Source organism: Gemmata algarum (assembly GCF_034097035.1).
Taxonomy (GTDB): Bacteria; Planctomycetota; Planctomycetia; order Gemmatales; family Gemmataceae; genus Gemmata; species Gemmata algarum.
Map to the genome: position 1 here is coordinate 1 of NZ_JAXBLV010000193.1, position 56,676 is coordinate 56,676.

At 68.0% G+C, this 56,676-nt stretch carries 51 protein-coding genes and 1 riboswitch (1 of these 52 only partly in view); of the genes, 23 read left to right on the forward strand and 28 right to left on the reverse strand.

Annotated elements, in window-relative coordinates; all coding sequences use genetic code 11:
• Nucleotides 1–321: 321 nt before the first annotated feature.
• Both R5W23_RS19960 and R5W23_RS19965 read left to right on the forward strand, forming a co-directional pair.
• The gene (locus tag R5W23_RS19960; RefSeq protein WP_320687802.1) at nt 322–750 is read left to right on the forward strand and encodes a nuclear transport factor 2 family protein; all 429 of its coding nucleotides are present in this window, start codon (nt 322–324) and stop codon (nt 748–750) included.
• A 248-nt stretch (nt 751–998) separates the two neighbouring features.
• Nucleotides 999–1,349 (forward strand): GRAM domain-containing protein, encoded by a 351-nt coding sequence (locus R5W23_RS19965; protein WP_261189069.1) that lies wholly within the window; start codon nt 999–1,001, stop codon nt 1,347–1,349.
• A 140-nt stretch (nt 1,350–1,489) separates the two neighbouring features.
• Here the strand turns inward: R5W23_RS19965 and R5W23_RS19970 are convergent, their stop codons facing one another.
• The 5 genes from R5W23_RS19970 to R5W23_RS19990 all read right to left on the reverse strand — a co-directional run bounded on the left by R5W23_RS19970 (nt 1,490) and on the right by R5W23_RS19990 (nt 5,650).
• Nucleotides 1,490–1,954, reverse strand: coding sequence for a transthyretin-like family protein (locus R5W23_RS19970; protein ID WP_320687803.1), 465 nt, complete (start codon nt 1,952–1,954; stop codon nt 1,490–1,492).
• Nucleotides 1,955–2,048: 94 nt separating this feature from the next.
• Entirely contained in the window at nt 2,049–2,930 is an 882-nt protein-coding gene (locus R5W23_RS19975; protein WP_320687804.1) for a DUF1559 domain-containing protein, read from the reverse strand.
• A 188-nt stretch (nt 2,931–3,118) separates the two neighbouring features.
• On the reverse strand, nt 3,119–3,748 hold the full coding sequence (locus tag R5W23_RS19980) for an SGNH/GDSL hydrolase family protein (RefSeq protein WP_320687805.1): 630 nt from the start codon (nt 3,746–3,748) through the stop codon (nt 3,119–3,121).
• Nucleotides 3,749–3,828: 80 nt separating this feature from the next.
• Nucleotides 3,829–4,620, reverse strand: a complete 792-nt coding sequence (locus R5W23_RS32520) for a type II secretion system protein (RefSeq protein ID WP_407936150.1) — start codon at nt 4,618–4,620, stop codon at nt 3,829–3,831.
• A 291-nt stretch (nt 4,621–4,911) separates the two neighbouring features.
• Nucleotides 4,912–5,116, reverse strand: a riboswitch (cobalamin riboswitch).
• 66 nt (nt 5,117–5,182) lie between these two features.
• A complete protein-coding gene (locus tag R5W23_RS19990; RefSeq protein ID WP_320687806.1) occupies nt 5,183–5,650 on the reverse strand; it encodes a RidA family protein in 468 nt (155 codons plus the stop codon).
• A 124-nt stretch (nt 5,651–5,774) separates the two neighbouring features.
• Between R5W23_RS19990 and R5W23_RS19995 the strand changes: the two genes are divergently transcribed.
• On the forward strand, nt 5,775–7,919 hold the full coding sequence (locus R5W23_RS19995; protein WP_320687807.1) for a DUF1549 and DUF1553 domain-containing protein: 2,145 nt from the start codon (nt 5,775–5,777) through the stop codon (nt 7,917–7,919).
• Between the two features lie 148 nt (nt 7,920–8,067).
• Entirely contained in the window at nt 8,068–8,688 is a 621-nt protein-coding gene (locus tag R5W23_RS20000) for a HEAT repeat domain-containing protein (protein ID WP_320687808.1), read from the forward strand.
• 29 nt (nt 8,689–8,717) lie between these two features.
• Here the strand turns inward: R5W23_RS20000 and R5W23_RS20005 are convergent, their stop codons facing one another.
• Together R5W23_RS20005 and R5W23_RS20010 are read right to left on the reverse strand one after the other, a co-directional pair.
• On the reverse strand, nt 8,718–9,122 hold the full coding sequence (locus tag R5W23_RS20005; protein ID WP_320687809.1) for a hypothetical protein: 405 nt from the start codon (nt 9,120–9,122) through the stop codon (nt 8,718–8,720).
• Nucleotides 9,123–9,139: 17 nt separating this feature from the next.
• A complete protein-coding gene (locus R5W23_RS20010; protein WP_320687810.1) occupies nt 9,140–9,643 on the reverse strand; it encodes an HIT family protein in 504 nt (167 codons plus the stop codon).
• A gap of 178 nt (nt 9,644–9,821) precedes the next feature.
• On the opposite strand from R5W23_RS20010, the gene rpmF reads away from it, so the two are divergent.
• The 7 genes from rpmF to moeB all read left to right on the forward strand — a co-directional run bounded on the left by rpmF (nt 9,822) and on the right by moeB (nt 15,793).
• Nucleotides 9,822–10,019, forward strand: coding sequence for a 50S ribosomal protein L32 (gene rpmF / locus R5W23_RS20015; protein ID WP_029601116.1), 198 nt, complete (start codon nt 9,822–9,824; stop codon nt 10,017–10,019).
• Between the two features lie 3 nt (nt 10,020–10,022).
• Nucleotides 10,023–11,030, forward strand: coding sequence for a phosphate acyltransferase PlsX (gene plsX / locus R5W23_RS20020; RefSeq protein ID WP_320687811.1), 1,008 nt, complete (start codon nt 10,023–10,025; stop codon nt 11,028–11,030).
• Between the two features lie 48 nt (nt 11,031–11,078).
• Nucleotides 11,079–11,525, forward strand: a complete 447-nt coding sequence (locus R5W23_RS20025; RefSeq protein WP_320687812.1) for a hypothetical protein — start codon at nt 11,079–11,081, stop codon at nt 11,523–11,525.
• A gap of 215 nt (nt 11,526–11,740) precedes the next feature.
• Nucleotides 11,741–12,649 (forward strand): ACP S-malonyltransferase, encoded by a 909-nt coding sequence (gene fabD, locus R5W23_RS20030; RefSeq protein ID WP_407936152.1) that lies wholly within the window; start codon nt 11,741–11,743, stop codon nt 12,647–12,649.
• A gap of 252 nt (nt 12,650–12,901) precedes the next feature.
• Nucleotides 12,902–13,147, forward strand: coding sequence for an acyl carrier protein (gene acpP, locus R5W23_RS20035; RefSeq protein WP_029601117.1), 246 nt, complete (start codon nt 12,902–12,904; stop codon nt 13,145–13,147).
• Complete coding sequence (gene fabF / locus R5W23_RS20040; RefSeq protein WP_320687814.1) at nt 13,144–14,436, forward strand: beta-ketoacyl-ACP synthase II; 1,293 nt, start codon at nt 13,144–13,146, stop codon at nt 14,434–14,436. The genes acpP and fabF overlap by 4 nt, the downstream gene beginning before the upstream one ends.
• A 169-nt stretch (nt 14,437–14,605) precedes the next feature.
• Entirely contained in the window at nt 14,606–15,793 is a 1,188-nt protein-coding gene (gene moeB, locus R5W23_RS20045) for a molybdopterin-synthase adenylyltransferase MoeB (RefSeq protein WP_320687815.1), read from the forward strand.
• 91 nt (nt 15,794–15,884) lie between these two features.
• On the opposite strand, the gene R5W23_RS20050 is transcribed toward moeB, so the two are convergent.
• A complete protein-coding gene (locus R5W23_RS20050; protein ID WP_320687816.1) occupies nt 15,885–17,105 on the reverse strand; it encodes a hypothetical protein in 1,221 nt (406 codons plus the stop codon).
• Nucleotides 17,106–18,221: 1,116 nt separating this feature from the next.
• Here R5W23_RS20050 and R5W23_RS20055 point away from each other — a divergent pair.
• Nucleotides 18,222–18,614 carry a hypothetical protein gene (locus R5W23_RS20055; protein WP_261189053.1) on the forward strand — a complete coding sequence of 131 codons (393 nt, stop codon included), beginning with the start codon at nt 18,222–18,224 and terminating at the stop codon, nt 18,612–18,614.
• A 15-nt stretch (nt 18,615–18,629) separates the two neighbouring features.
• Here R5W23_RS20055 and R5W23_RS20060 read toward each other — a convergent pair whose 3' ends face one another.
• The 3 genes from R5W23_RS20060 to mog form a co-directional block, all read right to left on the reverse strand.
• Nucleotides 18,630–19,730 carry a DSD1 family PLP-dependent enzyme gene (locus R5W23_RS20060; protein WP_320687817.1) on the reverse strand — a complete coding sequence of 367 codons (1,101 nt, stop codon included), beginning with the start codon at nt 19,728–19,730 and terminating at the stop codon, nt 18,630–18,632.
• A 101-nt stretch (nt 19,731–19,831) separates the two neighbouring features.
• Entirely contained in the window at nt 19,832–20,728 is an 897-nt protein-coding gene (locus R5W23_RS20065; protein ID WP_320687818.1) for a prenyltransferase/squalene oxidase repeat-containing protein, read from the reverse strand.
• A gap of 368 nt (nt 20,729–21,096) precedes the next feature.
• Entirely contained in the window at nt 21,097–21,621 is a 525-nt protein-coding gene (gene mog, locus R5W23_RS20070) for a molybdopterin adenylyltransferase (RefSeq protein ID WP_320687819.1), read from the reverse strand.
• 132 nt (nt 21,622–21,753) lie between these two features.
• Here mog and R5W23_RS20075 point away from each other — a divergent pair, with 132 nt between their 5' ends.
• The 3 genes from R5W23_RS20075 (at nt 21,754) to R5W23_RS20085 (ending at nt 26,113) form a co-directional block, all read left to right on the forward strand.
• Nucleotides 21,754–22,962, forward strand: a complete 1,209-nt coding sequence (locus R5W23_RS20075; protein WP_320687820.1) for an iron-containing alcohol dehydrogenase — start codon at nt 21,754–21,756, stop codon at nt 22,960–22,962.
• 592 nt (nt 22,963–23,554) lie between these two features.
• Nucleotides 23,555–24,778: a glycosyltransferase family 87 protein gene (locus R5W23_RS20080; protein WP_320687821.1), complete on the forward strand. Its 1,224-nt coding sequence runs from the start codon at nt 23,555–23,557 to the stop codon at nt 24,776–24,778.
• An 18-nt stretch (nt 24,779–24,796) separates the two neighbouring features.
• Nucleotides 24,797–26,113: an NAD(P)/FAD-dependent oxidoreductase gene (locus R5W23_RS20085; RefSeq protein ID WP_320687822.1), complete on the forward strand. Its 1,317-nt coding sequence runs from the start codon at nt 24,797–24,799 to the stop codon at nt 26,111–26,113.
• 380 nt (nt 26,114–26,493) lie between these two features.
• Here the strand turns inward: R5W23_RS20085 and R5W23_RS20090 are convergent, their stop codons facing one another.
• The 3 genes from R5W23_RS20090 to R5W23_RS20100 all read right to left on the reverse strand — a co-directional run bounded on the left by R5W23_RS20090 (nt 26,494) and on the right by R5W23_RS20100 (nt 31,297).
• Entirely contained in the window at nt 26,494–28,524 is a 2,031-nt protein-coding gene (locus R5W23_RS20090; protein ID WP_320687823.1) for a hypothetical protein, read from the reverse strand.
• Between the two features lie 12 nt (nt 28,525–28,536).
• On the reverse strand, nt 28,537–29,964 hold the full coding sequence (locus R5W23_RS20095) for a hypothetical protein (RefSeq protein WP_320687824.1): 1,428 nt from the start codon (nt 29,962–29,964) through the stop codon (nt 28,537–28,539).
• A gap of 568 nt (nt 29,965–30,532) precedes the next feature.
• Nucleotides 30,533–31,297 (reverse strand): 3-keto-disaccharide hydrolase, encoded by a 765-nt coding sequence (locus tag R5W23_RS20100; RefSeq protein WP_320687825.1) that lies wholly within the window; start codon nt 31,295–31,297, stop codon nt 30,533–30,535.
• Nucleotides 31,298–31,469: 172 nt separating this feature from the next.
• Here R5W23_RS20100 and R5W23_RS20105 point away from each other — a divergent pair, with 172 nt between their 5' ends.
• From R5W23_RS20105 to R5W23_RS20115, 3 genes are all read left to right on the forward strand, one after another.
• Nucleotides 31,470–32,600, forward strand: coding sequence for a Gfo/Idh/MocA family protein (locus R5W23_RS20105; RefSeq protein WP_320687826.1), 1,131 nt, complete (start codon nt 31,470–31,472; stop codon nt 32,598–32,600).
• 78 nt (nt 32,601–32,678) lie between these two features.
• Nucleotides 32,679–33,401, forward strand: a complete 723-nt coding sequence (locus R5W23_RS20110) for an SOS response-associated peptidase (RefSeq protein ID WP_320687827.1) — start codon at nt 32,679–32,681, stop codon at nt 33,399–33,401.
• 28 nt (nt 33,402–33,429) lie between these two features.
• Nucleotides 33,430–33,738: a putative quinol monooxygenase gene (locus R5W23_RS20115; protein WP_320687828.1), complete on the forward strand. Its 309-nt coding sequence runs from the start codon at nt 33,430–33,432 to the stop codon at nt 33,736–33,738.
• 74 nt (nt 33,739–33,812) lie between these two features.
• Here the strand turns inward: R5W23_RS20115 and R5W23_RS20120 are convergent, their stop codons facing one another.
• A complete protein-coding gene (locus tag R5W23_RS20120; protein WP_320687829.1) occupies nt 33,813–35,108 on the reverse strand; it encodes a N,N-dimethylformamidase beta subunit family domain-containing protein in 1,296 nt (431 codons plus the stop codon).
• A gap of 393 nt (nt 35,109–35,501) precedes the next feature.
• On the opposite strand from R5W23_RS20120, the gene R5W23_RS20125 reads away from it, so the two are divergent.
• Complete coding sequence (locus R5W23_RS20125; protein WP_320687830.1) at nt 35,502–36,749, forward strand: VCBS repeat-containing protein; 1,248 nt, start codon at nt 35,502–35,504, stop codon at nt 36,747–36,749.
• A gap of 102 nt (nt 36,750–36,851) precedes the next feature.
• On the opposite strand, the gene R5W23_RS20130 is transcribed toward R5W23_RS20125, so the two are convergent.
• Nucleotides 36,852–37,409, reverse strand: coding sequence for a hypothetical protein (locus R5W23_RS20130; RefSeq protein ID WP_320687831.1), 558 nt, complete (start codon nt 37,407–37,409; stop codon nt 36,852–36,854).
• Nucleotides 37,410–37,602: 193 nt separating this feature from the next.
• Here R5W23_RS20130 and R5W23_RS20135 point away from each other — a divergent pair, with 193 nt between their 5' ends.
• Both R5W23_RS20135 and R5W23_RS20140 read left to right on the forward strand, forming a co-directional pair.
• Complete coding sequence (locus R5W23_RS20135; RefSeq protein ID WP_261189910.1) at nt 37,603–37,968, forward strand: gamma-glutamylcyclotransferase family protein; 366 nt, start codon at nt 37,603–37,605, stop codon at nt 37,966–37,968.
• A 65-nt stretch (nt 37,969–38,033) separates the two neighbouring features.
• Nucleotides 38,034–40,415, forward strand: coding sequence for a DUF255 domain-containing protein (locus tag R5W23_RS20140; protein WP_320687832.1), 2,382 nt, complete (start codon nt 38,034–38,036; stop codon nt 40,413–40,415).
• Between the two features lie 215 nt (nt 40,416–40,630).
• On the opposite strand, the gene R5W23_RS20145 is transcribed toward R5W23_RS20140, so the two are convergent.
• From R5W23_RS20145 to R5W23_RS20155, 3 genes are all read right to left on the reverse strand, one after another.
• Nucleotides 40,631–41,965 (reverse strand): Gfo/Idh/MocA family protein, encoded by a 1,335-nt coding sequence (locus R5W23_RS20145; protein WP_320687833.1) that lies wholly within the window; start codon nt 41,963–41,965, stop codon nt 40,631–40,633.
• A 715-nt stretch (nt 41,966–42,680) separates the two neighbouring features.
• The gene (locus R5W23_RS20150; protein ID WP_320687834.1) at nt 42,681–43,652 is read right to left on the reverse strand and encodes a HEAT repeat domain-containing protein; all 972 of its coding nucleotides are present in this window, start codon (nt 43,650–43,652) and stop codon (nt 42,681–42,683) included.
• 314 nt (nt 43,653–43,966) lie between these two features.
• Entirely contained in the window at nt 43,967–44,194 is a 228-nt protein-coding gene (locus R5W23_RS20155; RefSeq protein WP_320687835.1) for a hypothetical protein, read from the reverse strand.
• Between the two features lie 298 nt (nt 44,195–44,492).
• Between R5W23_RS20155 and R5W23_RS20160 the strand changes: the two genes are divergently transcribed.
• On the forward strand, nt 44,493–44,669 hold the full coding sequence (locus R5W23_RS20160) for a hypothetical protein (RefSeq protein WP_320687836.1): 177 nt from the start codon (nt 44,493–44,495) through the stop codon (nt 44,667–44,669).
• A 1,128-nt stretch (nt 44,670–45,797) separates the two neighbouring features.
• The gene (locus R5W23_RS20165; protein WP_320687837.1) at nt 45,798–46,478 is read left to right on the forward strand and encodes a hypothetical protein; all 681 of its coding nucleotides are present in this window, start codon (nt 45,798–45,800) and stop codon (nt 46,476–46,478) included.
• A gap of 725 nt (nt 46,479–47,203) precedes the next feature.
• On the opposite strand, the gene R5W23_RS20170 is transcribed toward R5W23_RS20165, so the two are convergent.
• From R5W23_RS20170 to R5W23_RS20210, 9 genes are all read right to left on the reverse strand, one after another.
• Nucleotides 47,204–47,407 (reverse strand): hypothetical protein, encoded by a 204-nt coding sequence (locus R5W23_RS20170; protein WP_320687838.1) that lies wholly within the window; start codon nt 47,405–47,407, stop codon nt 47,204–47,206.
• Between the two features lie 7 nt (nt 47,408–47,414).
• A complete protein-coding gene (locus tag R5W23_RS20175) occupies nt 47,415–48,392 on the reverse strand; it encodes an ABC transporter permease (protein ID WP_320687839.1) in 978 nt (325 codons plus the stop codon).
• Complete coding sequence (locus R5W23_RS20180) at nt 48,392–49,903, reverse strand: sugar ABC transporter ATP-binding protein (RefSeq protein WP_320687840.1); 1,512 nt, start codon at nt 49,901–49,903, stop codon at nt 48,392–48,394. Before R5W23_RS20180 ends, R5W23_RS20175 begins: the two co-directional genes overlap by 1 nt.
• Nucleotides 49,904–50,029: 126 nt before the next feature.
• The gene (locus tag R5W23_RS20185) at nt 50,030–51,097 is read right to left on the reverse strand and encodes a substrate-binding domain-containing protein (RefSeq protein ID WP_320687841.1); all 1,068 of its coding nucleotides are present in this window, start codon (nt 51,095–51,097) and stop codon (nt 50,030–50,032) included.
• Nucleotides 51,098–51,198: 101 nt separating this feature from the next.
• Nucleotides 51,199–51,666, reverse strand: coding sequence for an NUDIX hydrolase (locus R5W23_RS20190; protein ID WP_320687842.1), 468 nt, complete (start codon nt 51,664–51,666; stop codon nt 51,199–51,201).
• 339 nt (nt 51,667–52,005) lie between these two features.
• Complete coding sequence (locus R5W23_RS20195; RefSeq protein WP_320687843.1) at nt 52,006–52,377, reverse strand: STAS domain-containing protein; 372 nt, start codon at nt 52,375–52,377, stop codon at nt 52,006–52,008.
• Nucleotides 52,378–52,602: 225 nt separating this feature from the next.
• Nucleotides 52,603–54,888, reverse strand: coding sequence for a methyl-accepting chemotaxis protein (locus tag R5W23_RS20200; RefSeq protein ID WP_320687844.1), 2,286 nt, complete (start codon nt 54,886–54,888; stop codon nt 52,603–52,605).
• Between the two features lie 323 nt (nt 54,889–55,211).
• Nucleotides 55,212–55,967 carry a hypothetical protein gene (locus R5W23_RS20205; protein ID WP_320687845.1) on the reverse strand — a complete coding sequence of 252 codons (756 nt, stop codon included), beginning with the start codon at nt 55,965–55,967 and terminating at the stop codon, nt 55,212–55,214.
• Nucleotides 55,968–56,412: 445 nt separating this feature from the next.
• On the reverse strand, nt 56,413–56,676 hold the 3' end of the coding sequence (locus R5W23_RS20210) for a hypothetical protein (RefSeq protein ID WP_320687846.1). The gene runs 432 nt beyond the window's last position; the window shows 264 of its 696 coding nt (coding positions 433–696); its start codon lies off the right edge, out of view; the stop codon is at nt 56,413–56,415.

Here is a 56,676-nt window from a genome sequence, read left to right on the forward strand (position 1 = left end):
GGCTCGCTCGTCCGCGTAGGCGAACGTGTACCCAAGTTTCGTCGAGTCACTCGACGAGCGGCCGTCCGCGTTTTCGCTTGTACCTCATAAACGCACGGTATAAGCTGCGGGCATGAGTTCACATATTGTCGGCGCCCGCACCAGACCGCTGAACACGCGGCCGCAGTTCGGTATCGGGACAAGCTCGAAGCACATGCGAAGGGCAACGGTTGCCGTCGCTCGCGCTTCCGGCACATCAACGCAGTGCGGTGCAACTGCGGCTGCGTAATCGGTCGGCCCCCAACAACAGGTATTCGCCTACAGGCAACCAGGAGACGTACCGTGAGCGCGAGTGATGAGGTCGTCGCGAAGTTGCGGAACGCGTACCAGCAGTGGCACGACTCGCGCGGCCGCAGTGTCGACACGTGGGTCGCGCTCCTGGCCGACGACATCCAGATGCGCTCCGTGGCGGACGGCGCCCCGGGCATGACGTTCTCGGCCGCCCGGGCCGGGAAGGACGCCGCCCGCGGGTATTTCTCCGCCCTCAGCGCGGAATGGGAGATGGTCCACTACACCGTACACGACATCATCGCCTTCGGGGACCGGGTGGCAGTGTTCGGGGTGTGCGCGTTCCGCAACCTCAAGACGGGTAAAACCGCGGAAACGCACGTCGCGAACCGGTGGCGGTTCCGCGACGGCCTCGCGGTCGATTACTTCGAACTGTACGACACCGCGAAGGCGTTCGCCGCCGCGACGCCCGATCCGGCGTGATGGCGAATCCGGCCGCTTCCCGTTCGTCAGTTGTGCGCGCGTTACCCACCTGCGTCAGCAGGCGGGGGCAATCTCCGCGAGCCACCACCTCGCACCGATCGCACCAGGAAATGACGATCGCATCTGATTTGTGGCACAGACATTCCGGTCTGTGCGGCCTTTTTGCGCGCACAGATCGGAATCCCTGTACCACAAAAAGCAACAGCCAGGCCGGTAACGAAGCCGGCGCCACCCGCCACAGGGCCGCAATGAAAACCCGACTGCGAGACGAAGAGGACGTTCTGTGGGACTCGGCCGCAAACCTTCAGCGCGGGATCGAGGCCGCCGGCGGGTGGCTGTATCTGACCACCCACCGGCTCATCTTCGAGGCCCACGCGTTCAACGTGCAATCCGGAACCACAGCCATTCCGCTGCGTGACATCGCCGGCGCCCGGAAGTGCTGGACGAAGTTTCTCGGCCTGATCCCGATATTTCCCAACTCGCTGGCGGTCGACACCGTGAAGGGCAAGACGTATCGGTTCGTGCTGTTCGGGCGCGACGAGTGGCTCCGCGCCATCCGCAAAGCACGGCGGAAACGTGAAGACGAGGACGACCGCTGACAGCGTTCCTTGGTTCTTGAGTGTGGCCCGCTCGCTCCGCGAGCGGTTGCAACACCATCAGGACGCATTGGATATGGTCAATTTGATGCGCGAAGCACCGCTCGCGGAGCGAGCGGGCCACACTCAAGAACCAGAGCCGATCAGTCCCCGACCGCCTTGGCACCTTTACCCTTGCCGCTCGCCGCGGTCCCTTTCAGGTCGAAGTTGACTGCGGCGTTGCTCCCGCCCTTGAGGTCGGCGGTCAGGGTCGTCTTGGTGTTGAACTGCTCCGGGATCACCTGCTTGGTCTCGCTCGTTTTGGCGCCGGTGTCGGCGGTGTCCGTCAACGTCCGACCGGTCTTCTTGTTCCAGTAGACCTCGACCTTGTAGTTGCCCGGTTGCGCGCCGCGGTCGGACGGTACGGCGTACTTCCCGTTCTTGATCTCGGCACCCATCTTGGTGCCCTTTCCGTCCGCCGGCACGAAGTTGATGCCGCCCTCCTCGACCGGTTCGCCGTTGAACGTCACCGTCCCCTCGACGGACGCACCGCCGCCGCCGCACCCGGCGAGCGCGGCGAGGAACAGGAATAAACCGGCGGCCCGGATCGTGTACCTGAATTTGCGCATGGTCGTCCTCGGTGTGCCGGCGCCGCGCCGGGCGCCGGGGAGTTGTGGGAGGGCCGCGGTCCCCCGCGGCTCCGAGTGCGTGCCCGCGGGGGCGTCAGAAGTTGCCGCTGATCGGGTACCCGTCGGTCGGGTGGATCAGGTTCTGGAACGTGTAGTTGCCGGTGGCCGCCGGGTACGCGCACTGGTCCGCCGACTGGTCCGCGTCGATGCTCTGGCGGATGAACCGCACGGACCCGTCGCCCAGCAGGAAGTTGACCCCGCCGGAGTGCTGGCTGGTGAACCCGAGCCGGGCGCAGTCGGAGCCGGGGCTGCTCACGTTCGAGTGCTTGATGTTCAGCCCGCGCCCCGGGCGCCCCTCGAAACTCGCCGACGACACACTGGACCGGGCGGGCCAGATGGCCCCGCTGGTGATGACCGAGTCCCGCTCGCCCACCAGGATGGTGTTGCTGGACCCGTCGCTGATGGTCTGGATCGTCAGGTTGGTGGGGTTGTTGTTGGCGTCCGGCCCGGTCACCTCGCGGTTCACCGCGTAGTTGGAGCGGGCGTAGGACTGGTACCCCGGGTGGGTGTCGTCACTGGCCGGATCGGAGGAGCAGCGGAAGACCGCCAGCTTGCTCTGGGTGAGCGAGTTGACCGCCGGCGCGCCGGGGGTGACGAGGTCCGGGGCCAGCGACTTGTACATGTTGTCCTGCTCGAGCATCGGCAGGATCAGCACGCCCCAGGCCCACCCCGGGCTCGGCTTGGTCGCGGTCGTCGTGACCCACCCGGTGGGGAGCTTGTTGAACGTGTCGTTGTAGTTGTGGAACGCCAGCCCCATTTGTTTGAGGTTGTTCTGGCACTTCATGCGGGACGCGGCCTCGCGCACCTTCTGCACGGCCGGTAACAGCAGCCCGATCAGGATGGCGATGATGGCGATGACGACCAACAGCTCGATCAGCGTGAACGCACGCCGCGAGCGCGAAACGGGAGAGAACATACGAAACCTTCAAAACAAGACGTGATAGTGTGCGCCGGTTGGTCCGGCTGTTTGGTGTGAAGCACACCAGATCGAATCTAGAACAATAAACCGAAAGAGTGGCTCTCCCGAGACAGGCCCGCCCGTGTGCTCTGCGCGATTCACGCCCGTGTGTAACCCGCGCAGAACGTACCGCTTGCTCCGGTCGGTCACACCCACACCACCGTTCGCGCCACGCCGAAGTCGTGTCCCGCAATCATTCGACAAATGGCGTCCGCAATCTTCGCCCCGCCCACCACCGACGGCTCGATGGGCGACACCGGCGCGTAGTCGCCGGCGTGGTCGCAGACCACCCGCAAATCGACGAGCGGCAGCCCCGCCCCGACGGCGGCCCGCGCGATGGTGTCGTTGAACCCCGCCAGCGCGGCCCGCTCCGCGGCGCCGATCACAGGAATCGCGTCGTAGATGGTGCAAACGGCCGTCGGCTTCTTGAGCGCGAGGACGCTCTGCAACATCCGCTGATAGGCGGTGCGGAACTCGGCCAGCGCCTCCGCGAGGGTGGCGAGCGCGTCGCCCACGGTCACGGCCGGCTCGCGCAGGAGCCCCGCGGCCAGGAGCGCGTCGTTCCCGCCGATGCTCAGCACCAGATGGCTGGCGTCGGCGGGCACACGCGGCAGTTGCAACGCGATGCTCTCAACGGTGGCCCCGTCCACGGCGACCAGCGTGCCCTTCCAACCTGCGGGCAGCACGCGGCGCACCTGCTCGATCACCGGCGACCGGTCTGGAACATAGAGGGCGTTGTCGAAGATCGAATCGCCCAGCAGAACGACGTGGCTCATCGCGGCAGCCCCATTGGGAATAAAAAGAGCCGCGCACGCGGCGCGGCTCCTTCCAACGACAGGGGCGCCTGCCGGCGGGTTCAGTCCGTGGTGTAGCGCCCGTCCGCCGCGTGTGGCAGGAAGCCGAGTTGAATGGACTTGAAGGTGGTCTTCGCCGTGTCCCAGGTGGTTTGGGAGAAGGGCGCTACCGACGGCTCCGGCGTCATCGGGCCGCGCAGCTCCACGTGCCCGTCCACGAACGACACCATCGACTGGCCGTTCCACCAGAACGGCGAGAACGCCGCGCCGTAGGCGCTCGTCGCCTGGTTCGTGATGAGCGGCGAGCCGAACATGCACGACCCCTGTTCCGTCAGGCTCCCGCTCGAGTTGAGCAGCAGCACCTCCGCGAACATGTACGTCTGCGAGGTGGCGGGGATGGTGGAAATGGTCCGCCCCTTCACCGGCACTTTGACGGTGTACGACTGCGGGCTGGCCGGGTTCGAGATCAGGTTCCGGTTGTAGGCGTACCCCCCCGTTGAACCGAGGAACACGGGGGCGATGCTCGACCGCAGCGCGTCGAACTTCGGGGACACGTTGATGGTGTTGTTGCCCTCGTAGTACGGGCTGAGAATCCCCTGGGTCGGGTCCACCGAGACGACCGCGTAGCTGGGCGGGGCCGAGGTCGCGTACCCGAACAGGTACTTGGCCTGAAGGTAGTCGGCGGTCTGAAGCTCGTAGGCGTGGGGGAGCGTACCGTGGGCGGACTCGAAGTTCATCGCGGCGAGGGTGAGCTGCCGCATGTTGTTCTGGCCCTTGGTTCGCGCCGCCGCTTCGCGCACCTTCTGGACGGCCGGTAGCAGCAGCCCGATGAGAATGGCGATGATCGCGATCACGACCAACAGCTCAATGAGCGTGAACGCGGCCGGTTGGTGCCGGCGAGCGGGGGGCGTGAGCCCCCCGAGGGGGGTGAGAGGAGTGGGATGTAAAGAAAGACGAGGGAGACTTAAAGAAAGACGAGTGGAACGTAAAGAAAACGGACGCGAACGGCGCACAGGTCAGCTCCTTCTCGCCGGGTCGGGCGAGAGCGGTTCGGGCGGACCGGGAGCGCAAAAACGGGCCAGCCGGCTGCGCGCGCAGCACGAAGAAGCAGTCGCCCGTCCGCCGGCCCGGTCCGGGGCCTCGAACAGTGGAATCGCTGACGGGCAGGTCTTCTGGCTAACGGCTCTTAGCGAGCCTCGCGCGGCCTTCCCGCGGTCACCCGCAGTGGCTCAAGTTGCGCGAAGCTCTGGCCGAACACAGCAGCGGCCCTGCGCCGGAATCGCACCGGCTTCCCTCTTCGTCCGCGCCGCCCGATGGGGGCGGCACGGAACCCGTCCAGCGTTCTCCAAGATATCGCCCCCCGTTCCACCGTCAACGCGTGGGGGCCGAATGCGCCCGGCGCCCGGCGGTCGTGGGTCACTTTCGGAGTTGGAAAATCGCCTCCACTTCGACGCTCGTGCCGAGCGGCAACTGACCCATCCCGAGGGCGGTGCGGGCGTGCCGCCCGGCCTCCGGCCCGAACACCTCCTTCAGCAAGTTGGTGGCGCCGTTGATGACCAGGTGACAGTCGGTGAAGTCGGGGTCGGCGTTCACGTAGCCGGTGACGCGCACCACCCGCTCGATGCGGTCCAGCGAGCCGAGTTTGAGCACGACGGCGCGGAGAATGTTGGCCGCGCACAGTGCCGCGGCCCGGGTCGCCTCCTCCACCGACACCTGCGACGGCACCTTGCCCTTGCTGGTCAGCACCCCGGCGTCGTAGGGCACCTGGCCCGACGCGTAGACCGTATCGCCGAGTACCGAGAGCAGGTCGATGACCGCGCCCTCCTTCGGGCCGCGGTCAAGTGGGAACCCGGCGGCTTCGAGCTTCTGTTCGCGTTCGCCCATTGAGGACCTCAGGATCGGGTGTGATCGTGCCGGGCTGTTGTACGTCGCCAGTTTCCGATTTCTTCTCGCGCGGCACTGAAGTAAGATCGTGGGCAGGTACTCGTGCCCACCCGAGGGATCGGAAATGCGGTCGCTGCCCCGTTTTTCCGCCGCTGCTCTTCTGCTAATCGTCGCCGCGCCCGTCCCCGCCGCCGAGCCCGGCGCGGAGTGGGCGTACAAGCCGTTCAAGCGGCCGGCGGTGCCGGACGCCCCCGCACAGAAGACGGCGGCCCGGAACGATATCGATCGGTTCCTGCTCGCGAAACTCGCCGAACACAAGCTGACGTTCGCGCCGGAAGCGGACCGCCGCGTGCTGATCCGCCGCGCGTACTTCGACCTCATCGGCCTGCCGCCGGCCCCGGAAGAGGTCGAAGCGTTCGCGCGCGACCACTCCCCCGACGCCTACGAAAAGCTAGTCGATCGGCTGATGGCCTCGCCGCAGTACGGCGAGCGCCAAGCGCTGTTCTGGCTCGACGTGGTTCGGTTCGCGGAAACCGACGGCTTCAACGCCGACGCGCCGCGCCCGAACGCGTGGCGGTACCGCGACTACGTCATCAAGAGCTTCAACGCCGACAAACCCTTCGACCGCTTCGTGAAGGAGCAGCTCGCCGGGGACGAGTTGTACCCCGACGACCCGGACGCCCTCGTCGCCACGGGGTTCCTGCGGCACTACCCGGAGGAGTACAACGCGGTCAACCTGGAGCAGCGCCGCTACGAGGTCCTGACCGACATCACCGACACGACCTCGGGCACGTTCCTCGCGCTCACGTCGGGCTGCGCCCGCTGCCACGACCACAAGTACGACCCCATCACGCAGAAGGACTACTTCCGGCTCCAGGCGTTCTTCGCCGGCATGTGGCCGACCGAGGCGGTGCTGCTGACACCCGGCGCGCGGGCCGAGTACCAGAAGAAGCTCGCCGCGTGGGAGGCGAAAACGGCCGAGATCCGGGCCGCGATCGAGGCGATCGAGGGTCCATACCAACAGAAGGCGAGCGCGAAGCAGCGGACCCGGTTCCCCGACGAGTACGCGAGCCTGCTCGACATCCCGTTCGAGAGCCGCACCCCCATTCAGAAGCAGCTCGGGCAACTGATCGACAAGCAGGTCAACGTCCGCGGGGACGTGTCCAAGAGCCTCAAGCCCGCCGAGAAAGAGCGGGTGGCCGCGCTCAAGGCGCAGCTCGCACAGTGGGCGAACGAGAAGCCCCCGGAACCGCCGCGGGCAATGGCGATGACGGACCTCCCGACGCCTCCCCCGACGAACCTCTACAAGCGCGGGAACTGGCAGAAGCCCGGCGCGAAGCTGGACCCGGGGTTCATCGCCACCATCGACGACCGCGACGCCGACCCCCAGCCGACGAACGGCTCCGTCGGGCGCCGCGCCGCGCTCGCCGGCTGGGTCGCGTCGCGCGAGAACCCGCTCACCGCGCGGGTGATCGTGAACCGCCTATGGCAGCAGCGGTTCGGGTACGGGATCGTGCGCACGTCGAGCGACTTCGGCGTGACCGGCGACCGCCCGACGCACCCCGAGTTGCTGAACTGGCTCGCGGACGAACTGGTTGCGAAGAACTGGTCACTGAAGCACGTTCACAAACTGATGGTGCTGTCGGCGGCGTTCCGCCAGGGGGCCAGGGGAGAAGAAGCGGGCGCGACGGCCGACCCCGACAACAAGCTCCTGTGGCAGTACCCGCGGCGCCGGCTCGACGGGGAGGCGCTGCGGGACGCGATGCTGGCGGTGTCGGGCCAGTTGAATCTGAAGGCCGGCGGCCCCGGGGTGTTCCCGGAGTTGCCCGCCGAGTTGCAGAAGTCCTCCGCCGGGCGGTGGACGCCGACCGCAGATGCGTCGGAGCGCAACCGCCGGAGCGTGTACGTCTTTGTGAAGCGGAACCTGCGCTACCCGCTGTTCACGCTGTTCGACGCGCCCGACCGTAACGAAACCTGTGCGCGCCGGTTCGTGACCACGACCGCCCCGCAATCGCTGGCGATGCTGAACGACGCGCTGGTGATCGGGTTCGGGAAGCAACTGGCCGCCCGCGTGACGAAAGAGGCGGGCGCGGACCGCGAGAAGTTCGTGGGCCGGGCGTTTCTGGTCGCGGTGAACCGCCCCCCGACGAGCGAAGAGCAAGCGGCGATGGCGGGCTACCTCGCCCGGCACAAGGGGAGCGACGAAGAAGCCCGCGCCGACCTGTGCCACGCGCTGCTGAACCTGAACGAGTTCGTTTACGTGGATTGAGCGGCCCCAAGTTTGGCACGAGCGCAACAACAACCGGCGGCGCCCACGATCGATCCCATGCCAGACACTTACTGCCATCGACACGCCCTGCCAAACCGGCCGGTTGTGTTTCGACACAACCGTTGATCGTTCGCCGTGAGGGCTCTTGATGTTGGACGGCCTTGACGCCGTGGGCTGGTCGTCGCTGACGCACGCCTACGGAGAAGCGACCGACGTACCGGAGTTGCTCCGCGCGCTCGCGTCGCCCGACCCGCAGGAGCGCGAAGAGGCGTCCGACGAACTGCTCGGTAACATTTGGCACCAGGGCACCGTGTACCCGGCGTCAGCCGCTGCCGTCCCGTTCCTGTACGAGCTGTTGACCGCGCCCGAGGTCCAAGACAAATCCGCGATCGCTCTCCTCTTGGCCTGCGTTGCGACCGGTGCCGGCTATCTGGAGGTCCACGCCGCCGGCCCGGTCGATGAGCCGGTCTGGCGCGACATTCTGAGCAAGCAGGGCAAGACCCTGGAACGTGAGTTGGAGCGGGAAGCGGCCGAGGTCGGCAACGTTCGCCGAGCCGCATCGGTCGGGCTGCGGCACCTGCTGCCGTACCTCAACGACCCCGACGAAGAAGTTCGACAAGTCGTCGCGACCGCGCTCGGCCGCTACCCCGAGCACGCCGGCTGGGCGCAACCCGCGATCGAGGCGGCGCTGGCTTCGGAGCGGGACGAGGACGTGCGGGCGGCCTTGATCCAAAGCCAGTCGCACCGGCCGGGCGCGGCACACGATTGATGCGCGCTGCGAAACCTGAACGAGTTCGTTTACGCGGATTGAGCGCCGCTTTCCGTGTCGTACCCGGGAGCGTGAATGCTTGCGGCCTGGAAGTGGTAGCCTTGGTGATCGTCCGGGTTGTCGTCGTTCACGTAGCCCCGCCAGAGTGCGAAGTTGAGCGCCGGGAACAGGTATTGGTGCCGGCCCGGCGGGTAGTCGGCCGGGTTCAACCCTTCGAGCCGCACGATTTCGGCAACGACCTCCGTGGCCGGGTCCTCGAACACGTCAACGTCGCGGTACGTTGCGCACACCCGCCTGCTCACCTGGATGAACGCCACCACCGGCGGAGCGCCCCGGCAATCGGTTTGCATTCCCGACTCGCGAAGCCACTCGGCTTCCTCCTGCGACATCCCCAGGCGCACCCTTCCGATGCGGACGTGCGGTACGATTTCCATGCTACCCCCGGCGCAACTCACACCTTCGCCAGCTCTTCCGCGAGGAGATCGTACAGTGCGTCCAGCGATTGCGAAATGACGCGCGTGTCGCCCGTCACGGCCATGAAGTTCTGGTCGCCGTTCCACCGCGGGACGACGTGCCAGTGCAGGTGCCCCGGCACGCCCGCCCCGGCGGGGCGCCCCAGGTTCAACCCGACGTTAAACCCGTCGGCGTTCATCCGCTTCTCGATGATGCCCATGAACCGGCGCATCACGAGCTGTAAGTCGAGCAACTCTTCGGGGGTGAGTTCGTCGAACCGGCCCTTGTGCGCCAGCGGGCAGACGAGCAGGTGCCCGTTGTTGTACGGGAACCGGTTCAGCACCACGACGGACCGTTCCGTGCGGTGAACGACCAGGTTCGCCCGGTCGTCGGCACCGGTCCCGGTCGCGGCGCGGCAGAGGAAGCACGCGGGGCCGCCGTCGGGAGCCTGTTTGGGTCCGGTGATGTACGACAGCCGCCACGGCGCCCACAAGTGATCCATGCGCTCCCCCGCGAGAACCCGCGCGCCACCTGTCCCGTGTGAGGCGGCGGCACTAACCTCATCCTACGGAGCCGTTCGGGCGGTGCGTTTCTTGCGTGTTACGCTGGACTGTCGTTGTACGCGGTCCTAACATAGCCGTTCTTGATTAGGAACCAGACTACGACCGCGAGATAGCGTCATGGCAGTACCCAAGAGGCGGACCTCCCGCTCCCGTAAAGGCACGCGGCGCAGTCACCACGCCGTTGTGCCCGTCCAAATTCAATACTGCGCCCGGTGCAACGAGCCGGTGATGCCGCACCGCGTGTGCTCGAACTGCGGGTTCTATCAGGGCCGCGACGCCCTGCCCGTGGAAGAAGACGACAAGCAAGGGAAGTAAACCATGCGGATCGCCCTCGACGCGATGGGCGGCGATCACGGCCCGGCCCCGAACGTGGGCGGCGCCGCTCTGGCGCTCGCCTCGAACCCCGACCTCACCGTCGTTCTGGTGGGCGACCAAGGGCAGCTCGACCCGCTGCTCGCGGCCTCCCCATTGCCGGCGGGCCGGTTCGAGGTCGTTCACGCCGCGCAAGTGGTCGAGATGAAGGAGAAGCCCGCGGAGGCGCTGCGCCGCAAGCCGGACGCCAGCGTGTTCCGCGCCTGGAAGCTCCTCGCCGAAGGCAACGTGGACGGGCTGGTGTCGGCCGGCAACACCGGGGCGGTCGTCGCCGGCGGGGTGCTGTCGCGCCGGTTCCTGCCCGGGGTCCACAAGCCTGGGATCGCCACCGTGATGCCGACGGCCAAGGGCCGCTGCGTCATCATGGACGTCGGCGCCAACGTGTTCCCGAAGCCGCGCCACCTGCTCCAATACGGGGCGATGGGGAGCGTCTTCGCGCAGCACGTGCTGGGCATCGGGACCCCTTCCCTCGGCCTGATGAACGTGGGCGAGGAAGAGGGCAAAGGCCACGAACTCGTCCAGAAGACCTACGAGCTGTTCCGCAACAGCCCGCTGAGCCAGCGGTTCGTCGGGAACATCGAGGGCCGCGACATCCACCGCGGCGCGGTCGATGTGGTGGTGACCGACGGGTTCACCGGCAACGTCGTGCTGAAGCTCAGCGAGGGCGTGCTGGAGTTCGTCGTCGGGCTCATCAGCCACGAGGTCATCGGCACGCTGTCCGCCGAGCGCGACCAGGCGGCAATGGCGCTGAAGGCGCTGCTGGCGAAGTACCACTACAGCGCGGTCGGCGGCGCCCCGCTGCTGGGGGTCGAGGGCGTGTGCATCATCTGCCACGGCTCGTCCAAGGACAAGGCCATCGCGAGCGCCCTGGGCGTCGCGGCGCTCAACGTCCGGGTGAAGCTGAACGAGAAGATCGTCGCCGAACTCGCCGCGCTGCCCAAGGGCGACGAGTGAGATCTCGGGGCGGAGCGCGGTTGTGGTACACTGAATGCCGGAGCGGTGATGGGCCGGTTGCGAGTCCAACACTGCGTGGTGAACATGACCACGCGGCAGTACGGCCCGAACCCGACCTCGGATCTGCTCGGCATCGACTACTTCCACACCGTGCCGGCCGACACCGAGTTTCCGCGCACGCTCGCCAAGCTCGAGTTGTTCGTGCGGTTCTTCGGAACCGACGGTGTTTCCGGGCGCGTGCGGGTCACCGTTTCATACCTCTGGCCGGACGGCACAGATCGGGAACTCGTCTACCGGCGGTTGTTCGATGTGGCGGTTCATGACGTGACCGGACCGGTGGTGCTCGATCGCGGGTTCAAACTGATCAACGTCCTCGTGCCCGGAGAGGGCACGTACGCGGTGCGGGTGACGCGGCGAGTTCGCCGGCCGTGGGAAGCGAACTCCGGGTGGCGCGTGCTCGCCGCCGATTACATCCAAATCGCGAGGGCCGCATGAGCCACAGGAAGCGGGTCGTTCCGCCGCCCGGGCTGGTGACGCACGTCCTCGGCGGGGTCGTCGAGGGCGAAAACGAACTGACCGTCGGGCGCCCGGTTCCGCCGCCGGTCGGGCTCACCCCCGCCGGGCCACCGCCCGGGTCCGCCGCGAGTGCGGGCGGGCCTCCTGCCGCGGCTGGTACGGCGCCCGCGGCCCAAACCTTACCGTCGATTTCTATGCCACGCACGGCCTTTCTGTTTCCCGGTCAAGGCGCGCAAAAGGTCGGCATGGCCGGCGCGCTGTGCCAGTCCCTCCCGGCGGCCGGCGACCTGTTCCGCCGCGCGTCCGAGATCCTCGGGTACGACCTGCTCGACGTGTGCGTCGGCGGCCCGGCCGAGAAGCTCAACGCGACCGACGTGAGCCAGCCGGCGATCTTCGTGGCGAGTCTGGCGGCCCTGGAGCAGCTCCGCGCGACCGAGCCCGGCGCGTTCGGCGAGGTGCACGCGACCGCGGGCCTGAGCCTGGGCGAGTACACCGCCCTGGCCTTCTCCGGCGCCCTCTCGTTCGAGGACGGCGTGCGGCTCGTGCAGGCCCGCGGGCATGCGATGCAGGACGCCGCCGTCGCCACCCCGTCCGGCATGATTTCCGTGCTGGGGATGGAGGTGCCGGAGGTCGAGGCGCTCGTGGCCGAGGTCCGCGGGACCGACACGCTCGAGGTCGCGAACCTGCTGTGCCCGGGCAACACGGTGGTCTCCGGCGCGCGGGCCGCCCTCGACCGCTTCGAGCAGTTGTGCGTCCAGAAGGGCGGCATCCGCACCGTCCGGTTGGCCGTCGCGGGCGCGTTCCACACGCACCTCATGAGGCCCGCGGACGAGAAACTCGCCGCGGCGCTCGCGGGCGCCAACCTGGGGGCGCCCCAGGTGCCGGTCTGGTCGAACGTCGACGCCCGGCCGCACACGGACCCGGACGAGATCCGCGGGCTCCTGGTCAAGCAGGTGCTGGCCCCGGTGCGCTGGGAGGAGACGATGCGCGGGCTCCTGGCGGAAGGCGTGGAGCGGTTCTACGAGATCGGGCCGAGCCGCGTCCTCGCCGGTCTGCTCAAGCGACTGCACCGGAAAGCCGATATCCGAAACGTCGAAGTGTGAGAACGGAGGCGGCGGCCGGTCGCCCCGGCCCCGCCTTTAGCTGACCCGAAGCCGGGGGCGGCCTTTTCTTTTGGGGGCCGCCTCAGTAGAGTTTCGATCGCAGGTCGCAGTGCTGGCGCCCGGGAAACGCTGACCCGTGGCGCGTGAGCCGCGCCGGCGCAATACAACAAGCGAGATGCTGCTGCGGGCCGGTCGGAGTCGGCCGGGCTGTGGGTGTCGCGGTGGCTCCACCACCGCCCGGAGGAACGAACCGTGTCCGTTGAGCAACGAGTCATCGACATCGTGAGCGAGCACTTCGCCTACGACAAAGAAAAGATCACCCGCAACACCACCTTCATCGAAGAGATCGGCGCGGACTCGCTCGACATCGTCGAGTTCGTCATGGAGCTGGAAGAAGAGTTCGACATCCAGATCCCCGACGACCAGGCCGAGAAGATCAAGACCGTCGGCGAAGCCGTGGACTACATCGACACCGCAATCAAGAACAAGCCACAGTGACTTCTTCCTTTCCCGCGACCCGCCGTCGGGTGGTGGTTACCGGGCTGGGCACGGTGAACCCCCTCGCGCTGAACGTGCCGGACTACTGGCGGGGCCTTCTCGCCGGGCAGAGCGGCATCGCGCCGATCACCCTCTTCGACACCGCCGCGTTCAAGCTGGTGAGCGGCACGGACGTGCCGTTCAAAGTGACGTTCGCCGGCGAGGTGAAGGGCTTCACCCCCGAACCCGTCATCGACACCCGCTCGGCGCGCCGGCTCGACCGGTTCACCCAGTTCGCGGTGGTCGCCGCGCACGAGGCGGTGAAGGAGAGCGGGCTCGACTTCGCCAAAGAGAACCCGTTCCGCTGCGGGTGCATCCTCGGCAGCGGGATCGGCGGCATGGCCGAGTGGGAGGACGGGCACCGCACGCTCATGGAGCGCGGCCCCGACCGGCTCGGGCCGTTCCTCATCGCGAAGATGATCGCGAACTCGGCCAGCGGCAACATTTCCATCCGGTTCGGGCTGCGCGGCCCGAACACGACCGTTTCGACCGCCTGCTCGTCCGCGGCGCACGCCATCGCGGACTCGGTGACGGCGATCCGCAACGGGCTCGCCGACGTGATGGTCTCCGGCGGCAGCGAGGCGGCGGTGACGCCGCTCGGGCTGGGCGGGTTCATCGCGTGCCGCGCCCTGTCCCAGCGGAACGACGACCCGAAGGCCGCGAGCCGGCCCTGGGACAAGGACCGCGACGGTTTCGTGCTGAGCGAAGGCGCCGGCATCCTCGTCCTCGAAGAGTACGAGCGGGCGAAGGCCCGTAACGCCACGATCTACGCCGAGGTGTGCGGCTCGGGCAACACCGCGGACGCGTTCCACATCACCGCCCCGCACGAAGACGGCATCGGCGCCGCGGAGGCGATGCGGGAGGCGGTGAAGGACGCCGGCTGGAACCTGGCCGACGTCGATTACATCAACGCGCACGGCACCAGCACCGGCCTGGGGGACGTGGCCGAAACGAAGGCCGTGAAGCTCGTGTTCGGCGAGCACGCCAAGAAGCTCATGGTGTCGAGCACCAAGAGCATGATCGGCCACCTGCTCGGCGCCAGCGGCGGCGTGGAAGCGGTCGCCTGCGCGTTGAGCATCAAGCACGGCGTGCTGCACCCGACGATCAACCTGAAGAATCAGGACGTTGAGGCGGGGTGCGACCTGGACTACATCCCCAACACGGCCCGCGAGGCCCGTGTGCGCAAGGTGCTGTCGAACAGCTTCGGGTTCGGCGGCCACAACTGCTCGCTCGCGTTCGGCGCGATCTAGTGGGTGGGCCGCGAAGACAGATTGGCCACAAAAAAGCACAAAGGGCACAAAAGGAAACCAAGACACAAGAGTGAGTTCAAATCACTTCTTCTGCCTTGGTTTCCTTTTGTGCCCTTTGTGCTTTTTTGTGGCCAATCTGCTTTTAATTACTCCTTTCGGAGACGTTCAAATGCCGCTTCCCGACCTACTCAACGGCCGCTGGGCCGACATGTCCCTCACGCAGCCCGAGTTCGCCCGGTACTCGCGCCACGTGATCATGCCCGAGGTCGGGTTGGACGGGCAGCGGAAGCTTAAGGCCGCGAAGGTACTCGTCATCGGCACCGGCGGGCTCGGCTCGCCGCTGGCGCTGTACCTAGCTGCGGCCGGGGTCGGCACGCTCGGGCTGGTCGATTTCGACGTGGTGGACACCTCGAACCTCCAGCGGCAAATCATCCACGGCACCGCGGACGTGGGGCGCTCGAAGTGCCAGTCCGCCGCCGACCGGCTGCGGGACGTGAACCCGGAGGTGCAACTCGACCTTTGGGAATCGCAGTTCACGTCGAAGAACGCGCTCGACATCGTGAAGCACTACGACATCGTGGTGGACGGGACCGACAACTTCCCGACCCGCTACCTGGTGAACGACGCCTGCGTGCTGCTCAACAAGCCGAACGTGTACGGGAGCATCTTCCGGTTCGACGGGCAGGCGACGGTGTTCGACCCGCGCGTGGGGCCGTGTTACCGGTGCCTGTACCCCGAACCGCCGCCCCCGGGCGAGGTGCCGAGTTGCGCCGAGGGCGGCGTGCTGGGAATTCTGCCGGGCGTGATCGGCTGCATCCAGGCGACGGAAACCATCAAGCTGATCCTGGGCATCGGCGAACCGCTCGTCGGCCGGCTGCTGCACTACGACGCCCTCAACATGACGTTCAAAACGTACAAGATCCGGCGCGACCCCAAGTGGGCCGTCGGCGCCCCGCACCCCACAATCAAGGGGCTGATCGATTACGAAGAGTTCTGCGGCGTGCGGGGCGGGGCCACCGCCGCACAGCCCGCGTTCGGCGGCAGCGACATCACACCGGAGCAGCTCAAGAAGCGGATCGACGCGGGCGAGAACCTGTTCGTCCTCGACGTGCGGAACCCGAACGAGTTCCAGATCTGCCGCATCCCCGGGACGGTGCTGGTCCCGCTCCCGGAACTGCCGGCGCGGCTGGCCGAGGTGCCGCAGGACCGCGAGGTGATCGTCCACTGCAAGAGCGGGATGCGGAGCCAGAAGGCGATCGACTTCTTGAAGGCGCAGGGCTACACGAAGCTCGTGAACTTGACCGGCGGCATCCTGGGCTGGGCCGACAAGGTCGATCCGGGGATGCCGCGGTACTGATTGCGGTGGGCGGAGTGGTTACAAGCCGGGACGCCACCGCCGGCTGAAGCCGGCGGCGCGACACGTGCCGGCTAACAGCCGTGGGGCCGGCTCATTTCTTCGGCGGGGGCGGCGCCATGTTCACTTCGACGGTCTTGCCCGCGATGACTTCCACGATCCGGCGCTCGTCGCCGAGGCGCACTTCGTAGCGCCCCGGCCCGAGGTTCTTCACCAGCGCTTTGCCCGCCACGATGTCGACGTTCGCGCGGGCCGTCATCACGGCGAAGCCCTTGAACAGTTCGGGGATCAGCGGCTCGGTGCCCGCGTCGTCGGCCGGCGCCAGCATCACCGTCCCCTTCGCGTCGGCGGCGGTCACTTCCAGCCCGCCGGTTTTGGTGACGTCGAGCGTGAGGCGCTCGTTCAGCATCCCGTTGGCGGGCACGTTGAGCCACTTCCACACCACCGGGCCGCCCGCGGTCGCCGCGGCGATCAGGTACCGCCCGGGCTCGATCCGGGTGTGCTCGAACTTCACCGGCGCGCCCTTGAATTCCGCCTGCGACTCCGGGAAGAACACCGAGCTGTTGTTCGGCAGGAACGCGGCGCACGCGCACCGCACCGGTGTGCCCGGCGCGGCCCCCGTCACCGTGACCTCGCCGGCGATGAACGGGGCGTCGTCGGCGCCCGGGGGCTCTTCTGCGAGCCGGAAGTACTCCGCGTCGAACGTGCCGGCCAGCACCGTCTGGTCCTTGTCCGGCAGGGACACGTACACCTTGCCGGTCACCTTGCCGTTCTTGCGTGTCCCGAGGTCGAGCGTCAGGGCGTAGCCGTTCGGCTGCGAGAGGATGGGCTGCCCCTTCACCTCCACCCACACCTCCGGCCCGGCGTCCTTCGGGTCCACCTTCCAGCTCCGCCCCGTGATCGGCGACGGCGTGGGCTGGCCCGGAACCCGCGGCGCGAGCCGGAGCGTCACCGACCGCTCGAGCGGTTGCATCGTGTCCGCGGGGGTGCGGAAGATGACCTCCTCCGCGGTGACGAGCACCCCGGGCGTCACGTCGGCGCCCGCGACGCGCCCGCGCACCGGCGCGTTCGGAACCGCGTGTTTCGCGGGGTCGAGTTCCCACACCACCTGGGCCGCCCCTGAAGGCGGGGGGGCCGTCTTCGGTGCCTCGACTTTCGGCGGTTCAACCTGCGACGCCGGGGCCGGCTCCTGGCTTTTCTTCGGCTCGGCCTCCTGGGGCGCGGCGGCCGGTTGCGTGGGCACCGGGCTCGACCCGCACCCGCTCGCGGCGACCAAACCGAACCCTAGCGCCACACCGAAGATCATCCGTGACATGGTTCCTCCTCTTGCGGACCTCGGATTGCAGAGCGGAAACCGAGTAACAATTCGCTTCGGTTCCGCGTGCCGGATCGGCTCATACCCGATCCGGTCGGTGCGCATCGGTGTTGGGGCCGGCGCCGGGGCGCGGGCCTCTCGCCCGCTTGAGGTCGGCGGTTCGGCTCCGCCACCCTCACTCCCGGCGCATACCAGCGGCCCGCACTCCGGCGCCGGCACGACTCAACCGGCTCGGCCCCTGCGCCGCCCCGCCTTGCTGGCGGGCGCCCGCACCTTCTCAGGTTGCGCCCGCTTCGCCGCTCGGCGCACCGGGTGCCCGCGTTCGGCGGTGAGTAGACCCAGAACCGCGCCGGCGTGCAACACGAACAAGATGACCTTTAATGAAAATGAGAACCCGACCCGCCGCTCACGGGACGATCCCAGGGGCGTTCCTTGTTTCACCCTGCGTTCTCTGTTGAAGTCCGAAAGTGCCGTAAGTCGTTATCCGTCACAGCCGCGGATCATGCGGTGTGAAGTCGGAACGGCAGGGCCTGTCCTTGATTCGCGCTACGCAACTTCGATCAGTCCCTTGGCTATTGCCGGGGTCACCTGAAGCCGCCCGATCGCCTCCGGGCAACGCACCGCTTTGACCGCACGCTACCGTCGAGGGAGATGTGTGTGACGGCGGCCGGATCGACGCGGCCGGCGATCCCGCACGAGAGGACGTGCTCCCGTCGGTCGGCGTCGAAGCGTCGCCGGGTGCGGGGGAGCGTGGGAACGGCCGGGGAGGCTTGCCGCGTCGGAAGCCGAGGGCGTGGATCCGTGCGGCCCGCGCCGACGCGCGCGACGGGTTCCGCGCCGCGGCGTGTGACCGCGGGCGGTCAGTGACACCGCGATGTCACTGTAATTGAGGGCCGACCTCAAGCGCCGCCCCAGTTCTTCGCGCGGGTCCGCGCCAGCCGCTTGCTTTCCCGCCGGGCCGTCCCTACCATCATGCCCATATCACTGCGGCCGCGGCGCGGCCCGCGGTGCGTTGCGGCCCCACCGGATGGGTGCCCACGGGCTCGGCGCCCGTCGACGAACGGGCGGCCCGCACGGACGCGCGGCCTCTCCCCGCACCAGGACGGAGTCGACTCGATGGGGAGGAAGAAGGTGGGCGCCGCCGCGGTCTCACTCACCTCGCCCCGGGCGGCGCGACTGTACCGGCTCATCACCCTGCTCGGCACCGGCCCCCAGACCCGTGCGGCCCTGCTCCGCCGGCTCAAGCTCGATGTCCGCGGGTTCTACCGCGACCTCGAGGCGCTCCGCGGGCTGGGCATCGAGGTGGCCGCCGGCGACGACACCAAGTACGCGATGGCCGGGGCCGTGGACGACGCGCTCGCCAAGCTGCCGTTCCCGGACCCCGGGCTGAACGTCCGCGACGCGCTCCAGCTCGCCAACGGCAGCACCGCCGCGCACCGCAAGCTCAAGCAGCGCGTGAACTCGTTCCTCAACGGCCCCCGCGGCGGTGGCGCGGCGAAGCCCCGCTGACCCGCCGCACCGCGGTCAGTCGTACCGCCCGCTGCACTCGATCGGCCACACCGCCTCGACCCGCCCGCCCCGCACGGCCGCACACGCGCGGTGCAGGTTCATCGTCGCGCAGCAGTGGGCCGGGAGCACCTCGACGGCCTCGCCCACCGCCAGACCGGCGCAGTCGGTCGCCACGATCGTGTGCTCCTCGTTCAGCCGGAGCACGCGGTCGCCGGGCCGCCCCTTGATCTCGGGCGTGCCGAAGTCGCGCGAGATCGCCTTGCTGCCCGCGTCGAGCACGTACTGCCCGGGGCGGCGGCTCACCACCGCCGCCCGGACCGACAGCGCGCACCCGAATTCCGGGCGCACCTTGTGGTACGCCGCGTCCATGATGACGAACGACCCGGGCTGCACCTCCGTGACGCCCGGCACCGCCGCGACGAACTCCCACGTCCCCGTCCCGCCCCCGGTCACCAGCGCGACCGGGAGCCCGGCGCGCTCGACCTGCCGCCGGGTGTCGGCCAGCGCCTCCGCGCCCGCCAGCGACTGCGCCTGACGGCTCTCGTAATCCGGGAGCATCTGGAGGTGTCCGTCGTACCCCTGGAGCCCGTGGAACCGCAGCCCGGGCAGCGCCGCCACCGTTCGGGCCAGTTCGACGGTCGCCGCGCCGGGGGGCACCCCGCACCGCGCCATCCCGATGTCCACCTCGACCAGCACACGGATCTGCGTGCCCTCGGCGACAGCCGCCGCGCTCAGGGCGCGGGCGTTGTCGGCGTCGTCCACGCACACGATCAGATCGGCCCGGCGCGCGAGCCGCGCGGCCCGGCGCAGCTTGTGCGGCCCGACCACCTGGTTCGCCAACAGGATGTCCGTGACACCCGCGTCGGCCAGGGCCTCGGCCTCGTTGAGCTTCGCCGCCGCGAACCCGTTCGGGCCGGCGGCCGCCACGTGCCGCGCGAGGCCGGTACATTTGAGGCTCTTGAAATGCACGCGGACCCGGACGCCCTGGCCCCGGGCCGCAGCGAACATACGCCGAACGTTACCGTCCACAACGTCCAGGTCCACGAGCAACTGCGGGGTGTCGAGGTCCGCGACATCCGAACCGGGGGCCGGTTCGGTCGGGCTGGGGTGCGTCATTCCGCTTCCTTCCATGAGCCGGGCTCGTCCGTTGAACGCCAAGCACGTTCAGCCCGAAATGAACCAGGGCTTCTCGTGCGAGGCGCCCGGTCGTGAGCCCGTTACTTCTTCGCGCCTTCCATCCCGTCGAGCCACTTCGATACGACGACGCTGTAATACACCCCGCCGATGCTCGACTTGTCGCCGGGCGCCGTGGCGTACCCGCCGTCCTTGTTGCGGTGCGCCGCGATGAACTCGCGGAGCTTCTTCACGTCCTTCGGCGGCTCCTTGAGCAGCATCAGCGCCCGCATCACGCGGTAGGTCGTCTCGATGTCGGACGCCTTCGCCCCCTGCTTCCCCCACCCGCCGTCAGCGCGCTGACCGTCAGCGAAGATCGACTTCACGTTGTTCGGCGGGAGGTCGCGGCCGAGCCGCAGGAACAGCGCGACCAGCGAACCGGTATCGCGCGCCCCGCCGTCCTGGGGCGAACTCGCGGTGCCTTCGCCGTACTTCATCCCCACCGCGAACCAGTCGTCCAGCTTGAACGGGCAGTCCTTTACGCCCCACGCTTCGACCGCGGCGGCGGCGATGCGCACCTCCTCGAAGGTCTTGGCGTGCCCCTTGAGGTAGTCCATCGCCTTCGCGAATTTTTCCTTCGGAACGCCCACCTCGACCGCGGCCATCACCCCGATGCTGGTGATGGTGACATCGGGCTTTCCGCCCGGCTCCGCAAACGCCCCGGTCTTCGGGTCGTAGCACGTCAGCACGAACGCCGCGTGCTTGTCCGTGTTGGGAACGTCCGCGCCGAGGTACTTGAGCGCCCGGACCGCGCTGCTGGTCGCGCGCAAACTGGGCCGCGGCGCCGCACCCGCGCTCGGGTCCTGCGGGGCCGCGGAGAAGCCGCCGCCCGGAACCTCAAGTGCCAGCACCCACCGGGCCGTTTCCTTCTTCTGCTCCGCGGTGATCTGTGCCGCCGCGAGCGACGGCACCAGGAGCACTAGCGCGAATGACAACCGCATGTCACGTTTCCTTTTGGGGATGGAGTGGACGCGCTGGTACGATCGGCTCGAATCGGCCAACTGCGGTGCGGCTTCCCGTCTCCAGCTATACACGGCTCAGGTCTTCAGTGTGGCCCGCTCGCTCCGCGAGCGGGTGTTACGGGCAGCAAATCATTCAGCAGGCGGCTGCAATTGCACTGGCTAGCATGTTACTATTTAACATTTGCTAGCTGCAAACACCAACCGCTTGCTGACGCAGGCGGTTCAACTGGCTACCGGACGCTTGCGTCAGCGGGTGGCCTCGCGTCTGCCCCTGGGGCGCGTAGCAACCGCTCGCGGAGCGAGCGGGCCACACTCAAGGCGAAGCCACATGAGCCCACCTGAGTCGCTCACTGGCCGGGCCGGAACGCCTTCACCACGGCCTCGTTCGTGGTGAGGTACGGGCCGCCGATGAGATCGACGCAGTACGGGACCGCCGGCATGACCGCGAGGAGGCACTCGCGGATCGCCGACGGCTTGCCGGGCAGGTTCACGATGAGCGACCGGCCCCGGATGCCCGCCGTCTGCCGCGACAGGATGGCGGTGGGCACGCTCTTCAGCGACACCGCGCGCATCAGCTCGCCGAACCCCGGCAGCATCTTTTCGCACACCGCCTCGGTCGCTTCCGGGGTCACGTCGCGCCGCGCCGGCCCGGTACCGCCGGTGGTGACCACGAAACAGCACCCCTCGTCGTCGCACATGGCCTTCAGGGTGGCCTCGATGTGCTCCTGCTCGTCGGGAATGACGAGCGCGTGCGGCTCCCATGCACAGGTGAGCACGTCCTTCAAGAATTCGAGGATCGCGGGGCCGCCCTTGTCGGGGTACTCGCCGCGGCTGGCCCGGTCGGAAACGGTGAGGACGCCGATGCGGATCATCGTCGTGGTTCGGAACGCGGAATTCGGAATGCGGAATGAAAGCCACCCCGCGCCGCTTATACTACCCCGAAATTGTGGCGGCATCACCCGTCTTGATCCCGCATTCCCAATTCCGCGTTCCGAACCACGACCATGCGCACCTGGTCCTTCTCCTCCGCCGGCGCCCTGTTCTTCGGCCGCAACGCGGTTCAGGTCCACCTCCGCGACGCCTGCGAGCGGTTGGGCGCGAAACGCGCCTTCATCGTCACCGACGCGGTGCTGGTGCGCGCGGGAATCCTGGCCCAGGTCACCGAACCGCTCGCCGCCCTCGGCGTGGCGTTCGAGAGCTTCGACCGAGTCACTCCCGAGCCCGGCGTGGAACTCGTGCGCGAGTGTGTCGCGGCGGCGCGGGCGGCCGCCCCTGATGTCGTCATCGGCCTGGGCGGCGGCAGCAACATGGACACCGCGAAGCTCGTGTCCATGATCCTCGCGCACGGCGGCGACCCGCTCGATTACGCCGGCGACTGCCGCGTCCCGGGGCCGGTGACGCCGCTCGTCTGCGTCCCCACCACGGCGGGGACCGGTTCCGAAGTGTCCGCGGCGGCGGTGTTCACCGACACCGCGAACCACATCAAGGTGTCGTGCCTCAGCCCGTTCCTGCGGCCGGCGTTCGCGATCGTGGACCCGCTGCTGACGGTCACTTGCCCGCCGAAGGTGACGGCCGACTCCGGTATCGACGCCCTCACGCACGCGATCGAGGGGTTCTGCGCGGTCCACAACGACGAGTTCCCGCTGCCGAGCGGCGAGAAGACCGTCTACCAGGGCAAGAACCCGATGGCCGACCTGATGGCGCGCGAGGCGATCACCCTCGTCGGCCGGTTCCTGCGGCGGGCGGTGCGGGACGGCTCCGACCTCGAAGCCCGCGACGGGATGGCGCTGGCCGCGACGCTCGGCGGGCTGGCGTTCTCGAACGCCGGGGTCGCGCTGGTTCACGCGATGGAGTACCCGGTCGGCGGGGCGGTTCACGTCTCGCACGGCGCCGGCAACGGGCTGCTGCTGCCGTTCGTCATGCGGTTCAACCTGCACCACCGCGTCGAGCAAACCGCTGTGATCGGTGAATGGCTCGGCGTTCGTGCGGGCGGACACGGGACGATGGAGTACGCCGAAGCCGCGCTCCGTGAAATCGAGCAGCTCCGCGCCGACACCGGCATCCCGACGCGCCTGCGCGACATCGGCGTGAAAGAGGAGATGCTGCCCGGGTTCGCGGCGAAAGCGTTCGCCATCAAGCGCTTGATGCGCGTGAACCCGCGGATGCCCCAGAGCGAGGACGAAATCCTCGGCATCTACCGCGCCGCGTTCTAAGAAACGGTGGCCAGTAGTTTCAAGTTGGTGTGGAGTACCCGTGCCGTGGTTCTGAGTGTGGTCCGCTCACTCCGTGAGCGGTCGCTCCGGGTCTCGGATACGCATTGCGCGCAACGCAGGGGCCGGCACGCCCGCGGGGCGAGTCGGGGGCGCGGAACGCCCGCTCACGGAGTGAGCGGACCACACTCCAGGCCAGAACCGCGGTACGGCCCGAACTTGAAACTACTGGTGGCGGGATGGGCGGCTGGTCGTGGCCTCGTTTCGGCCATGCGGGCTTCGCGTATGAAGGCATTTTTGACAGGATCGACAGGATAAACAGGATGAAGACAGACCAATTTTAAATCCTGCTTATCCTGTCGATCCTGTCAAAAATGCCTTCGCCCATCCATCGCTTCGGTGCCACATTGCCCTCGCCCCGGGCGGGCAACCTAACGTCGGGCGCCGCGGCCCAACAGGACAGGGCCACCGCGCCGCAGTGCGTGTACCAACCTGATTCATGGTCCGGTTGTTGGTGTCTGTTTTGGCTGTTGTCTTTGTGGCACAGACATTCCTGTCTGTGCGGCGCCGGAAGACCGCACAGACAGGAATGTCTGTGCCACAAGAAGCAGGCACGAGCACCCGGATCGCGTACTGGAACCGGTCCCTCATGCCGCCGAAGCTCCGCACGCTACTCGTGGTCCTCGTGGGCGGGGCGGCGGTCGCGGCCGTCGCCGACCGCATCGTCTCCACGCCCGGGATGCTATCCCCGCGCGACTTCATCGAATACTGGGCGGCCGGGCGGGTGAACCTGCGCGGCGGGAACCCCTACGACCCGCGCCTGGTGCTGGCCGAGCAGCAGGCGGTCGAGCCGCACCGCGACGGCGCGCTGATGATGTGGAACCCGCCGCCGGCGCTGGCGGTTTACATGCCGCTGGGAACCGTCCCGGCGAAGTGGGCCGCGCTCCTCTGGTGCGTGGCGCAGTTCGGCGCGGTCGTCGGGGCGAGCGCGCTGTTGTGGCGCGAGTACGCCCCCGGGCGGCCGACGTGGGGCGCGCTCGCTGCGGCGCTGCCGTTCGTGGGCACCTGGTGGGTCGTGACCTACGGGCAGAACACCGGGTTCCTGCTGCTCGGGCTGGCCGGGTTCCTGCACTTCGTGCGGCGCGACCGGCCGCTCGCCGCCGGCGCGTGCGCGGCGCTGACCGCCCTGAAGCCGCACCTGCTCGCGGCGTTCGGCGTGCTCCTCATCGCCGACGCGCTCTCCCGCCGCGGCCGGCGCGCCCTGGCGGCCGGGACCGGGGCCGTGGCCGCGGCGCTGGTGGTGGCGCTGGTGCCGAACCCGGACGTTCTGGAGCAGTTCGTCACGGCGGCCCGGAACCCGCGGCCGGAAACGGTTCCGCTGTCCGGGTACGCGCTCCCCGTGCCGGCGTACTGGCTCCGCGTGTGGCTCGCGCGCGAGAGCTTCTGGGTGCAGTTCGTACCCTGCGCGGTCGCGTGTGCCGCGCTCCTCGCGCGCCGGCTCCGGCGGGGGGCCGCGTGGGATTGGGGGCACGAGTTGCCGCTCGTGGTCGCGGTGTCCGTGCTCGCCACCCCTTACGGCGGGTGGATCTTCGACCTGCCGGTGCTGCTGGTGCCGGCGGTGTGGGCACTGGCCCGCCTCGTCCGCACGGGGCACCGCACGGGGGCGGTTGTGTTCGTCGCGGGGCAGGCGGTTATCACGGCGGTGACGTTCGCGACCGCGGGCGCCCTGCACGCGTACTGGTGGGTCGCTCCGACGGCACTGGCGCTGTGCCTTCTCCCCTTCTGGCCGGGGCGCGTTCGTAGAATGTCACCTCATTGACACGCGCGGAGGCGGCACATGTCGGACGGCACGACGGCGCACAAGGTGGTGATCATCGGCGGCGGGTTCGGGGGGCTGGTCGCGGCCCAGTCGCTGAACAAGACGCCGGCCGAGGTGACGCTGATCGACCGCCGCAACTTCCACCTGTTCCAGCCGCTGCTGTACCAGGTGGCGACCGGGGCGCTGTCGCCGGCCAACATCGCGTCCCCGCTGCGGTCGATCCTGAAGCGGCAGAAGAACACGCACGTGCTGCTCGGCGAGGTGACCGGCTTCGACATCCCGGGGAAGGCGGTGCTGCTGAAGGACGGCACCCGCGTGCCGTTCGACACGCTCATCGTCGCGACCGGCTCGACGCACCATTACTTCGGCAAGGCCGACTGGGCCGAGCGCGCCCCAGGGCTGAAGACCGTCGAGGACGCGACCGAGGTCCGGCGCCGGGTGCTGTCCGCGTTCGAGCGGGCCGAGCGCACCACCGACCCGAAGGAGCGCGCCCGGCAACTGACGTTCGTAGTGGTGGGCGGCGGGCCGACCGGGGTGGAGATGGCCGGCGCGATCAGCGAGCTGGCCAAGTACACGCTGCGGGCCGACTTCCGCAGCGTGGACCCGGCGACCGCCCGCGTCGTGCTCATCGAGGGGCAGCCGAAGGTGTTGGGCGCGTTCCACGAGAAGCTCAGCGCGAAGGCGCTCAAGGCGCTCCACGGGATGGGCATCGAGGTGATGCTGGACGCGCACGTCAACGCGATCGAGCCGCACTACGTCCTCGTGCAGCCGGACGACAAGGCCGTGGCGCCAGTCCGCATCGACACGGAAACGGTGGTGTGGGCCGCGGGGGTGAAGGCGTCCCCGCTGGGCCAAGTGCTGGCGGACGCGATCGGCGGGGTCACGGTGGGGCGCGGCGGGCACGTGCCCGTGAACCCCGACTGCACGGTGGGCAACCGCCCCGACATCTTCGTGATCGGCGACATGGCCAGCCTGCCCGGCACCAACGGCAAGCCGCTGCCGGGGCTGGCGCCCGTGGCGACGCAACAGGGCGAGTACGTCGCCGGGGTGATCGTGCGGCGCCTCAAGGGCGAAACCCCGAAGGGGCCGTTCCGCTACTTCGACAAGGGCACGATGGCGACGATCGGCCGCGGGCAGGCGGTCGCGGAGAGCATGGGGTTCCGGTTCAGCGGCCTGTTAGCGTGGCTGGCGTGGCTGTTCATCCACATCATGTACCTGGCCCGCTTCGAGAACCGGATGCTGGTGCTGTTCCAGTGGTTCTGGAACTACGTGACCCGCAACCGGACGGCGCGGCTCATCACCGGCGAGCGCCCCACCGGCACCCGCGGCGCGTGAGGGCTGAAAGAAGGGCTCACCACAGAGGCACGAAGATCAACACAAAGGGGCACAGAGAAAGCAGCGGCGGCGTGTCATCCGCCCGCTGACGTATGCGGGCGTTGTTTCCCTAGGACCGCGGACGTCCCGTCCGCTGGTGGGCGCGTCGTTACGTGATGCGGAAGTTCCGCCGAGCGATACTATCCTGAAGCAGCGGACGGGACGTCTGCGGTCCCAGGCAAACAACGCCCCGTCGCGCCCCGGCCCGGCCACGCCGAACCAACTTAAATTACCAGCGGAACCCGCTGGTAGGCGTGTCGTTTCGTGATGCGGAGGGTCCGCCGAACGATACCATTCTCGGAGCAGCGGACGGGACGTCCGCGGTCCCAGGGAAGTACCCGTTACTTCGCGCCAAGCTTCTCCAGCGCGTCTGCGGCGCTCGCGCCCCACGGCGTCCCGGCGCCCTCGCTCTGCGCGCGGAGCCAGTCACGCGCCGGCGCGGCTTCCGGACCGTAGGCGCCCAGCAACCGACAGCCCACCGCCAGACCGACCTCGCGCCGCTTCTTGTCGGCCAGCACCGACAGCCGGCGCAACTTCAGCGCCGTCTCTAGCTCTTTGAGGGCGGCGTTCGCTCGGCCGTACACCCCGCGCTCGATGTCTGAGATCGCCTGGTTCAGGTCGCCGAACGCCTCCAGCAGCTGCGCGTACTCGGCAGCCCCGTCGCGGCACACGTCGAGCAACCCCTGCACGCACTCGGCCGCGCCCAAGGGCTCGCCCGACGGCAGCTTGAGGCGCTCGCGCAACCCGGCCTCGAACTCCGAACGGGCGAACGGCGGGGGCTCGCGCCCCGACACGGTGTGGCCCGCCTGCGCGTGCAGGGCGGCGTGAACCGCCTCGCGAACCCGGGAGCGGTCACACCCCGGGGGCAACTTGTCTCCCCCAGCGGGGTAAGCCGCGAACCCGGCCGGCGCACGGCCGGACCGTTCCACCGCCGCGGCGAACTCACCGGCGTGAACGAACACCGGCACCGTGGCGAGCAGCCGGACCGCCGCGGCCGGTCGGTCCGATTCCCCCGCGAGCACCCCAATGACTTCGGCTACTGTGTGGCCCCGCGTTCCGGCAACGAGGGCGAATTCGCGCTCCGCGGACGTCGCGAACGGTTTCCCGCGGGCCGCCTCGATTTTCTCCAGGAACAGCTTTCGCGGGGCCGGTTCGGTCGCCAGCGCTTCTCGGATACGCTCGGCGACGGCCCGCACCCGCGCGGTGCCCTCGGCCACTTCCGCATCGAGGGCGGTTGTGAACTTCTCCCGTGCGGCAGCTTCGGCCACATCGACAATTTTGTCCCCGCGGGCCGGCACCGTCGGCCGCCACTGCGCCAGCCGGTCCGCTGGCAGAATCGTGGCGGAATACGCCGGGGGTTGCGTGCGATCCGCCGCGACGACCGCCGCGATCTGCGGGTTCTTCAACTCGTCGCGCCCGAGCGTCGCGGCCCGCAGGTCGGCCAGCACCTGTGAGGCGTGTACCGGATCGACCCCGTCGCCCACGAGTGCCGTCGCATCGGCCGCGCGGCCGGCGAGAAACAACCGCGCGGCCAGTTCGGTGCGGAGCTGACGCGCCAGCGCGGCCCCGTGGTGCTTTTCCACGTTCGCCAGCAGGTCGCGGACGAAGCCGAGTTCGGCTTTGAGCCCCCCGTCCCCGAACGTGGCCCGCGCGAGCACCAGCGGGAGCCGCGCCTCGTCGGCGCGGGTCACGGCGAGCGGCTTGGGTTCGTCCGGTAGTTCACTCAACGCCCGCGCCGCCGCCGTGGCATCTCCGGCGCGCGTGGCCCCCTGCAACCGAACGAACGGGGCGGCACGCCGGAGTTCCGCCCGCAACTCGGGCAGCGCCCGCGCGACCGCCACGGGCAGGTACCGCGACGGCTCGAGCGGTTCAAAGCGGTCCAGTGCGTCGGCGAACCGGCCGGCGGCGATCAGGTCGAGCACGGCCGCAAGGTGCAACCGTTCGGCAACCGCCTCTGTGGCTTCGAGTTGCATCGCCACGATCGGGTCGGCGCCCGACCCGGGGCCGAGTCCGACCCAATCCGCGCGCAACCGGCGTAACTCCGCGAGGGGAGCGGGCGACTTCTGGTGCAGGGTGTCGTGGGTGAGTGCGCTCAGCAACGCGGCCCGGTGGGCGCGGCTCAGGGCCGCGGCGCCCTGTTGGCGCAACAGCGCCGTGGCCTCGGCCGCGTTACGTTGCCGCGCCGCCGCGACCAGGGCCGCCACACCGGTCACGTTCGGCGCTGCAGTGGGCAGGCGCGGGGTCGCAACCGGCGGGCGCGGTGCGGGTGGCGGGGCCGACGGGCGCGGCGCCGGGGGCGGCGCCCATCCCGGCGCGTTGATCAGCAGAACGCTCGCGAGCGCGGCGAGCGGAAGCAGCGATCTCCGGCGCATGAGCCATGCTCCTCACGGCTTGGGCCGCGGCGGCGGGGCGGTTTCGTACTGCGGTTCTGGGTCTGCATCGGGCCGGCGCGGTTGTTCGACACCGGGGCGCGGCGGCGGCGCGGTCTCACGCCGCGGCTCGACGCTCACCTTGGACCGCGGTACCGGGGCAACCTCGGGTTGCGGTTTGGTGGCGGCACTTGGCCGCGGTCGCGGAGCGACCTGGAACCGTGGCTCGGTGGCACCGGACGGCCGGGGCCGCGGGGCCACTTCGGGCCGCGGTTCGGTGCTGGCTCTTGAACGCGGCGGCGGGGCCACCTCGAGCCGCGGTGCGGCTTTCGCCGCGAGCGCGGCAAAGAACTCGTGAGCCGCCCGGAACTCCAGGACCGCCTTCCGCTCGGGTTCGCCGAGCAGTTCCGCGGCCCCGGTCCAATCGACCGCGTGCGCGACGGCCACCCCGAACGCGCGGTCGTGGCGCCCGGCCTCGAAATGGGCGAACGCTTCTCGCGTGGCGCGGTCGTGGGCCGCCCGGAACAGCCGCCCCCGCGCCTTCAGGAACCGTCCCGTGGTGGTGTCAAGTGACCGGAGCGCGAGCACCTCCCAGTCGGTCCGCTTCAAGAACTCGCGCGGCGTGCCCCCGCCGGGTTGCGACACGAGGGCACGCGCGGCGAGCAACTCAACGGACGAATCGACCCATTCGGTCTCGGCACGCAGCAGCACGTCGCGCGCGTCCGGGACGGCCTCGGCCAGCGCGCGCCGGGCGAACGCGGAGCGGTTGAACCCCTCCCAGTCGCCAGGCCGCGCCGCGGACAGCTCGTTCACCCGGGCGCGCACCGCGTCGGTGCGCCAGGCCAGCCGTGCGGCGTCGAGCCGGCCCCCGGCGACGGGGCGCACCGACGCCAGCGCCTTGGCCGGGTTGACCAGGGCCTCCGCGCCTTTGAAGTCGTCACGTGGGAGCGTGTTGTAGCGCGAGACGATGTCGTCGGCCACCGCGTCGGCCCAGCGGTCGTACTCCGCGGACATCCCTTTGCAGAGCGACGGGTACTGCTCGAGGAGCGGCCGAACGCCGCGCAACCCTTCCGACTTTTCGGCCTCTTCCGCCGTCGTGATCGCGAGCCGCTGCTTGTACCAGTCGCGTGTGCGAACGGCTTCCCCCAGCGCCATCGCGCTTTTGAACCCGGACGGCCGCACGTCCCACCACACGTACCCGGCGGCGCCCAAGCCCGCCAGCGCCGCGATCAGGCGGATGGCCCCCAGGTCCGGTTGTGCCACGAACAGCGCACACAGAAACAGCGGGACCAGGGCGATTCCGACTCGCGAGGGGTGCAGGTCGGTGCCGAAACCGGCCAGTCCGAACCCCTGCCACACGATCACGAACCCCACACCCGCGAGTACGACCGCAAACGGTACCTGCTGCCATCGGGAAGTAGGGGGGGGCGCGGGCGCGGACATAACGGACCTCGTGAGCTGACGCCCCGAAGGGTGCGAAGACCGCTCAACAACAGCGTCGAGGAATCAGGTGTTGCACACACACGAGAATAGAACGCGGCCCGTCCCGCTGACCGGTGCCGCGAGCCGTTTCTGTGGGTTAGCGGCCTCGCCGCCTGTGGTTCCCGGGCCGGATCCGGCTGTGCCGTTCCGGCTCGGGCCGACCGCTGTAACGAGGGTTACACTCCCGGCTGATCGCGCCCGACTGGTCACGGACTGGACATCTGCTACCATCCGACGGGCGATTCGCTGGGGCACCGCTACCACCGAATCGCGCTCAGAAACCACGGGAGCAGGTACCGACGCCAACCGCATCACAAATTGCAATACCTTATCCCAAAACCACTTGCGACTAGAAATCTTCGTCCACCCAGCACCGCGTTACCAACAAAATCCGGCGCCGCGTGCGGTATTCGGCGCCGAGAAAACTTCCGGAAGTCCGAATGCGGGAAATAGGGTGGGAACGCGCCGGATGTGCCGAACGCTCCGCACGTCCGACGCGGCGAGTTCTCACCGCGACGGTACCGACCGATCACTTGCCCTCGGGCTTCTTGCCTTCGAGCGGCTTGATCTCGCGAATCCAGATGTTGCGGAACTTCACCGGGTTGCCGTGGTTCTGCAAGCGGATCGGCTGCTTCAGCGGGTGCTTCTGGTAGCTCGCGGGGCGGTCGTAGTAGGTGTTCCCCTGGAGCTCGAAGTGGTTCTGCACCACCGCGCCGTTGTGGATCAACGTGACGTAACCGGGCTTCAGCACCTTCACCTCTTTCGCCTGCTCGTCGAACCGCGGCGCGGTGAAGACGATGTCGTAGGTCTGCCACTCGCCCGGCTTGCGGCACACGTTCACCATCGGCGGGGTCTGCTTGTACAGGCTCCCGCACTGGCCGTCGAAGTACGTCTTGTTGTCGAACGAGTCGAGCACCTGGACCTCGTACCGGTTCGCGAGGAACACGCCGCTGTTGCCGCGGCCCTGGCCGTTGCCCTTCACCTCCTCGGGGGTGGCGAACTCGACGTGCAACTGGTAGTCGCCGAACGAGTCCTTGGTGGTGATGTCGCCGCCCTTCACAACGGCGTAACCGTCCCGGATCTCCCACTTCTCGCCCCCCTGCCACTTCGACAGGTCTTTGCCGTCGAACAGGACGGTGGCGTCGGACGGGGCGTCGCCGGGGTTCTTGCCGGGGGTGACGACGGCCGGTTCCGGCCACACGACCCCGCTCTTGTACTCCTTCTGAAGGGCACCGACCGCGCCCAGCGCGGTCAGCGCGCCGGCGGACACCAGCAGCAGCGTGCGAACGTTCATCGCGGGAGAAGCTCCGAGTTGAGGGACGGACCACGGCCCTCCCGTGGGAGCGGTCGTGGTTCTCCTCTGGATTGTCGATTTGCCGCGGCCCAAAGGCAACCGGAAAGCGCAACACCCGTCCGACGCCGGGTGGTACTCTGGGGGCGCTTCGACCCTCTTCCCCAGGTGCCCCATGTCGAACCCGAACCGCCGGACCTTCCTCGCCTCGGCCGCCGTCACCACCGCCACCGCCGCCCGCCTCTCCGCGGCCGACGGCGCCGCCCTGCGCGTCGGCTTCATCGGAGTGGGCAGCCGCGGAACGGCCCTGCTCCGCAACTTCCTGGACGCGAAACTCGGCACGGTGGTCGCGGTGTGCGACATCAAGGACGAACACGCGAAGCGGGCCTCCGCGCTCGTCACCGGCGCCGGTCAGAAGGCGCCGGCGCTGGTCGAGGACTGGAATAAGCTGCTCGAAATGAAGGACGTGCAGGCGGTGGTGTCGGCGCTCCCGTGCGACCTCCACGCGGCCTGTTACCTCGACGCCATCGGGGCGGAGAAGGACCTGTACGGCGAGAAGCCGATGTGCCTCACCCCGCAGGACTGCGACCGGGTGGTGAAGGCCGCGGGCGCGAGCAAGCAGGTCGTCCAGATCGGGTTCCAGCGCCGCGCCGACCCGCGGTTCATCGAGCCGATGAAGCTGATCCACGAGGGCGAACTCGGGGCGCTGGTGGAGGGCCGCGTGATGTGGTCGAACTCGTGGGGGCCGCTGGGCGACTGGTTCGGCAAGAAGGCCCGCAGCGGCGACTGGATGGTGGAGCAGGCGTGCCACAACTGGGACGTCATCAACTGGGCGTGCAAGGGGCTCCCGGTGCGGGCGATGGGCCTGGGGCGGGCGGGGCTGTTCAAGGCGTTCCAGCCGGACCGCGACGTTCACGACTACTACTCGGCGGTGGTCGAGTACGAGAACGGGGTGATCGTGAACATCCTGCACTCCTGGGTCGCGCCGGGCCAGAACGGGAAGTTCACGAAGGAGTTCAACGACGAGTACACGCGGCTCAACGGCGTTAAGGCCGGGATCGACTTCAACACCGGGGTGATCGCGTACCGCAAGGAGCTGAACCTGCCGGACAAGGTGGGGCACGGCGCGAAGGGCGCGATCAACAACACCCGCCTGGGGCTCGAAGCGTTCGCCGACAGCGTGCGGACCCGCAAGGCGCCGGTGGCGACGGTCGAGCACGGCCGCGACGCGGTGCTCGCGTGCCTGCTGGTGCGCGAGGCGGTGTACCAGAAGAAACCGATCACGATGAAAGAACTGAGGGGCTGACTCTCGCCACTGACATCGGGGTGTCATTGCGCGTGATGGTATACTCCTTTCCACCACAACGTCGCGAGACCCCTCGATATGTGCGCACGCATTACAGCCGCTACAACCGGAGCGGAAATCGCCGACCTGTTCGGCCTCGCCTATGACATGAACCCGCCGACCCCGGCGGTACGGACCGGGTACAACGTCGGCCCGTCGGCCCTCGTCCCCGTCGTCCGCACGACCAACGGCCGGTGCGAGGTGACAGAACTTCGGTGGGGCCTCGTGCCGTTCTGGAACACGAACCCGAAGCACACCGGGTTCGTCAACGCCCGCGCCGAGACGGCCCCAGGCAAGCCCGCGTTCCACGACCCGTTCCGCTGGCGCCGGTGCCTGGTCCCGGCCGACGGCTTCTTCGAGTGGAAAACGGTCCGCAAACGTAAGCACCCCTATTACTTCCGCAAGGCCGGGGGCGGAACGCTCGTGTACGCCGGCGTGTGGGACCGCTGGAAAGGGCCGAACGGGGTGGTCGAGACGTTCGCGATCCTGACCGTGCCGGCCAACGACCTCGTGAAGCCGTTCCGCGACCGGATGCCCGCGATCCTGAGCGGGGAGCATTTCGGTGCGTGGCTCGATCCGCGCGAATCGCGGCCGTCCAAACTGCTACCATTACTCCGACCGTACCCGGTCGAGCGCATGGAGCGGTATGCGGTGGGCGATCAGGTGAATGTGGCGACGGCGGACGGCCCCGACCTGCTCGCGGCCGTGCCAGAGCCGGCGGAACCGACCTGGACGCAGCCCGCGCTGTTCGACGCCGCGTGATTCGCCGGGCCACAACGAGAGCGAGCGCATGATTCACGTTATCGCGACGATCACCTTGAACCCCGGTGTGCGGAAGCCGTTCCTGGACGTGTTCCGCTGGGTCACGCCGCTGGTCCGCGCGGAGGCCGGCTGCATCGAGTACCAGGCGACCGTCGACGTGCCGACCACGATGAAAGTGCAGGACGGCCCGCACGACAACGTGGTCACGGTGGTCGAGAAGTGGGAGAGCGTCGACGCCCTCTACGCGCACACGGACGCCCCGCACATGGTGGAGTACCGCGAGAAGGTGAAGGACTACGTTTCGGGTGTGAAGCTGGTGGTGTCGGAGAACGCCTGAGCTAAGGCCCTCTGTCGGTTCGCCAGCGGGTTGTCCGCGCTCACAAACCGGCGGACAACCCGCTGGCGCACCAATCACTTCCCGAGCTTGTCCAGAACGTTCTTTGTGATGCGAACGACGTTCGGATCGTTCCCGCGCAGGCCGAACGCCCAGTCCGTGGTGCCCACGGTCACCACGGTCCCGCCGCGGGTGTAGGTGCCCATCACCGCGTTCCCGGTTCGCCCCTTCTGCCACCGCTCGTACCACTCGCAATCGTCGGGGTGCCAGCGGGCCGGGGCGGTCGCGAGCACCTCGAAGCCCTTCGGCGTGCCGTCGGCGTGCGTCGGGAACGGCACCCCATCCTTCCAGACAAGTTCACACCCGTCGCACTCGTACCCCACCACCTTGTACCCGGGCAGCTTCGCGCCGAAGGCGTCGCCGCGCTTCAGATTGGTTCCCGCGAACAGCCAGTGCTCGGGTCGGTGCGCGGTGAACGCGCCGCTGCCGTCCATGAACTGCTCGTGGCTGCGGTGGTACCCGCCCCACAGGAACCCGACCCCGGTCAGCGTGTTCTCGGGGCGGTCCACGAGGTAATGGCTCCAGAGTGAGGTGAGCGTTTTGTGGTCGCCGCTCTTGTACACGGGGTCGTCGCCGAACGACTGCTTCCAACACGCCAGCGCACGCCCCTCCTCTTCGGTGCGCACCTGCCAACAGCAGGTGTTCCCACTGAAGAACGCAACGTTCCCGCCGCTCTCGATGTACTTCTCCACGGCGTCGCGCATCGGCGCAGACCAGTATTCGTCGTGCCCGACGCTCAGCACGAGCTTGTAGTGCCTCAGCATCTCGGGATGAAACTCGAGGTCGAGGTTTGTGCAGTAGTCGAGCGTGTACCCGGACTTCTCGGCCCACCGGACGAACGGCTCTTCCCAGCGCGGGAATTGCGAGAACTGCGGCCGGTCGAACGAGACGCGGCGCCCCTGAACCTTGTGCCGCCCGTGGTACGCGTACAGGCTGTACCCGGCCCAGTTCGTGTACGCGTTGTAGGTGTTGGTCGCGAGTTGGATGAGTACGCGGGCGTCACGTCCCGGTTGCCGCGGGCGAAGCACGAAGAACGCGTCCGCGAGGTCGACGTTCCGCCCCTTCGTGCTACCGAACGTGACGGCGTAGTAGCCGCTCTTCCAATTCGCGGTGTGGATCGTGAGTCCCACCGGCCAGCGACACCCGCGCGCGGACGCATCCTTCGGGATATCGTGCGCGCGGGGGTTCTCGACCATGCCGCTCGCGACCTCTTCCTTCGCCGCACCGAGCCGGAACACCTTGTACCAGTACGAATCGCCCTGGCACGACAGGCGCACCTTCACGTCCTCACCCGCGAGGTAGCTCTGAGGCATCGCGTAGGCTTCGATCAGCGGCCGCCGCGGCTGCTGTGCCCGGACGTGGCCTGCCAACGAGGCGCCAAGAGCGCCCACAGAACCGGCACGGAGGACGGTGCGGCGGTTAACGGATTCGTTCATCGGCGGGCACTGATTGGGTGACGGTTGGCGTGGCACGCAGTGTACCGGCGTGAGGGGACTTCGGGCAAACGATTCCCGCGATCCGCCGATCGGATCTTTGGAACGGCACTTGCAAAACCCCTAACCGCCCTGCCTTGGGCGATTCGCCCTCGACACCCGTGAGATTCAACCATGATTTGGTCCTTTCGGTCGCGGGCCGCACACGGCCCAGCGATCCGTCATACGCCACGCCCTTCGAAATTAAACGCCGAATCGCTCGAAGACCGGAGCGTGCCCGCGACCTTTACGCCTAACACGTTCGGCGGCGGGACGTTCGAGCCGTTCGACAATCCTGCGCTCGAAGTGCGGTCCGCTAGCGGCGACGTGAACGCCGATGGCGTCGCCGACATCATCACCGCGGAAGGCCCCGGTGCCGGGAGCGGTTCGCGGATCCGAATCTACGACGGCCGCGCAGCCCGGTTCTCATCCCAGGCCGTTCTAATCTCGGACTTCTACGCCTACTCGAACGTCCCGGGTGCGGGCCAAGCGCCAGGGTTCGCGGGCGGCGTGTTCGTCGCGGCCGGCGACTTCAACGGCGACGGGTTCGCCGAGGTGGTCACGTCCGCCGGTGCGGGGGCGAGTGGACACGTCAAAGTATTCGACTTCAACAATAACGGGTCGTTCGCGGGCAATGCCCCCGCGCTGCGGGCCAGTTTCTTCGCGTACCCCGGGTTCCTGGGGGAGATCCGGGTGACCACGATGACCCAAACGCCGGGCGCGTCCCCATTGCTCGTCACCGCGTCCGGCGCGGGCACCACGCAGTCGGACATCCGGATGTACTCGAACGCCTTCGGTATCGGCGAGGTCGGGCCTTCGACGCTGGTGAGCCCGGTGTCGCAGACGTTCCCGTACCCGGGGTACCTGGGCGGCGTGTCTGTAGCCGGCGGGAGCAACGGACAGTTGTTCGTATCGCCCATCACCGGGGCTTCGCAGATCAGCACGTTCGCCACGGACCCGTTCTCCTTCGGCGGCACGACGCTCGTGCCGGGCGCCACTTATCAGACCGGGTTCAACAACCCGACCGACGTACGACTCGGCTCAGCCGACATCAACGGCGACGGCCTTCTCGACGTGCTGACCTCTTCCGTGGGGGCCAATACCGCGACCCCGATTTCGGCGTTCTCGCTGAACAACGGTCTGACCGCCCTCAACGGCTTGAACGGCTTCCAGGGGTTCGGGTTCTTCGGCAACTCGTGGCTGGGGTCGAGTGCGTTCACCGCAGTGACACGTAACCCGTCCACCGCCGTAGGGCTTGGCAGCGCTGGGTTGACCGGCGGAAGTCTTGCCGGTCAACAGGGGTTGGTCGCCCCGGGTGCCACCCAAGGGTTACAGGCGGGCGGGCCAGTGTTCTTCAACTCCGGGGCGTTCTCGCCGCCGAGCTACACGTCGAACCAACCCCCGGTCTTTTTCAACTCCGGCGCGTCCGGGGCGAACTCAAGCCGACCGAACAACGGCACTCTGTCGCCGGGCATCTTCTAACCTCGCCGCACCTGTCGGCCGGAGAGACGCCCCTCTGGCCGTTCCGCACAACACGCTTGCTGGTGCATGTTTTTCAAGACGGTGGATGGTTTTACACTGTAGTTATCGGCCCAGATAAACCATCTCAGCCACGACGGTCAAATCGACCCCGCTTCCGCTCTGAAGGAACCCCGCACCGCGTGCGGTCACATCGATCACCAAAACGTGGTGACTCGTTGCAACCGCTTGGTGGTCGGCGGCGTTGAGGTCGCGGACGGTGGCGAGTTGCCCGCCCCCCGAGATCTTGTAAGCGCTGACGGCCCCGGTTGTGCTCGACTTCCCGGCGGACGCGGACTGCTCGTCGGTGCGCCAGTCGAACCCGGCCGGGACGGTGCTCACCGCGTAAGTCACGGTGCCGTAACGGTTCGTCACCTGAACCCGGTGGCTGCGGACGTACCACCCGGGCGGGGGCGAGTAAACGGCCCGCTTCGACTCTCGCCCGGTGCTGCCGACGGCCAGCGACACCGAGAGCACCGGGAGCGTCCGGACCGTACCGGAAGGGGGCGTATCGTGGGGCGCGGCGGGCGCGCAGGGGTTGTCTGTGGGGTTCGCGGTCGCGGCACCGCCGAGGGAAACGGCCAGCGCGACGACCGGAGCGAGAAGCGTTCGTGTCGCGGACATGATCGGCCTCCGTACCGGATGTGTTCCGGGCGGACCATTCTTCGCAACCCCTGCGCCCGGGGACAACAAAAGCGCCGGATTGTAAGATCGCCATACGAAAGGCACCGCCGGGCTTACCGCCGCGCTCGCCCCTTGCCCCGCCGCTGCCCGCACGCCCACGGGGGCCTGGGCCGCTGTTACACCAGGTTCCCATATGGACGCCGCGGCAACGCTCTTCGTGTACGGCACCCTCAAGCGCGGCGAGCGCAACCACCGCTTACTCGCGGACCAGCCGTTCCTCGGCCCCGCGACCACCGCGCCCCGGTACCGTGTGGTCGATCTCGGGCCGTACCCCGGGTTGGTGTGCGACGAACTCCAGGGGCTCGCGGTTCAAGGCGAGCTGTTCGCGGTCAGTGAGTGCTGCCTCGCCGAACTGGACGACTTTGAAGGCGTGCCCGGCCCGTTCGTACGCGAGCGGATCGAAATCGATGGCCGCGGCGACGTGTGGGCGTACTTCATGAACACGCCCGTGCCCCAAGGGGCGAGCACCGGCGACCGCTGGCCGCTTCCCGCCGCTTGAACCGTAACAGCCGGTCCCTTTAAAGCTCTGCTGGCCCGCGGGGCTGTTCTTCTCGGAGTTCGCGCATGCGCCTCACCCTTCTCGCGTTGCTGTTGTCGACCGCGTGCGCGCTGCCGGCCGTCACCCCGGACGCGGCCGCACAGCCCAAAGGCCAGGAGAAGCCGAACGAGAAAGGGAAGCCCAACCGGCTCGCGAAGGAGAGCAGCCCGTACCTGCTCCAGCACGCCCACAACCCCGTGGACTGGCACCCGTGGGGGCCGGAAGCGTTCGAGCGGGCGAAGACAGAGAAGAAGCTCATCTTCCTGAGCATCGGGTACAGCGCCTGCCACTGGTGTCACGTCATGGAGCGCGAGTCGTTCTCGCGCGCGGATGTCGCCAAAATCCTCAACGCGAACTTCGTGTGCATCAAAGTGGATCGTGAGGAGCGCCCGGACGTCGACGACATCTACATGACCGCCCTCAACACCACCGGCGAGCAGGGCGGTTGGCCGCTCAACATGTTCCTCACCCCGGACGGCAAACCGATCTTCGGTGCGACCTACTTTCCCCCCGACGACCGGAAGATCGGGGACGACACCATCCCCGGGTTCAAGACGGTTCTGAACAAGGTCATTGAGTTCGACAAGGACCGGGCGGATCTGGAGAAGCAGGCCGCCCGCGTCGCCAAAGCGACCGTCGAAGCCCTCGACGCGAACAGCAGGGCGATCGCGCTCGTCCCGCTCAAACGCGACTTGGTGAGTGACGGGCTGGACGCCTTCGACATCGACCCCGAGCACGGCGGCACGGGGAGCAAGAAGCGCGACTACAAGGGCACCAAGTTCCCGCGCCCGCCGGTGTGGGGGTTCGTCCTCACGCAGACCAAGAAGCCCGGGAACGAGCGGCTCGCGAAGCTGGCGCACAACACGCTCGCGAAGATGCTCGAAGGGGGCATTTACGACCACCTCGGCGGCGGGTTCCACCGGTACAGCACCGAGCGCACCTGGACCGTTCCGCACTTCGAGAAGATGCTCTACGACAACGCACAACTGGTCGAGCTGTACAGCGAAGCCTACGCCCTCGCCCCGCGGCCCGAGTACAAGCGGGTGGTGGCCGAAACGCTCGAATTCGTCCGGCGCGAGATGACCGCGCCCGAGAAAGGCTTTTATTCCGCACTCGACGCCGACAGCAACGACAAAGAAGGCGAGTTCTACGTCTGGACCGCGGACGAAGTCGCGAAGGTACTCGGCACCGATGCCGACACCGCGCTCGTGAAGGCCGTGTACGGCGTAACCGCGCCCAACTTCGAGGACAAGTTCCACATCCTCCGGCTCCCGAAACCGCTGGCGGAGGTCGCGAAAGAACTGAAACTCACCGAGGACGCGCTGCTGACGAAACTGGAACCGCTCAAGAAGAAGCTGTTCGACCACCGCGCGAAGCGCGAGCGGCCGTTTCTCGACACAAAAGTCATTACGGCCTGGAACGGTCAGATGATCGCGGGCTACGCCAGGGCCGGCGGCGTCTTCAAGGAGCCGGCCTACGTGCGCGCCGCCGCGGACGCCGCCGACTTCTTGCTCACGAAGCTGCGCGACAAGGACGGCCGCCTGTACCGCATGTACGCGGCTGCCCCCGGCGGCAAACCGGCGCCGAAGGGGGCGGCGTTCCTCGACGATTACGCGTACCTGATCCACGGGTTGCTGAACCTGCACGACGCGACGGGCGAACCGAAGTGGCTCGACGCCGCAAAGGGGCTGACCGATCTGGTGGTGAAACATTATGCGGACCCTGTGAACGGCGGGTTCTACTTCACCGCCGCCGACGGCGAGAAGCTGTTCGCCCGCGCGAAGGACAGCTATGACGGCGTGCAGCCGTCCGGTAACTCACAGATGGCACGGAACCTTTTGCGGCTGGGGGACAAGACGAAGGACGACGGCTACCGCGACCGCGGCATCCGCACCGTGAAGGCGTTCTCGTTCGCGCTGCGCACCGCCCCCACCTCAATGCCACTGATGCTGCGCACGCTGGACGAACTGCTGGACGCGGCGGGCGAGCCGGGCAAGCCCGCGCCCAAGGAGGAGCCGAAAGCGAAGAAGCCGCGGAAGTCGGAAGACGTGGTGACGGGCAAGCTTACGCTGGAGCCGGCGAAGGGCGGCGTGCGGGAGTTCGCGGTGGCCCTGACGGTGGAGGCGCCGTGGCACGTGTACGCGAACCCGGCCGGGGCGGACACGCTCGCTGAATCCCGCACCGAGGTCACGGTGTACGTGGGCGGGAAGAAGGTGGACGCGAAGATCGAATACCCCAAGGGTAAGGAGATTGCCGACAAGGTCGTCGGCACGTACGCGATCTACGAAGGCGCAACGACCATCAAGGGCCGCTTCCCGGCGGGCGAAGGTGAGATCGAGGTGCGGGTGTCCATCAACGCCTGCAAGGACGGGGTGTGCCTCCCGCCCAGCACCCTGAAGCTGAAGTGACATGCCCGCTCCCCGGTTCGGTGCGTGCGGCGAGTGACACAACAGGAACCACCCACAAGGCTTTTGGGCGCGATTCGCGGGTAGCAACCAACCCGCGAATCGCCAGTCCGGTGCCAGCGTGCGGCCAGCGAAGGGGGTAGCGACCAGCCGCCACTGCCCCCATTACGGTCCCGGCCGGTCCCCCGCCGGTTTCCATCTCTGCGTCGCGCCGGCGGTCACACGAGTTGCCAGCCCTTGCGGTACTCGCGGCGGATGAACGGGTCCGCGTCGGGGCAGTTCGTCGCCTTCATCTTCTCGGCGTCCCACTCCAACCGCTTGCCGACCCGGAACGCGACGTTGCCCAGGTGGTTCGATTCCGTCAGCCACCCCGCGTACTCGAAGTTGCAGGTGGTCGGCGCGCCGGTCTTGCAGGCGTGAATCCACTCGGCGTAATGGCCCTTCGACTTCTCGATGAAGGGTTTTGGCCGCACGAAATCGGCGAACCGCTTTTCGGGCAACAACAGGTACTTCGAGTAGTCCGACAGCAGCATCCCGTTGTCGCCGACGAACAGCACCCCGCTGCCCCACTGCGGGATCTTCTTTTCGGTCCACTGCGGCGGCTTGAAGCTGCCCTGGTGCCACGTCATTTTGACCGCGGGCATGTCCCCGCGGGCCGGGAACTCGTACACGGCCTGCATCGACGCCGGTGCGAGTTCGGGGTGCGGCTTCGGGCCGTTCGCCGCGACCGCGGTCGGCGCTTTCAGCTTCAGCGCCCAGAACGGCAGGTCGTTCCAGTGCGAGCCGAGGTCGGACATCGTGCCGTTGCCGAAGTCCCACCACCGGTACCATTTCGGCCCCGGCACGTACACGGGGTTGAACGGACGGGCCGGCGCCGGCCCGAGCCACAGTTCCCAATCGAGGCCCGCGGGGGGCCGCACATCGTCCTTCGGCCGCTCGGTCACGAACAGGATGTCCTTGTTCGCCTTCGCCTCTTCGGCCGATTGCAGTCCCCAGGCGCGGCCCACCCACACGTGAACCTCGCGCACCGGACCGACGGCCCCGGTTTGGATCAACTCCACCACGCGGCGGTAGTTGTCCTCGGCGTGGATCTGTGTCCCCATCTGGGTAGCGAGCTTGGTCTTCGCCGCCGCCTCGCGGATGACGCGGGCCTCCCAGATGTTGTGCGTGAGCGGCTTCTCGCAGTACACGTGCTTCCCGTGCTGAAGGGCGAGCAGCGTGGCGAACGCGTGCGTGTGTTCGCACGTGCTGACCACGACCGCGTCGAACGTTTTCGGCTGCTCGAACAGCTTGCGGAAGTCGGTGAACTTGCGGGCGGACGTGTGCTTCTCCGCGGCCTTCTCGACCGCCGGGGCACTCACGTCGCAGAGCGCCACGATGTTTTCGGACGCCACGCCGTTAAGGTTGGCGGCGCCGCGCCCGCCGGCACCGATGATCGCGACGTTGAGCTTCTCGTTGGCGTTACGGGCGCGGATGTAGTTCGGCGCCGCGAGGGCGGTTGCGGCGGCGGCCGACGTTTTGAGCAGCGAGCGACGTGACAGGGTGCGCGACATGAATGCGCCTCCGGAAGGTGGGTGCGGGCCATTATCGCGCCCACGGTGACTCACACAAGCAGAAAGGCACGAGGGTGCCAGTCGTCCGAACGCGGCAGCCGGAAACAAGCTCTCCGTTCGTTGAATCGTTGTTGCTTTAGCAGCGAGCATTTCGGGCGTTTTCGCTCGTGTGGTTGTTTCGGAACTCCCAAAAAACCTCAAATAAAGCAGTCTGTACCAACCTTCCGCCAAGGCGGCGAAGCAGTTCACTCGATCGCATCCAATCGCAAACCACTTGTGGCAATCATGTTGCGGCAACCAAATCGGCGGCTTCAGGAACGGCGTTCGGCCCGTCTCGGCAACGCGACCCGGCCTTTGGGTGTGATTCGGTGGTAGCTCCGACCCAGCGAATCGCCAGTTCGTGACCAGCCCAAAGGCAGCGAATGTCCAGTCGGCGCCCCGTACCGATGCCGCCCCGCAGCCAATCTCTCGTTGCACAGAACCGGCCGACACGCCCGCGCGTTAGCCCCTCGCCGCACCCGGATCGCATACCGGTGCGGTACCCGCACCAACGGCTTCCGCGCGTGCCTGACGGGCCAGGGGCGTGGGACGGATCACCGGATCCACGTCCCACGCCCCCGGCCCGTCAGGTTTGAATCCTGTCGGTTCTGGCCTGCGCGGTGCGGAGCGGGTGACCCGTCCATACCGGCAGATGGCACACGGCTCCCGAGCCGCGCTACTTTGGTTGCGGGCCGGTCTTCGGCACCGGCAACGGGGTGGCCCACGGTGGTGTTACCACTTCTGGCAGGGTCGGTCGGAACGGCGGCAGCGTCGGCACGTAATCCGGAACCTGTTGCGGCGGTTCCGGAGCCGGTGCGGGCCGAGAAGGGGCCATCGCTACACGCGGCGGATTCTTCGCAACCGGCGGTTCGTTGGTCAAATTCGGTACGGCCGGTGAGGCCGCAGTCGGTGCGGCGGGCGGGGCTGGTGTTGGGGCCGAGGGGGTGAACATCGAGCGAACGGCCGCGCGCGCGCCGGGCAGCACGTTCGGCCAAAGCAGCCGCGGCCCGGACGAGGGCATTGAAGGTGGTACCGCGGGCGGTCGCGTGCCGACCGGTTGCGCTCCCACCGCCGGCAATTGGAGCGTTGCGGTGGGGGCGAGCGGGGGGAGCCGTGCCGGAACCGCGGGAACCGGCGGCGCGGGGATCAGGGCGACCGCCTGGCGCGGTCCCGCCGGGCTCGCGATCGGCGGCTCGACGGTTTGCGCCGGCAGTCCGTCGCCCCCCTTGGCCGCCCGGTAGCCGCTCAGGTGATATTCCCACAGGGTCCGCTGTGCGGCCAACCGAACCAGCGGCGAGGAATCACCTTCGGCCGCCTCGCTCAGTGCGACCGCCGCCTGCGGGTACACTTCGCCCAACTCGCGGAGCGACGCAGCCGCTTCCACACGCACCGACGCCGACTCGTCACTGCGGAGCGCGCGCACGAGGGCCGGGGCCACCTCGGGACTGAGCCGCGGGTCCGCGCGCCCGAGTTCGTCGGCCGCGGCCTTTCTCTTCTTCTCGTCGCGATCACTTTTGAGCGTTTCAACCAGCGAGTGGGCTTTCGCCTCGTCGAGCCGGGGCTTGCGCGAGAACGGGTTGGTCGGCCCGGCCAGCGCCGGTAGCGAGAACGCCGCCAAGGCAACGAGGGCAATCGGGGTGCGTGACACGGGAGACTCCACTGCGCCCCCGCGGCGAACCGGGGACATCAGAAGAGATCGGTCTCGGGCCGCTTGCGTTGTGGGAGTTCTGTAAAAATGGGAAGGCGAGGTGGGCCACCGGCCCGCTACCGCCGGCGCACGGGCCACAACCGCCCCGTCCGTGCGCCCGTCAAACCGGTGCGGCCGGCACCGTCCTTACATACGTGCCCGGTGGTAGTGCCGGTTTTCTTGACGAGCCGCGACCGCCGGGGAGCGGCCACGTACCCCGGTCGCTGGCGGTCGCGGCTCGTCAAGAAAACCGGCACCCGTTGCGGGTTCATGTATTAGAACCCGCCGGGGCCGCCACCGGGACCGCCCTTGTTGCGGTCGCGCAGGTTCTCTTCCTTCTTCTGAGCGGGCGGCGGCCGGTACGTGGCCTTATCGGGCTCGTTGTACCGCGGTTCGTTCGGCGGATCGAGGTACTCCTCCACCTTCGGACGGCTCACGTTGTACTTGTCGTGGTGACACCCGATCGCCGCGCACGCGACGACCAGCGCGATCAGCGCCCGCATGTCTACTCCCCCTCCGCACCGTGTTTGTCTCACGCCTCATAGCGGCGCGCGGAGAGAACACAAGGCGAAGTGTCCAGGGCCTGTCTACGGCGGGCCGCCCCCGTCGGGCGGGGCGAGGCGGCTCGGGGCGGGCCGGGACCGATCCCCAGGGGCACGTAGCCACCGCAATCGATGTCGGAAGCCGAGGGCGTGGATCCGGGCGGGGCCGTGCGGTCGCCCGACGCGCGATGCCGTTGAGGCGGGTGCGCCCCGTGAGCGTGGCAAGGGCAACGAGTCCCAGGAAGGAGGCGCGGAGGAGTTGGCCGCGCTGCTCGCCCGCGCCAAGCTGACAACCCGGCAGCGGGAGCTGTTCACCCGGCACGTCGGGGGCGGGGAACTGCTCGGAGACCTGGCCGCCGAGCAGGGCGCGAGCCGCAGCCGCGTGGGGCACGTGGTCGCGGGGGCACTGGTAAAGCTTCGAGCGGCGGCAGGGTAGGTCGTGCCACTACGCTGGCGGCGAGACGCAAACGATCTTGGCGTGCGGACTCGGGCTGTGTGCCGCCCGAGTGCGGCAGATCATCGACAGGACGATGGGGAAGGTGCGTGCTGTACAGGATTGTGGCTCATGCAGGTTCGGCAGCACCAAGCTGATTGCAGCGTAAGATGTTTTTTATAATGGCTTATGGTGAAAAAATGAGCGAAGGCCTGTGGCGCGACCTGAACCCTTTGGAGGGAATGTGCTCTCTGCTTAAGAGCACAAACGGTTCAAGCAGAGCAAATGACGAAGAGATCAACGAAGAAGAAGTTTGCGCACTAAGTGTTTATTGCGCACAATTCTCTGGAGGTAAACGGGGTCTGCAAAGGCGCTTGGTTGCTGGGACGCGAATCAACTGGCAATCTGCGTTGAAATCGCTATAACCGCCATTCCGGTGGCGATAGCTGATTCGCCAAAGCCCCGGCCTCACTAGAAAGGGGGGAAAGCAGCGATGAGCGGCATTTCTCTTGATCTGGTGCAAACTGTCGCGCTCGGCCCGTTCAACCCCCATATCGTAGAGCCCCATTGGCTCCGCAGGCAAAGGCTATGCACAGAGGATGAGTTTCAGAGGACGCAGTTCCTCCCGGGCGACGACCCTCAGGAAGAGGCGTTTTTGCTTGGGCAACGAGAATGGCAGGTCGATTACACTCGCTTGTCAGTTGCCACGCGGCAACCGAAACGTGGTGTTCCCGATGATCCGGGAGCATCGGTAGCCGCTGTTATTGGCCACTTGCCCCACACTCCGGTTCGTGTCGTTGGCCACAACTTTCACTTTTCGTGTTCGTTGGAAGATTGGGGGCCAAGGCCGCTTCCTCAGCTGATTCCGGCGCCTGTGGTAACGCCATCGGCGCTGGCTCTGGAGTTGCACAGGACACAATGGGCCGGATCGTATCGTGGTAAGGACACCTGGATTGAGGTGACCATTGATGCCGCTCAGCGAGAAGGGGTTGTGGTCCTCTTATTCAACCACGACAGATCCACGAACCCAGAAGATCACACTACGGCCGTAGCAGCTGCGGGTAAATTTCGCGACGATCTGAATGTCACCGCACGAATGCTCTCCCTGCTATTCGGGGTAGAATGGTTACCATGACACTGACCACTCGAGATACACGAACGAGCTACCGCCGGCCTGTGGGGGCTGCGGCAGGGTCACAGCAGCACAAGCAAGAAGTTGCTGCCGAGCGTAGTACGCCCGCGCGCGAAGGTGCTGCGGAGCGGACCCTTTTTTGGCGGCTGGTTCGCAACCTCATTCTCGCGTCGCACCGTGACCGGACAGTTGCCCGGTCTAAGGTTGTTGATTATTTGAAAGCAACTCGGTACCCAGGCCCAGCTTTCAACGAGCTCCTTTTCCAGTGCTCGAAAGAAGGCGGTCCTGATGGTCTCGACATCGCTATCGATGTCATCGCCGAAGTCGGCCCAGAGGCGGCAAGATACGCGCGGCGTTTGCTCAGCATCGATTCTCCGAAGTGGGATCCGCCAGGTCTTCGCCGTCAGGTAACGGATAGCATTTGGTACGCAATCCTACGTGGCGTCTGTCAATCGAAGGCTGATGTTGCAGAGAAGATCATCCTGACGTTAACTGCTGCTTTGCGGGGTACTGTTGGTATTCGTGAAGCTGCGGCTCACGCTCTCGGCGATTTGGCCGAGTGTGAGGGGCCAAGGGTAAAGGACGTTGTAACGTACTTCCTTGGCGAGCTTGCTGGTGAGGATCAGCAACCTGAGGTTCGGCAGGCTGCCACCGAGGTGCTGAGCGCTCTGGAGGATTAATGGCCGCCCAGCCAATGTTGGCCGGGTCAGGTCTTATTGGCCCGGTTTATCTCCGGAAACTGCCTAAGAAGAACAGTCTCGGTGACCCAAGCCAATCGCCTGAAATGCGTGCGGTTTGCGTCGCCGAGGCTGTTTTCTTATGTGACCCAAACCCTTACAGCCTTTTTTTGGTCAATAGCGAAAACGATGATGAACTATTGCGTCTCTGCATTGGGTATAACGGCGGAAGATCCAGCCTTACGTCAGATTTAGACTGGTGGCCCATTGCCGCTGCTGAACTCTCAGACGCTGGCCTTCTTCCGGTAAAGACACCGGGAGTTACGCGCTGTCATTACGCGAACTGTCGGCACTACGACGTTCCGGCGACAGAGTCGCAGCTTCACCAGCTGTGCCTTACCCTTCTACGAGCCAGACGACCGGTTCTTTCGCTTCGGAAGTCAGCGCTTCGTCAGCCGGCCGAGCAAGCGAGAGCGGGAGGTTGCCTTGCGGCATTGCATGATCAAACTGCCTGCCTAATAACTGTTTGCAATCAAGGCTAAGCTGCCACTTGCAAGGTTGGCAACGGAATAGTCCACAACTTAACCCGCGCAAGCTTAAAACGATCCAGATAGTGTCACGTCGGAGGCGGTAGTAAATACTACCGCGGGCATTGAAAACGACCGGTTTCGACGGATTTCGAGACGCCCGCTAGAAATTAACAAGTCCCTAGAATTCCTAGGGGCTTGTTAGTATTTGGAGGCCATCGTAAGCGGGCGACTGATCGCATCGCCCACCCGGTCCGGCTCGCCGGGAAAGGGGATGCCGCGCGTGTCGAGCCGGCCGGCGAACCCGAGGGCGCCCGCGGGGCGGTCGAGGCGCCACGCGAGGAACTCGGCCGGCTCCAACTGGGCCGCGAACCGCGCGGCTTTGTCGAAGTGATTTTCGGGCACGGCGCCGCTACCGGTGGACCCGGGACCGGCGGCGGATCAGCTCGTCCACCACCGTGCCGACCAGCAGGGTCACGCCCACGACCGCCGGGATCACGTCGCTTTCGGCGCCCCGGAAGGTCACGATGCTCTCGATGATCGGCAGCACCATCGCACCGAGCACGATGCCCACGGCGGTGCCCTCACCGCCCCGCAGGCTGCACCCGCCGAGCACCGCGCCGAGGATCGCGTACAGCTCCCAGCCCAGGCCCGCGTTGTTGGACTGGACCGACGGCGCGTCCAGGAACAGCAGCACGCCCGCCAGCGCCGCCAGCGCCGAGCACAGCACGTACACCGCGAGCCGCGAGCGGTTCACGTTGACGCCCGCGTACTTCGCGGCCAGTTCGCTGTGCCCGATCGCGTACCAGTAGCGGCCGTAGGCGGACCGGTGCAGGAAGAACCCGACCGCCGCCGCGAGTACGAGCAGCAGCGCGAACTGGGCCGGGAACACCAGCTCGCCGTCCGCCGGCGTCTTGCCGATGAGCAGGTAGCGGAGGGTCCGGAGCGGCCCGTTGAACTCCGGGTGCAGTTCCGCGGCGTTCTTCAGGCTCACGGTGCTACCGATCAGCCGCGCGGCCCCGCGGAAGATGAACATCCCGCACAGCGTCACGAGGAACGGTTGGAGCCGCATCCGCGTGACGAGCAGCCCGTTCGCGGCGCCCGCGCACGCCCCGAACAGCACCACGACCGGGACCGCGGCGTACGGGTGAACGCCGCGGTTCACCAGCGTGCCGAACAGGAACGCGCCGCACGCGACCACGGACCCGATGGACAGGTCGATGCCGCCGGTGATGATGACCAGCGCGGCGCCGAGCGTGATGACCCCGTACTGGCCCTGGTAGCTGGCCACGGCGATCAGGTTGCCGGGCGTGCCGGCCTTGTCGTCGGAGAGGAACAGGGCCACGTACAGCGCCGCGACCAAGCCCAGGACACCCAGAAGGCGAGTCATCACGCGGTTCCCCCGGTCGCCAGTCGCATTACCGCTTCTTCCGTCAGCGCCGCGCCGGCGAGCTCGCCGGCCACACGGCCCTCGTGCATCACGATCACCCGGTCTGACATCCCGAGCAGCTCTTCCATGTCACTGGTGATCATCCAGACCGCGACGCCCCGGCCCGCCAGTTCGTCGATGAGGGCGTAGATCTCGGCCTTCGCGCCCACGTCCACGCCGCGGGTCGGCTCGTCGAGGATCAGCACCCGCGGGCCGCGCGCGAGCCACTTCCCGTACACCACTTTTTGCTGGTTCCCGCCGGACAGGAGCCCGACCGGCTGCGCCGCGGTGGGCGTCTTCACCCGGAGCCGGTCGATCCAGGTGCGGTGCAGCTCCGCCTCGGCGCGGCGGTTCACCCCGAGCGGCGAGCCGAGCCGGTCCAGGTTCGGGAGGCTCAGGTTGAAGCCCACGCCCTCGGCCAGCACCAGCCCGTGCAGCCGGCGGTCCTCGGGCACCAGCAGCACGCCGCTCGCGATCGCGTCCCGTGGCGACCGGACGCGCACCGGTTCGCCGTTGAGCCGCACCTCGCCCGCGGTGAGCGGGCGGACGCCAAAAACCGCCTCCGACAGCTCGGTGCGGCCCGCGCCCACGAGCCCGGCCATCCCGAGAACCTCGCCGGCCCGGACCTCGAAGCTCGCGGGCGTGACCGGGCCGTTCCGGTACCGCACCCCGCGGAGGCTCAGCACCGGCGCGCCCCCGGTCCCAGAGCGGTGGACCTTGGGGTAGAACTGTTTCAGGTCGCGGCCCACCATCAGCCGCACCATGTTGTCGTGCGTGACCTCGCCCTTCGCCAGCTCCCCCGCGTTCTGCCCGTCGCGCAGCACCGCCACCCGGTCCGCGACCCGCCTCACCTCCGCGAGCCGGTGCGAGATGTAGAGGACCGACACGCCCGCGGCCTTGAGGGCGTCGATCACGGTGTAGAGCTGCTCGGTTTCCTTCTGCGTGAGGCTGGACGTCGGCTCGTCCATGATGAGCAGGCGCACGTCGGTGCCGAGCGCGCGGGCGATCTCGACGAGCTGCTTCTCGCCGGGCGGCAGGGCCTCGACCCGCACGTGAGCCCGGTCCGCGGGGAGCCCGACGCGGCCGAGCAGCGCCGCGGCGCGGGCGCTTGTCGCGCGGCGGTCGAGCACGCGCAGCGCGCCGCCGGTGGTGACCTCGCGGCCCAGGAACAGGTTGTCGGCGACCGTCAGGTTCTCGGCGAGGTTCAGCTCCTGGTGGATCAGGCTCACCCCGGCCGCGATGGCCTCCGCGGGGGCGCGGAACGCCACCGCCCGGCCGTCGAGCCGCACCTCGCCCGCGTCCGGAGTGTACACCCCGGCGACGATCTTCATGAGCGTGGACTTGCCGGCCCCGTTCTCGCCGACCACTGCCAGCACCTCGCCCGGCGCGAGCGTGAGCGAGACGCCGCCGAGCGCGAGCACGCCGGGGAACTGCTTGCGGGCGTTCGTGATTTGGAGCCGGGGGTGGGGCATGGCGGACCGAGCGGCGGCAGGTAGATGGGGCGGCGCGGGACCGGTTCTGCGGGGCCGCCCGGGGCGAACGCGACGTGTCGCTCTCGCCCGGGCGGCCCCGTCAGCGCTGTCGGGGCGTTCGCGGGGTCACTTCTTCACCGACTCGAGTTTGCCCCGCAGGTCCGGCTCGAACTTCGCCACCTCGACCACCTCGCAGCCGAGCGCCGGGTCCGGCTTGCCGTCCTTCGTCACGACGCGGTACGGGATGCGTTTGACGTCGAAGCTCTTGGTCGCCAGCGCCTTCACGGACTCGTACCCGTAGGCGAACGGGTCCTGCACCACGGTCGCCTCGATCTCGCCGGCCGCGATCCCCTTGAGCGTCTCCCAGTCCTCGTCGAAGCCGACGATCTTGATGTCCTTGGCCATCGCCTTGGCCTTCGCCTCGTTCAGGATCGCGGGCGGGTTGTAGGCGTACAGCCCCACCATGCACAGGTTCGGCAGCCCCTTCACGCGGGCCAGCACGGCGCCCGCGGTCTTCTGGGCGTTGACCGGGCTGTTGTCCTCGCGCGGGGTGCGGTCCACGACGTGGTACTTGACGTCTTTCCCGTACGTGCGCACCTCGAGGTCCGGCTTCTGCGGGTGCGCGCCGTCCACACCCTTGGCGTCCTTCTCGCCCGCCAGCTCGTCGAACACGCCCTGCGTGCGGGCTTGGCCGTTCGCCGATTTGGTGTCGCCGATGAACACCCCGACCGTGCCCCCTTGGGGAAGGACCCTCTTGATGAGCTTGCCCGCCGCCCTCCCGGCCTCGTAGTTGTCGATCCCGACGTAGCACTTGCGGCCGGTCTGGTCGGCGTCGTTGTCCATCGTGACCAGCGGAACCTTTTTCGCGATGCGGGTGAGGTCTTCGGTCTGCCCCTTCGGGTTGATGACGCTGACGACCATCCCGTCCAGGCCCTGCTTCTCCCACGCCTCGACGATCTTCATCTGCGCCTGCGCGTCGAAGTCCTGTTCCGGCTGGCGGAACAGAAGCTCTACGTTGAACTCGGCCGCCGCCTTCTGCGCGCCGGCCTCGCAGATGCGCCAGAAGTCGGCGGTGCAGTTGGTGACGACACCGATCTTGGCCTTACCGGCCCCGTCTTTCTTGCCGCACGCGGGCACGCAGGCCAGAACCGCGGCCAGCGCGGCGATCACCGAAACGCGAAGGACGGTCGACACGGTAGCACCCAGTTCGAGGGAGAAGCGGGAATTCGTAAAGGGTGTTTACAAACTACCGGGCGTGACCAAAGAGGCAAGCGTGAAGGTGCGAAGTAAGGGCGTCAACGGTCGGCCCGGTAGGGCTCGCCTTCGCCCTTGATCAGATCCGGCGGGTGAACGGTGCCGCCGCCCGCGACGTAGGCGAACAGCTCCGCAACCTCCTCGCCGCGCATGTGGTAGTCGCGCAGCTCGTCGAGTGTGACCCACCGCGCGCCGAGGGACTCGTCGTCGGGGCGGGACTTGGGCGGGGTGTCGTCGGCGGGTTCGGCGAGGTAGACCACACGCATCCGCGCCCCGATGGGGAGCGGGGCGTGCTCCACGCGGATGACCCCGGTGAGGCGGATCGGGACGCCGCCTTCTTCGAGCGTCTCGCGCACCGCCGCCGCCGCGAACGTCTCGCCCTCTTCGACCCGCCCGGCCGGCAGGTACCACGGCTGCCCGTGCTTGTTCTCCTGCACGATCAGGAACTGATCGCCCTTGCGCACCACCACGAGGGCGAAGCACCAGGTCGGGATCGGCGCGCGCGGCATGTCAGGCTCCTGTCCGCCGCCCGGGCGGTGTGCGGGACGGCACTGAACGCTAGCAACGGCCGAGCCGAGCAGCAAGGGCATTGCGGATTCATGTCCGCAGCGAGGATAGTGTGGGACTCAATCGCAACGAAATGGCCAAGAACGTTTTTGATAGCGTCGAATGCTGATCGATTTGTAACCCCGTTTACCCCGTCGATCCTGTTAAAAACGTTCTTGAAGAGTGAGGCCCCCGCGCGGGTCGAAAGGGAGCGACGACCCGCCGCCGTTCCGCCACCAAGGTCCGAGCAAGAACGGAAGCACGATCCGCTCACGCGGTCCCGCCCGAGTAGAATGATCCGTTCAGTTGTTGGAAAAACTGTCCCCCCACCGCCAGCGATCGTCTCCGGCTTCGTCACCCATTGCGGCCTTGACGTGGTGCTGGAGTTCGGGGGGGATGGTCGCCTCGATCAGCCGGTCCGCGATGGTTTCGAGCACCACCTGGGGGAGGTCGAGCAGTCGCAAGCTGGCCCCGGCCTCGCGAACCTGCTGGCACACCCAGGCGAGCAACAGCAGTGCGTCGCCGGTGAACGACGTGACCCCGGAGCAGTCCAGTGCGGGTTGGCACCGGGGGTCGGCTTGGAGTGCGAGCAGCGCCTCGCGCGTGGCGTGGAGCAGTTCGGGCACCCCCACCCGGCCGCGGAGTACGAACACGTTGGACGGTGGTTCGGGCATATCAACTGGTTCTCGTCAGCTTCAACGGCCGAACCGCGCCCCGCACGCGATCCGCGCGACCCCGCAGAACCCGTAAACCGCTCGTCCCGCGACGCGGTACCCGGCCGAAACTCGGCACCAGATGGAGGATGTGTGTCACGTTTTGACGGGGCGCGACCGCCGCGTGGGTGGTGCCGCGCCTTTCCCTCCCGCGTCAATCGCGGCTCGGTGAAGGGCGCCGCCCGCTCAGAAATCGGCGAACCCGTCGCCGCCGAGCGAATCGAGTTCGTGGCCGCGGCCGTTCGACGCCTGACCGCTGCTCCCGTGGCGGTTGTTGACCGCCTTCGCGACCGCCGCCCGGGGCTTCGTCGAAGCGGCCTTCTTGCTCGCACGTGTGGGGCCGGTGTAACCTTGGCCGTGTGCGAGTTTGAACCGGGCGATGAGGTCGCGGAGTTGCGCGGCCTGGTCGGTCAGGGCCTGCGCGGTGGCGTTCATTTCCTCGGTCTGGCCCGCGTTCCGCTGGGTGGCGCTGTCCATCTGCGTGACGGCTTTATTGACTTGGTCGATGCCGATGGACTGTTCCTTGCTGGCGGCGGCGATCTCGGTGACGATGTCGGTGACCCGCTTGACGCTGGTGACGATCTCGGCCAGCGCGTCCCCCGACTTGTTCACCAGCTCGGTGCCCGTCTCCACCTTCTTCACGCTGTCCTGGATCAGCCCCTTGATCTCCTTGGCCGCGGTGGCGGACCGCTGGGCCAGGTTCCGCACCTCCGTCGCCACCACCGCGAACCCGCGCCCTTGTTCCCCGGCGCGGGCGGCTTCGACGGCGGCGTTCAGGGCCAACAGGTTGGTCTGGAACGCGATCTCGTCGATCGTCGTGATGATCTCCTCAATCTTCTTCGACGACCCGCTGATCTCGCTCATCGCCCCCACCGCCCCGCTCACCACCTGGCCCCCCTTCTCCGCCACCTCCTTGGACCCGCCGGCCAACTGGCGCGCCTGCTGGGCGCTGTCCGCGCTCCGCTGAACGGTGGCGGTAATTTCCTCCAGCGCGGACGCGGTCTCCTCCAGGCTGCTCGCCTGCTCTTGGGCGCCGGACGAGATCTCTTCGCTCGCCGCGGACAATTGCGCGGACGCGTCGGCCAGTTGCTCGGACACGCCCTTCACCCCCTCCAGCGCCGTCCGCACGCTCTCCACGGCTTGGTTCAGCGACGCGGCCATGCGGCCCACGTTGTCGTCGCCCAGGTCCGGGATCGACACCGTGAAATCGCCGGCCGCGAGCGCGTCCACGGTCTGCACGATCGTCCCGACCTTGCGCTCCAGCTCGGCCGCCGCCGTCGTCGAGCGCTCGGCCTCGTCCCTCACCTTTTGTTCCAAGAGCTTGGTGGCGGTCACGTCGGTGGCGAACTTGACCACCTTGTAGGGTTTGCCGTTGGGTCCCAGGATCGGGTTGTACGAAGCCTGGATCCACACCTCTTTGCCGCCCTTGCCGAGCCGCTTAAACTCCCCCGCCACGTACTCCCCGCGGTTCAGCCGCGCCCAGAACTCGCGGTACTCGGGGCTGGCGACGAAGGCGGGTTCGGCGAACATGCTGTGGTGCCGGCCTTGGATCTCGGGCAGCCCGTACCCCAGCGCCCGTAAGAAGTTGTCGTTGGCCGTAATGATGGTGCCGTCCAACCGGAACTCGATCACCGCCTGCACCTTGTTCACCGCGGTGAGCTGGCTCGAGAAGTCGGCGTCCCGCTCGTGCGCCGCGCGCAGGTTGTCAATTGCGACGTTCAGGGCCGCCGACATCTGGCCGATTTCGTCCCGGGAGCGCACCTCGGTGTGCCGGGTCAGGTCGCCTTTGGCCACCGCCTCGATCACGTCCTTCGTCTGCTGGAGCGGGCGGGCGGTCAGCGCCGTCAGCGCGAACCCGAGCCCGAGGGCCAGCACGCACCCGCCCCCCACGGCCCCCATGACCCTCGTGCGCGTGAGGTCGCCGAATTCGTTCGCCTCGGCCTGCAACGCTTTCATGAGCTCCTGCTTCGAGCTGAGCAACTCGTTGAGCCCCTGCTCGACCGCGTCAACGGCCGCCCGGACCCCCGGCAGCCGCGCCGTGGCCTCCTGATCCTTGTGCTCGCGCGCGAGGGCGACGACCGCGTCCTGGGCCGTCCGCAACTCGCTGAACCGGCGCTCGATGTCGGCGGCTCGGGCCTTCTGTTCGTCGCGGGCGATGGTGCGGCGGTAGGCGTCGAACTCGGTGCGGAACCGCGCCTCGTAGGAGCGAATGTCGGCCGCCCGCCGGTCCACCGCGGCGGGCTCCGTGTCCAGGATCGCGTTGCGCACTTCGCGGTCGATGTGGAGCAACTCGCCGTTGGCCTCCTGAAGGTGGTTCAGCCCGTCCGCGTGGCGGGCGATGATCGCAGTGCGGTCGATCACCTGCGCCTGGCCGCGCAGCCCGACCCAACCGGCAGCCGCCATCAGCGCAATAAGGGCACCAAAGCTGATGCCGATCTTGGACGACACCTTCAGGTTGCGGAACCAGTTCATGGCGTTGCCCTTGGCATGCAGTGCCAGGAGAGTGGACGTGCCCTTCCCCGCGCCCGCACACCCGCCCTGCGGGCGCCGGGCGGCCGTTGCTGCGCACTCGCCTGGTGTCGCACCCTGGCCGCAGCGGGTCAGTAACTATCGTCGAGAGAGCACAAATTTTTGCCAGTTTGACAAGTGTAAGTATCTGCGGCGAAGGTCAGGGTGTGATGAGTTGGCCTCACGAGCCCTCAACTCGCGGAGGCGCGTTCAGCGGCACGACCTCCGCGTGGAAGGTGTGAGTGAGTGGCGGCGCGATCGTAATTCGTTGCTGGCCCTGCTCTTGCTCACCGCTCGTCACGTTCTCGCTCGTTGAGGTCGCGGCGCTCGAACTCGCGGAGCCGTGCGTTAAGGTCTTGGAGCCGGCGCTCCTGACCGCGCAACGTGAGCGCGACCGTTAACCCCAGGACGCCCACCGCCGCCAAGCCGGCTGTCTGACCCGGAGGTACCACGAGGGCACCGGCGAACGCCAGCGCGGACGCCGCCAGAACCGGCGCCGCGCGGAGCAGCGGCCGGGGCGCGTTCCGCCGAGTGAGGCCCCCGGGCTGGTGTGGTGCGAGAACGTCCTGACCGGCGCAGGTGGGGAGCCCGGGCCGGCGTGCCCACGTGTGACCGAGCGCCCCGACGAGCAGGCCCGCGAGTGCCCACACCAGAGTCGAACTCACCAGCGGGTGCAGCAGTCCGGTGCTCAAGACGATGGCGTGTGCGGTCAGCCCGCCGCCGACGGTTCCGCCGAGCGCGCCGAGCACCCCGAGCCGGGCCGCGAACGTGAACCGCCGCGGTCCGCCGGCGGCGCGACCGACGAGCATGCCGACGGACAAGCCGAGAACGGCCCCGGCACTGCCGAGGCCCAACGCCCACGGCAGGGGGTCCGTTGTGGCATCGGCACGGAACGAAACCCCGAAGTACGCGAAACCGAACACCAGCGCCGCCGCCCAAACGCCACCGGTCCAGGCCGCGCCGACCAGCGCCCACCAGACGGCCGACAGCCCATTCGGCGGGGCCGGCGCGTCGGGTCTGTTTGTGGACGGGGGAGTGGTCATCGCGTGCCCCGGCGGCCGTCGGTTCATTGGGATGACGCCGCGGCGCGGGCACGGTTTCACGCGTCGGCGGAAGTTGCGTCACGGCCCGGCGGGCGGCACCGAACCGCATAGCGGGCACCGGCAAGACCGATACCACCGCCCCGCGCATATCCGGTAAATCACTTGGCCCCAGACGGGAATGAAGCTGAGACCGGCTGCGATCAGGACGCCGGCCGTCGGGACCAGGAACGCGCGGTACTCGAGCGTGGCCGCGAGAGGAATGCTGAGCCCGGCACCGGCTACGCACGCGGGCACGGTTCCCCGCGTGGTGCCGCCATACGCTCTTCGCCGCGGGCGAAGTCCGTTATTACTCGGACGTGTTCGGGTCCGGCTACTAATCTCAATTCCGGCCGTCGCCAACTTGAAACGACCGGGAGCGGGTTGCGCGGCGGGGCGCCCGGGTGTGCTACTTCTGCCAGGTCGGCGCCGGGGCCGACGTGTTGAGTTGCTTGCGCAGCAACTCGCCGCGGTCGGACTGCTTGACCAGCGGTTGCACCTGCTCCAGCCCCGCGGGGTCGAAGCCGGCGCCTTTCATCAGCTCGCGGGCGACCTTCGCGGTGTCCTCGGGATCGACCCCGGGGGCGGTTCGCGGGTACCGCTTTTCGTGGTACGCGAGGTTCGCCTGCTGGCTCGCGTCGTAGGCCGTACCTCCGGGAACCATCGACCCCGC

Excerpts from the sequence above, each read along its gene's own strand:
- R5W23_RS20190 (WP_320687842.1), bottom strand. The coding sequence starts at position 51,666 with ATGCCGCGCGCGCCGATCCCGACCTGGTGCTTCGCCCTCGTGGTGGTG.
- moeB (WP_320687815.1), top strand. The coding sequence starts at position 14,606 with ATGCCGCTTCCCGACCTACTCAACGGCCGCTGGGCCGACATGTCCCTC.
- R5W23_RS19970 (WP_320687803.1), bottom strand. The coding sequence starts at position 1,954 with ATGCGCAAATTCAGGTACACGATCCGGGCCGCCGGTTTATTCCTGTTC.
- R5W23_RS20120 (WP_320687829.1), bottom strand. The coding sequence starts at position 35,108 with ATGCCTCAGAGCTACCTCGCGGGTGAGGACGTGAAGGTGCGCCTGTCG.
- R5W23_RS20200 (WP_320687844.1), bottom strand. The coding sequence starts at position 54,888 with ATGAACTGGTTCCGCAACCTGAAGGTGTCGTCCAAGATCGGCATCAGC.
- R5W23_RS20105 (WP_320687826.1), top strand. The coding sequence starts at position 31,470 with ATGTCGAACCCGAACCGCCGGACCTTCCTCGCCTCGGCCGCCGTCACC.
- R5W23_RS20115 (WP_320687828.1), top strand. The coding sequence starts at position 33,430 with ATGATTCACGTTATCGCGACGATCACCTTGAACCCCGGTGTGCGGAAG.
- R5W23_RS20005 (WP_320687809.1), bottom strand. The coding sequence starts at position 9,122 with ATGGAAATCGTACCGCACGTCCGCATCGGAAGGGTGCGCCTGGGGATG.
- R5W23_RS20140 (WP_320687832.1), top strand. The coding sequence starts at position 38,034 with ATGCGCCTCACCCTTCTCGCGTTGCTGTTGTCGACCGCGTGCGCGCTG.
- R5W23_RS20145 (WP_320687833.1), bottom strand. The coding sequence starts at position 41,965 with ATGTCGCGCACCCTGTCACGTCGCTCGCTGCTCAAAACGTCGGCCGCC.
- R5W23_RS20075 (WP_320687820.1), top strand. The coding sequence starts at position 21,754 with ATGCGCACCTGGTCCTTCTCCTCCGCCGGCGCCCTGTTCTTCGGCCGC.
- R5W23_RS19975 (WP_320687804.1), bottom strand. The coding sequence starts at position 2,930 with ATGTTCTCTCCCGTTTCGCGCTCGCGGCGTGCGTTCACGCTGATCGAG.
- R5W23_RS20000 (WP_320687808.1), top strand. The coding sequence starts at position 8,068 with ATGTTGGACGGCCTTGACGCCGTGGGCTGGTCGTCGCTGACGCACGCC.
- R5W23_RS20195 (WP_320687843.1), bottom strand. The coding sequence starts at position 52,377 with ATGCCCGAACCACCGTCCAACGTGTTCGTACTCCGCGGCCGGGTGGGG.
- R5W23_RS19995 (WP_320687807.1), top strand. The coding sequence starts at position 5,775 with ATGCGGTCGCTGCCCCGTTTTTCCGCCGCTGCTCTTCTGCTAATCGTC.
- R5W23_RS20175 (WP_320687839.1), bottom strand. The coding sequence starts at position 48,392 with ATGACTCGCCTTCTGGGTGTCCTGGGCTTGGTCGCGGCGCTGTACGTG.
- R5W23_RS20135 (WP_261189910.1), top strand. The coding sequence starts at position 37,603 with ATGGACGCCGCGGCAACGCTCTTCGTGTACGGCACCCTCAAGCGCGGC.
- R5W23_RS20010 (WP_320687810.1), bottom strand. The coding sequence starts at position 9,643 with ATGGATCACTTGTGGGCGCCGTGGCGGCTGTCGTACATCACCGGACCC.
- R5W23_RS20085 (WP_320687822.1), top strand. The coding sequence starts at position 24,797 with ATGTCGGACGGCACGACGGCGCACAAGGTGGTGATCATCGGCGGCGGG.
- R5W23_RS20155 (WP_320687835.1), bottom strand. The coding sequence starts at position 44,194 with ATGCGGGCGCTGATCGCGCTGGTCGTCGCGTGCGCGGCGATCGGGTGT.
- R5W23_RS20090 (WP_320687823.1), bottom strand. The coding sequence starts at position 28,524 with ATGCGCCGGAGATCGCTGCTTCCGCTCGCCGCGCTCGCGAGCGTTCTG.
- R5W23_RS19990 (WP_320687806.1), bottom strand. The coding sequence starts at position 5,650 with ATGGGCGAACGCGAACAGAAGCTCGAAGCCGCCGGGTTCCCACTTGAC.
- R5W23_RS20095 (WP_320687824.1), bottom strand. The coding sequence starts at position 29,964 with ATGTCCGCGCCCGCGCCCCCCCCTACTTCCCGATGGCAGCAGGTACCG.
- R5W23_RS20180 (WP_320687840.1), bottom strand. The coding sequence starts at position 49,903 with ATGCCCCACCCCCGGCTCCAAATCACGAACGCCCGCAAGCAGTTCCCC.
- R5W23_RS20205 (WP_320687845.1), bottom strand. The coding sequence starts at position 55,967 with ATGACCACTCCCCCGTCCACAAACAGACCCGACGCGCCGGCCCCGCCG.
- R5W23_RS20065 (WP_320687818.1), bottom strand. The coding sequence starts at position 20,728 with ATGCGGTTGTCATTCGCGCTAGTGCTCCTGGTGCCGTCGCTCGCGGCG.
- rpmF (WP_029601116.1), top strand. The coding sequence starts at position 9,822 with ATGGCAGTACCCAAGAGGCGGACCTCCCGCTCCCGTAAAGGCACGCGG.
- R5W23_RS20165 (WP_320687837.1), top strand. The coding sequence starts at position 45,798 with ATGACACTGACCACTCGAGATACACGAACGAGCTACCGCCGGCCTGTG.
- R5W23_RS19965 (WP_261189069.1), top strand. The coding sequence starts at position 999 with ATGAAAACCCGACTGCGAGACGAAGAGGACGTTCTGTGGGACTCGGCC.
- plsX (WP_320687811.1), top strand. The coding sequence starts at position 10,023 with ATGCGGATCGCCCTCGACGCGATGGGCGGCGATCACGGCCCGGCCCCG.
- mog (WP_320687819.1), bottom strand. The coding sequence starts at position 21,621 with ATGATCCGCATCGGCGTCCTCACCGTTTCCGACCGGGCCAGCCGCGGC.
- R5W23_RS20110 (WP_320687827.1), top strand. The coding sequence starts at position 32,679 with ATGTGCGCACGCATTACAGCCGCTACAACCGGAGCGGAAATCGCCGAC.
- R5W23_RS20025 (WP_320687812.1), top strand. The coding sequence starts at position 11,079 with ATGGGCCGGTTGCGAGTCCAACACTGCGTGGTGAACATGACCACGCGG.
- R5W23_RS20060 (WP_320687817.1), bottom strand. The coding sequence starts at position 19,730 with ATGACGCACCCCAGCCCGACCGAACCGGCCCCCGGTTCGGATGTCGCG.
- fabD (WP_407936152.1), top strand. The coding sequence starts at position 11,741 with ATGCCACGCACGGCCTTTCTGTTTCCCGGTCAAGGCGCGCAAAAGGTC.
- R5W23_RS20050 (WP_320687816.1), bottom strand. The coding sequence starts at position 17,105 with ATGTCACGGATGATCTTCGGTGTGGCGCTAGGGTTCGGTTTGGTCGCC.
- R5W23_RS20130 (WP_320687831.1), bottom strand. The coding sequence starts at position 37,409 with ATGTCCGCGACACGAACGCTTCTCGCTCCGGTCGTCGCGCTGGCCGTT.
- R5W23_RS19980 (WP_320687805.1), bottom strand. The coding sequence starts at position 3,748 with ATGAGCCACGTCGTTCTGCTGGGCGATTCGATCTTCGACAACGCCCTC.
- R5W23_RS20055 (WP_261189053.1), top strand. The coding sequence starts at position 18,222 with ATGGGGAGGAAGAAGGTGGGCGCCGCCGCGGTCTCACTCACCTCGCCC.
- R5W23_RS20100 (WP_320687825.1), bottom strand. The coding sequence starts at position 31,297 with ATGAACGTTCGCACGCTGCTGCTGGTGTCCGCCGGCGCGCTGACCGCG.